Source organism: Bacillus sp. IT-79MI2 (assembly GCF_949768135.1).
GTDB lineage: Bacteria > Bacillota > Bacilli > Bacillales > Bacillaceae_G > Bacillus_A > Bacillus_A pseudomycoides.
In genome coordinates, this window is sequence record NZ_CATKPV010000059.1 from 1 (window position 1) to 57,671 (window position 57,671).

The 57,671-nt window shown below is 35.5% G+C and carries 48 protein-coding genes, 8 pseudogenes and 1 riboswitch (1 of these 57 running past the window's edge); of the genes and pseudogenes, 44 read left to right on the forward strand and 12 right to left on the reverse strand.

The features are described from left to right. Window positions 1–272: 272 nt before the first annotated feature. Window positions 273–482 (reverse strand): annotated as a pseudogene (locus ACM6HU_RS12710) (dioxygenase); the annotation flags it as partial. A gap of 232 nt (window positions 483–714) precedes the next feature. On the opposite strand from ACM6HU_RS12710, the gene ACM6HU_RS12715 reads away from it, so the two are divergent. From ACM6HU_RS12715 to ACM6HU_RS12740, 6 genes are all read left to right on the forward strand, one after another. After that, window positions 715–1,638 (forward strand): alpha/beta fold hydrolase, encoded by a 924-nt coding sequence (locus tag ACM6HU_RS12715; RefSeq protein WP_016114416.1) that lies wholly within the window; start codon window positions 715–717, stop codon window positions 1,636–1,638. A 57-nt stretch (window positions 1,639–1,695) separates the two neighbouring features. Next, window positions 1,696–2,301, forward strand: coding sequence for a pentapeptide repeat-containing protein (locus ACM6HU_RS12720; RefSeq protein WP_016114417.1), 606 nt, complete (start codon window positions 1,696–1,698; stop codon window positions 2,299–2,301). A 78-nt stretch (window positions 2,302–2,379) separates the two neighbouring features. Further along, a complete protein-coding gene (locus ACM6HU_RS12725; RefSeq protein ID WP_016114418.1) occupies window positions 2,380–2,826 on the forward strand; it encodes a GNAT family N-acetyltransferase in 447 nt (148 codons plus the stop codon). A 27-nt stretch (window positions 2,827–2,853) separates the two neighbouring features. Continuing rightward, complete coding sequence (locus ACM6HU_RS12730) at window positions 2,854–3,198, forward strand: hypothetical protein (protein ID WP_016114419.1); 345 nt, start codon at window positions 2,854–2,856, stop codon at window positions 3,196–3,198. Between the two features lie 92 nt (window positions 3,199–3,290). Beyond that, window positions 3,291–4,616, forward strand: coding sequence for a bifunctional S-methyl-5'-thioadenosine deaminase/S-adenosylhomocysteine deaminase (locus ACM6HU_RS12735; protein ID WP_170927960.1), 1,326 nt, complete (start codon window positions 3,291–3,293; stop codon window positions 4,614–4,616). A 182-nt stretch (window positions 4,617–4,798) separates the two neighbouring features. Beyond that, on the forward strand, window positions 4,799–6,427 hold the full coding sequence (locus ACM6HU_RS12740) for a peptide ABC transporter substrate-binding protein (protein WP_016114421.1): 1,629 nt from the start codon (window positions 4,799–4,801) through the stop codon (window positions 6,425–6,427). Window positions 6,428–6,592: 165 nt separating this feature from the next. Here the strand turns inward: ACM6HU_RS12740 and ACM6HU_RS12745 are convergent. Next, window positions 6,593–6,679: pseudogene (locus ACM6HU_RS12745) on the reverse strand (GNAT family N-acetyltransferase); the annotation flags it as partial. A 203-nt stretch (window positions 6,680–6,882) separates the two neighbouring features. Between ACM6HU_RS12745 and ACM6HU_RS12750 the strand changes: the two are divergent. Then, window positions 6,883–7,101 (forward strand): helix-turn-helix domain-containing protein, encoded by a 219-nt coding sequence (locus ACM6HU_RS12750; protein WP_077295453.1) that lies wholly within the window; start codon window positions 6,883–6,885, stop codon window positions 7,099–7,101. Here the strand turns inward: ACM6HU_RS12750 and ACM6HU_RS12755 are convergent. Then, a complete protein-coding gene (locus tag ACM6HU_RS12755) occupies window positions 7,087–7,542 on the reverse strand; it encodes a GNAT family N-acetyltransferase (RefSeq protein WP_016114423.1) in 456 nt (151 codons plus the stop codon). The genes ACM6HU_RS12750 and ACM6HU_RS12755 overlap by 15 nt on opposite strands. Window positions 7,543–7,854: 312 nt before the next feature. On the opposite strand from ACM6HU_RS12755, the gene ACM6HU_RS12760 reads away from it, so the two are divergent. From ACM6HU_RS12760 to ACM6HU_RS12770, 3 genes are all read left to right on the forward strand, one after another. Next, entirely contained in the window at window positions 7,855–8,553 is a 699-nt protein-coding gene (locus ACM6HU_RS12760; protein WP_016114424.1) for a response regulator transcription factor, read from the forward strand. After that, window positions 8,519–9,613 carry a sensor histidine kinase gene (locus ACM6HU_RS12765; RefSeq protein ID WP_033671115.1) on the forward strand — a complete coding sequence of 365 codons (1,095 nt, stop codon included), beginning with the start codon at window positions 8,519–8,521 and terminating at the stop codon, window positions 9,611–9,613. Before ACM6HU_RS12760 ends, ACM6HU_RS12765 begins: the two co-directional genes overlap by 35 nt. 83 nt (window positions 9,614–9,696) lie before the next feature. After that, the gene (locus ACM6HU_RS12770; protein WP_016114426.1) at window positions 9,697–10,596 is read left to right on the forward strand and encodes a M23 family metallopeptidase; all 900 of its coding nucleotides are present in this window, start codon (window positions 9,697–9,699) and stop codon (window positions 10,594–10,596) included. A 41-nt stretch (window positions 10,597–10,637) separates the two neighbouring features. On the opposite strand, the gene ACM6HU_RS12775 is transcribed toward ACM6HU_RS12770, so the two are convergent. Beyond that, window positions 10,638–11,933, reverse strand: coding sequence for an Nramp family divalent metal transporter (locus ACM6HU_RS12775; RefSeq protein WP_016114427.1), 1,296 nt, complete (start codon window positions 11,931–11,933; stop codon window positions 10,638–10,640). Between the two features lie 550 nt (window positions 11,934–12,483). Between ACM6HU_RS12775 and ACM6HU_RS12780 the strand changes: the two genes are divergently transcribed. Then, entirely contained in the window at window positions 12,484–13,458 is a 975-nt protein-coding gene (locus tag ACM6HU_RS12780; RefSeq protein WP_016114428.1) for a rhodanese-related sulfurtransferase, read from the forward strand. Window positions 13,459–13,604: 146 nt separating this feature from the next. On the opposite strand, the gene ACM6HU_RS12785 is transcribed toward ACM6HU_RS12780, so the two are convergent. Further along, window positions 13,605–14,150 (reverse strand): GNAT family N-acetyltransferase, encoded by a 546-nt coding sequence (locus ACM6HU_RS12785; RefSeq protein ID WP_414848220.1) that lies wholly within the window; start codon window positions 14,148–14,150, stop codon window positions 13,605–13,607. Window positions 14,151–14,322: 172 nt separating this feature from the next. On the opposite strand from ACM6HU_RS12785, the gene panE reads away from it, so the two are divergent. The 3 genes and pseudogenes from panE to ACM6HU_RS12800 all read left to right on the forward strand — a co-directional run. Next, window positions 14,323–15,237 (forward strand): 2-dehydropantoate 2-reductase, encoded by a 915-nt coding sequence (panE, locus tag ACM6HU_RS12790; protein WP_275857785.1) that lies wholly within the window; start codon window positions 14,323–14,325, stop codon window positions 15,235–15,237. A 150-nt stretch (window positions 15,238–15,387) separates the two neighbouring features. Beyond that, window positions 15,388–15,663, forward strand: coding sequence for a hypothetical protein (locus ACM6HU_RS12795; protein ID WP_016114431.1), 276 nt, complete (start codon window positions 15,388–15,390; stop codon window positions 15,661–15,663). A 64-nt stretch (window positions 15,664–15,727) separates the two neighbouring features. Continuing rightward, window positions 15,728–15,886 (forward strand): annotated as a pseudogene (locus ACM6HU_RS12800) (phospholipase); the annotation flags it as partial. 418 nt (window positions 15,887–16,304) lie between these two features. On the opposite strand, the gene ACM6HU_RS12805 reads toward ACM6HU_RS12800, so the two are convergent. Further along, on the reverse strand, window positions 16,305–18,737 hold the full coding sequence (locus ACM6HU_RS12805; protein WP_088094430.1) for a PAS domain S-box protein: 2,433 nt from the start codon (window positions 18,735–18,737) through the stop codon (window positions 16,305–16,307). 378 nt (window positions 18,738–19,115) lie between these two features. Next, window positions 19,116–19,264, forward strand: a riboswitch (cyclic di-AMP (ydaO/yuaA leader). 141 nt (window positions 19,265–19,405) lie between these two features. Between ACM6HU_RS12805 and ACM6HU_RS12810 the strand changes: the two genes are divergently transcribed. The 13 genes and pseudogenes from ACM6HU_RS12810 to ACM6HU_RS12870 all read left to right on the forward strand — a co-directional run bounded on the left by ACM6HU_RS12810 (window position 19,406) and on the right by ACM6HU_RS12870 (window position 35,214). Beyond that, the gene (locus ACM6HU_RS12810) at window positions 19,406–21,232 is read left to right on the forward strand and encodes an APC family permease (RefSeq protein WP_016114433.1); all 1,827 of its coding nucleotides are present in this window, start codon (window positions 19,406–19,408) and stop codon (window positions 21,230–21,232) included. 667 nt (window positions 21,233–21,899) lie between these two features. Beyond that, window positions 21,900–23,036, forward strand: a complete 1,137-nt coding sequence (locus tag ACM6HU_RS12815) for a histidine kinase (RefSeq protein ID WP_414848221.1) — start codon at window positions 21,900–21,902, stop codon at window positions 23,034–23,036. A gap of 233 nt (window positions 23,037–23,269) precedes the next feature. Continuing rightward, a pseudogene (locus ACM6HU_RS12820) lies at window positions 23,270–24,142 on the forward strand (HBL/NHE enterotoxin family protein); the annotation flags it as partial. 383 nt (window positions 24,143–24,525) lie between these two features. Further along, window positions 24,526–25,473 carry a sugar-binding transcriptional regulator gene (locus tag ACM6HU_RS12825; protein WP_016114436.1) on the forward strand — a complete coding sequence of 316 codons (948 nt, stop codon included), beginning with the start codon at window positions 24,526–24,528 and terminating at the stop codon, window positions 25,471–25,473. 468 nt (window positions 25,474–25,941) lie between these two features. Next, a complete protein-coding gene (gene deoC / locus ACM6HU_RS12830) occupies window positions 25,942–26,613 on the forward strand; it encodes a deoxyribose-phosphate aldolase (protein WP_016114437.1) in 672 nt (223 codons plus the stop codon). Between the two features lie 111 nt (window positions 26,614–26,724). Continuing rightward, entirely contained in the window at window positions 26,725–27,906 is a 1,182-nt protein-coding gene (locus tag ACM6HU_RS12835; RefSeq protein WP_016114438.1) for a NupC/NupG family nucleoside CNT transporter, read from the forward strand. Between the two features lie 48 nt (window positions 27,907–27,954). Then, entirely contained in the window at window positions 27,955–29,256 is a 1,302-nt protein-coding gene (locus ACM6HU_RS12840) for a pyrimidine-nucleoside phosphorylase (protein ID WP_016114439.1), read from the forward strand. 39 nt (window positions 29,257–29,295) lie between these two features. Beyond that, complete coding sequence (locus ACM6HU_RS12845; RefSeq protein WP_016114440.1) at window positions 29,296–29,691, forward strand: cytidine deaminase; 396 nt, start codon at window positions 29,296–29,298, stop codon at window positions 29,689–29,691. Window positions 29,692–30,015: 324 nt separating this feature from the next. After that, window positions 30,016–32,367, forward strand: coding sequence for a xanthine dehydrogenase family protein molybdopterin-binding subunit (locus tag ACM6HU_RS12850; protein ID WP_016114441.1), 2,352 nt, complete (start codon window positions 30,016–30,018; stop codon window positions 32,365–32,367). Next, window positions 32,354–33,193: an FAD binding domain-containing protein gene (locus ACM6HU_RS12855; RefSeq protein ID WP_016114442.1), complete on the forward strand. Its 840-nt coding sequence runs from the start codon at window positions 32,354–32,356 to the stop codon at window positions 33,191–33,193. Before ACM6HU_RS12850 ends, ACM6HU_RS12855 begins: the two co-directional genes overlap by 14 nt. Beyond that, entirely contained in the window at window positions 33,193–33,660 is a 468-nt protein-coding gene (locus ACM6HU_RS12860; protein ID WP_016114443.1) for a (2Fe-2S)-binding protein, read from the forward strand. The genes ACM6HU_RS12855 and ACM6HU_RS12860 overlap by 1 nt, the downstream gene beginning before the upstream one ends. Then, the gene (locus tag ACM6HU_RS12865) at window positions 33,660–34,610 is read left to right on the forward strand and encodes an XdhC family protein (protein WP_016114444.1); all 951 of its coding nucleotides are present in this window, start codon (window positions 33,660–33,662) and stop codon (window positions 34,608–34,610) included. Before ACM6HU_RS12860 ends, ACM6HU_RS12865 begins: the two co-directional genes overlap by 1 nt. A gap of 1 nt (window position 34,611) precedes the next feature. Beyond that, entirely contained in the window at window positions 34,612–35,214 is a 603-nt protein-coding gene (locus ACM6HU_RS12870; RefSeq protein WP_077295458.1) for a nucleotidyltransferase family protein, read from the forward strand. Between the two features lie 141 nt (window positions 35,215–35,355). On the opposite strand, the gene ACM6HU_RS12875 is transcribed toward ACM6HU_RS12870, so the two are convergent. Then, window positions 35,356–35,586 (reverse strand): DUF896 domain-containing protein, encoded by a 231-nt coding sequence (locus ACM6HU_RS12875; RefSeq protein ID WP_016114446.1) that lies wholly within the window; start codon window positions 35,584–35,586, stop codon window positions 35,356–35,358. Window positions 35,587–36,088: 502 nt separating this feature from the next. On the opposite strand from ACM6HU_RS12875, the gene ACM6HU_RS12880 reads away from it, so the two are divergent. Both ACM6HU_RS12880 and ACM6HU_RS12885 read left to right on the forward strand, forming a co-directional pair. Beyond that, complete coding sequence (locus tag ACM6HU_RS12880; protein ID WP_016114447.1) at window positions 36,089–36,985, forward strand: LysR family transcriptional regulator; 897 nt, start codon at window positions 36,089–36,091, stop codon at window positions 36,983–36,985. A gap of 59 nt (window positions 36,986–37,044) precedes the next feature. Next, on the forward strand, window positions 37,045–37,893 hold the full coding sequence (locus tag ACM6HU_RS12885) for a YitT family protein (protein WP_016114448.1): 849 nt from the start codon (window positions 37,045–37,047) through the stop codon (window positions 37,891–37,893). Window positions 37,894–38,067: 174 nt separating this feature from the next. Here the strand turns inward: ACM6HU_RS12885 and ACM6HU_RS12890 are convergent, their stop codons facing one another. Continuing rightward, window positions 38,068–39,300 (reverse strand): ATP-grasp domain-containing protein, encoded by a 1,233-nt coding sequence (locus tag ACM6HU_RS12890; RefSeq protein WP_016114449.1) that lies wholly within the window; start codon window positions 39,298–39,300, stop codon window positions 38,068–38,070. Between the two features lie 197 nt (window positions 39,301–39,497). Between ACM6HU_RS12890 and ACM6HU_RS12895 the strand changes: the two genes are divergently transcribed. Both ACM6HU_RS12895 and ACM6HU_RS12900 read left to right on the forward strand, forming a co-directional pair. Then, on the forward strand, window positions 39,498–40,538 hold the full coding sequence (locus ACM6HU_RS12895) for a YheC/YheD family protein (RefSeq protein WP_016132732.1): 1,041 nt from the start codon (window positions 39,498–39,500) through the stop codon (window positions 40,536–40,538). A 545-nt stretch (window positions 40,539–41,083) separates the two neighbouring features. Beyond that, on the forward strand, window positions 41,084–42,061 hold the full coding sequence (locus ACM6HU_RS12900) for an HD domain-containing protein (RefSeq protein ID WP_016114452.1): 978 nt from the start codon (window positions 41,084–41,086) through the stop codon (window positions 42,059–42,061). Window positions 42,062–42,160: 99 nt separating this feature from the next. Here the strand turns inward: ACM6HU_RS12900 and ACM6HU_RS12905 are convergent, their stop codons facing one another. Further along, on the reverse strand, window positions 42,161–42,568 hold the full coding sequence (locus tag ACM6HU_RS12905; protein ID WP_229161595.1) for a hypothetical protein: 408 nt from the start codon (window positions 42,566–42,568) through the stop codon (window positions 42,161–42,163). 175 nt (window positions 42,569–42,743) lie between these two features. On the opposite strand from ACM6HU_RS12905, the pseudogene ACM6HU_RS12910 reads away from it, so the two are divergent. Both ACM6HU_RS12910 and ACM6HU_RS12915 read left to right on the forward strand, forming a co-directional pair. Then, window positions 42,744–42,885 (forward strand): annotated as a pseudogene (locus tag ACM6HU_RS12910) (ABC transporter ATP-binding protein); the annotation flags it as partial. Further along, window positions 42,883–43,134 carry an IS66 family transposase gene (locus ACM6HU_RS12915; RefSeq protein WP_229161597.1) on the forward strand — a complete coding sequence of 84 codons (252 nt, stop codon included), beginning with the start codon at window positions 42,883–42,885 and terminating at the stop codon, window positions 43,132–43,134. The pseudogene ACM6HU_RS12910 and the gene ACM6HU_RS12915, both read left to right, overlap by 3 nt. A gap of 358 nt (window positions 43,135–43,492) precedes the next feature. Here the strand turns inward: ACM6HU_RS12915 and ACM6HU_RS12920 are convergent, their stop codons facing one another. Beyond that, the gene (locus ACM6HU_RS12920) at window positions 43,493–45,070 is read right to left on the reverse strand and encodes an FAD-dependent oxidoreductase (protein WP_016114454.1); all 1,578 of its coding nucleotides are present in this window, start codon (window positions 45,068–45,070) and stop codon (window positions 43,493–43,495) included. Window positions 45,071–45,916: 846 nt separating this feature from the next. Here ACM6HU_RS12920 and ACM6HU_RS12925 point away from each other — a divergent pair. The 10 genes and pseudogenes from ACM6HU_RS12925 to ACM6HU_RS12970 form a co-directional block, all read left to right on the forward strand. Then, window positions 45,917–47,680 carry an alpha-keto acid decarboxylase family protein gene (locus ACM6HU_RS12925; protein WP_016114455.1) on the forward strand — a complete coding sequence of 588 codons (1,764 nt, stop codon included), beginning with the start codon at window positions 45,917–45,919 and terminating at the stop codon, window positions 47,678–47,680. A gap of 680 nt (window positions 47,681–48,360) precedes the next feature. Then, the gene (locus ACM6HU_RS12930) at window positions 48,361–49,791 is read left to right on the forward strand and encodes a PQQ-dependent sugar dehydrogenase (protein ID WP_016114456.1); all 1,431 of its coding nucleotides are present in this window, start codon (window positions 48,361–48,363) and stop codon (window positions 49,789–49,791) included. A 291-nt stretch (window positions 49,792–50,082) separates the two neighbouring features. Beyond that, complete coding sequence (locus ACM6HU_RS12935; protein ID WP_033671122.1) at window positions 50,083–50,655, forward strand: hypothetical protein; 573 nt, start codon at window positions 50,083–50,085, stop codon at window positions 50,653–50,655. A 73-nt stretch (window positions 50,656–50,728) separates the two neighbouring features. Then, window positions 50,729–51,580, forward strand: coding sequence for a sugar phosphate isomerase/epimerase family protein (locus ACM6HU_RS12940; RefSeq protein WP_016114458.1), 852 nt, complete (start codon window positions 50,729–50,731; stop codon window positions 51,578–51,580). 12 nt (window positions 51,581–51,592) lie between these two features. Next, window positions 51,593–52,390 (forward strand): TatD family hydrolase, encoded by a 798-nt coding sequence (locus ACM6HU_RS12945; RefSeq protein WP_016114459.1) that lies wholly within the window; start codon window positions 51,593–51,595, stop codon window positions 52,388–52,390. 13 nt (window positions 52,391–52,403) lie between these two features. Continuing rightward, entirely contained in the window at window positions 52,404–53,234 is an 831-nt protein-coding gene (locus tag ACM6HU_RS12950) for a sugar phosphate isomerase/epimerase family protein (protein ID WP_414848222.1), read from the forward strand. Continuing rightward, window positions 53,231–54,109 carry a UbiA-like protein EboC gene (gene eboC / locus ACM6HU_RS12955; RefSeq protein WP_016114461.1) on the forward strand — a complete coding sequence of 293 codons (879 nt, stop codon included), beginning with the start codon at window positions 53,231–53,233 and terminating at the stop codon, window positions 54,107–54,109. The genes ACM6HU_RS12950 and eboC overlap by 4 nt, the downstream gene beginning before the upstream one ends. A gap of 8 nt (window positions 54,110–54,117) precedes the next feature. Next, complete coding sequence (locus tag ACM6HU_RS12960; RefSeq protein WP_414848223.1) at window positions 54,118–55,395, forward strand: alkaline phosphatase family protein; 1,278 nt, start codon at window positions 54,118–54,120, stop codon at window positions 55,393–55,395. 96 nt (window positions 55,396–55,491) lie between these two features. Continuing rightward, entirely contained in the window at window positions 55,492–56,676 is a 1,185-nt protein-coding gene (locus ACM6HU_RS12965; RefSeq protein ID WP_242227226.1) for an inositol-3-phosphate synthase, read from the forward strand. A 51-nt stretch (window positions 56,677–56,727) separates the two neighbouring features. Next, window positions 56,728–56,964 (forward strand): annotated as a pseudogene (locus ACM6HU_RS12970) (tyrosine-protein phosphatase); the annotation flags it as partial. Between the two features lie 223 nt (window positions 56,965–57,187). Here the strand turns inward: ACM6HU_RS12970 and ACM6HU_RS12975 are convergent. Continuing rightward, window positions 57,188–57,361: pseudogene (locus ACM6HU_RS12975) on the reverse strand (IS3 family transposase); the annotation flags it as partial. Next, window positions 57,344–57,547: pseudogene (locus ACM6HU_RS12980) on the reverse strand (transposase); the annotation flags it as partial. The pseudogenes ACM6HU_RS12980 and ACM6HU_RS12975, both read right to left, overlap by 18 nt. A 3-nt stretch (window positions 57,548–57,550) precedes the next feature. Here ACM6HU_RS12980 and ACM6HU_RS12985 point away from each other — a divergent pair. Beyond that, window positions 57,551–57,671: the start of a hypothetical protein gene (locus tag ACM6HU_RS12985; protein WP_016114466.1), read on the forward strand. Its footprint extends 251 nt past the window's final position; the window shows 121 of its 372 coding nt (coding positions 1–121); it begins with the start codon at window positions 57,551–57,553; the stop codon falls past the right edge of the window.

Genomic DNA, 57,671 nt, shown 5'->3' on the forward strand with positions numbered 1-57,671 from the left:
TGGTGCTACCCCGTATACAAATTTTATAAGAAAGTTCGATCAAAAGTTTTTATAAACCTTGCAACAACAATGTTTTCTTGAAAAATCTTCCTCTAAAACGGTTAAACTTTCTTCAAACCGGTACGACTTTATTTCAAATCAACATGTACACATTTTATCGTGAGCGTCCTATTTATGTACAGTGAACCTTTAATGCGTGATATGTTTGAAAATTAAAGGTTTGGATGATATTTGAAGAATATGTACATAAAAGTTTACGGAGATATATCCGTTTCGGGAGGGAATCCGCCGAAATCATAAATGGTTTCATATTCATTATCTGAAGATGAGATGGTTAATACTTCAGTTTCCCAGTGTGCTGTAAAAATAACAATTGCTTTTGGTTTATATGTTTCTCCAAGTGTTTTTAGAAAACGTGTATAATCTGTATCTTGAATAGCAAGCATTGGTGAGCCGTGTGCTAAAAATAATGATGGTATCATAATTGCTACCTCCTAAAAATATAATGATTACTTTACGTAAGTAACTATATAATTATATTTATTGTTCGTCAAGATAAAATAATTTGAGGATTCGTTTAGAAAATACAGTGTTTGTCATAACGAAAACAATTGCATATAATACATAGTAAGAAGAATGAATAGTGATTCATTTTTTTAGGATATAGATTGCTATTGTTCTGCAATAGATTATATAGATTTGGAGGCCGTCAAAATGAACATACAGGAAAGCTTTGTTACGGTATTGGATGGATCGGAAATTTATTTACGTAAGTGGCTGCCGGAAAGTGGACTTCGTGGAATTGTACAGATTGCACATGGTATGACGGAACATGCTGGTGTCTATACAGAATGCATTGATGCTTTGTTGAAAGCTGGTTATGGTGTGTATGCTCATGATCACCGGGGACATGGAAAAACAGCAAAACAAGAAGAGGATTACGGCCATTTTGAACCGAATATTGGCTGGGATCAAGCTGTTACTGACATAATCTTTGTATCGGAACTTATTCGTAATGAACATACTTGTCCACTTTTTTTATTAGGGCATAGTATGGGTTCTTTCTTATCTAGACGTGCTGTACAACTTCGTGGTGAACTATATGATGGATTCCTTATTTCTGGGACAGGTGGAAATCCTGGGTTTTTAGGTGTAGTAGGTCATAGAGTGGCAACAGTTGAAATGAAGCTTCGTGGTGCAAAAACAAAAAGCCCAATGTTGAACTTTTTATCATTTGGAAATTTTAATTCGAACTTTAAACCGAATCGTACAAAGTTTGATTGGCTTTCTTCAGATACAAATCAAGTTGATAGATACATAGAAGATCCATTATGTGGTTTTATTTGTTCAACAAGTTTTTATCGTGAATTATTTAACGGTGTGCTTGAAGTGAATAAACTAGAGGAATATAAAAAAACACCTAAAGACCTCCCGATACATATTTTTTCCGGAGATCGTGATCCAGTGGGAGATATGGGGAAAGGCGTAAAAGAAGTATACGATATGTATAAAAATTGCGGTGTGAAAGATGTAACACTTCGTCTATATGAAAATGGAAGGCACGAAATGTTCCATGAAGTAAATAGGGATGAAGTATTTCAAGATTTGATTTCTTGGTTAGATGAACATATTATATAAAAAGAAACCTCACTTTTGTTGTAGTGAGGTTTCTTTTTGGGAATTTGGAGGGAAAGTATGAGTGAATTTGTAAATAAAGAGTATATAGAAATAGATTTTCGCGATGTTGCTATAAAAGAAGAGGAATTAAAAAATTGTACATTTATAAAGTGTCGTTTTAGAGGTGTAGATGCATCAGAAATTGTAACGGAAAATTGTAATTTCATAGAATGTGACTTCACAGGTGCTCTTTTTAATGCTTCAATTCACCAGGGAAGTACGTTTGCAAATTGTAAATTTTCTGGAGCAAATTTATTTGTTTCTAAGTTTGAGGAATGTAAAATGACGGGTTCTGATTTTGAAGAGGCGAATTTAGATGGAATAACGATTGTATTTGGTGATTGGTCATATACAAATTTAAGATTTGCGAATTTAAGTAAACAAAAATTAAAGGGTATTCGCTTAGTTGAAGCGGATCTTTGTGAGTGTAATTTAGAAAAAGCTGATTTACGTGATGTTGATTTAACAGGTGCACAATTAGGAAAAGCCAAGCTTATAGGTGCAGATTTAAGAGGAGCTGTAGTGGATAGAATTGACTTTAGAGCATTTGATTTACAGAATGTAAGATTGGATATAACGCAGGCGGTTGCTGTGGCGAGGTGTTATGGAGCGAAGGTAGATTAAAATGATGAGAGAACTCTTACTATGATAAAGTATCAGTAAGGGTTCTTTTTGTAATTTAAAGGAAAGGGAGAGGGAGAAATGGTAGTGAGGAAAGCATTATTAAACGAGGCAAATGAACTAAGTCATATAGCACTAACATCAAAGGCAACTTGGGATTATAGCGAAGAATTTATACTAGCATGTAAGGAAGATTTAACGATTACGGAAGAGTATATTAAAAATCACTACGTATATATTTTAGAAAATGAAGGAGTGAAAATTGGTTTTTTTTCATTTCAACGAAAAGAAGAAGATGTTCTCGATTTTTTATATTTACATCCAAATTATAAGGGAAAGGGTTATGGTAACATTCTATGGCAAAGTGTCGTAGAAAAAGCAGTTGAATTAGAAATTAAGAGTTTTACAATTGATAGTGATCCAAATGCGAAAGGCTACTACATGAAAATGGGTGCAAAATTGATTGGAGAGACACCTTCAACAGTTTTTAAAGATCGTGTTCTGCCACTTTTGCAATATGATGTATAAAAATGAGTATACATAGGAGATGCTGAAATGGACGGTTTTGAAATCGCACAAATCTACAAGATTTTAATGAAATCTTGGTCACTTGAAACAAGTTCAAAGTGGACGATAGAAAATCCGGCAAAAGGGCAATGTGGTGTAACAGCACTTGTTATACATGATTTGTTTGGAGGGGAAATAAAAAAGACGCAAGTTGGCGAAGGTTGGCACTTTTACAATGTTATAAATGGAAAGCGATATGATTTTACAGCAACACAATTTTTTGAAGAGATAGCTTATATGGATATTCCTTCTAATAGAGAAGAAGCATTTGCAGACACAAATGATAGGCAATATTATACTTTAAAACAGAAAATGCATATCTTTATGCAATAGAATTTGTCTGAAGTGAAATATCTTTTGACTCTTAATGTTTAATAAGTTACTATAATGGTGGTAACTTATCAAAGGGAACGTACTTCATAGAGTTGAGAGGGGAAATACTTTTGAAAACAGCTTATGTAAGCGCTACGATTGTAACTTTAAATGAACAGAATGAAGTGTTACAAAACGGATATATTCTTGTAGAAGATGGTAAAATTATAGAAGTGAGAAATGGTGAATTCTCTAATGGAAATCAAGTAGATGAAGTAGTAAATCTTAAAGGGAAATGGGTATTTCCAGGTCTTGTGAATACACATACGCATGTTGTGATGAGTCTTTTACGCGGAATTGGCGATGATATGTTATTACAGCCTTGGCTTGAAACGAGAATTTGGCCACTTGAAAGTCAATTTACGCCAGAGCTTGCGGTTGCTAGTACAGAACTTGGTTTATTAGAAATGGTGAAGAGTGGGACGACAACATTTTCTGATATGTTTAATCCAATTGGTGTAGATCAGGACGCGATTATGGAAACGGTTCGTAATAGTGGAATGCGTGCGGCTGTTTCAAGAACTTTATTTAGCTTTGGAACGAAAGAGGATGAAAAGAAAGCAATTCAAGATGCTGAAAAATATGTAAAACGATATTACAGTGAAAACGGCATGTTAACAACGATGGTCGCTCCTCATAGTCCATATGCATGCTCTACTGAAATGTTAGAAGAGTGTGCGAGAATCGCGGTGGAAAACCATACGATGGTTCACATCCATCTTTCAGAAACAGAGCGTGAAGTACGCGATATTGAAGCGCAATATGGCAAACGTCCCGTAGAATATGCAGCAAGCTGTGGTGTATTTAAGAGACCGACAGTTATTGCACATGGCGTTATGTTAAATGAAGATGAGCGCGCATTCTTAGCGGAACATGACGTTCGTGTAGCACACAATCCAAATAGCAATTTAAAATTAGGGTCTGGTATAGCGAATGTTAAAGGAATGTTAGAAGCGGGAATCAAAGTTGGTATTGCAACAGATAGCGTTGCATCTAACAATAATTTAGATATGTTTGAGGAGCTTCGAGTTGCAACTTTATTGCAAAAGGGTATTCATAAAGATGCGACTGCATTACCAGTTGAAACAGCTCTTTCACTCGCAACAAAAGGAGCGGCAGAAGTCATTGGGATGAAACAAACAGGTTCCATTGAAGTAGGAAAGTGTGCTGACTTTATTACAATTGATCCATCCAATAAGCCGCATCTACAGCCAGCAGAAGAAGTGTTGTCACACCTTGTGTATGCAGCAAGTGGAAAAGATGTATCTGATGTTGTAATTAATGGGAAACATATTGTGTGGAATGGTGAATGTAAAACATTAGATGAAGAGCGAATTATTTTTGAGGCAAGTTGTTATAAACGAGGATTGAAGATGTAGTTGAAATAGAGGAATTGATAACGAACGCTCCCCTTTTTAATAAAATACAAGAGGGAAGCGTTTTTTCTGTGAATTTTATGTGAAACAATAAATATTCAATAGAATATCACGACTTTATACTGGTCCTTCTGTTATAATGTATAACGTTTTATAATATTATTTGAATTTAAGGAGAAAAATTCATGAAGCAGAAAAAGAGCCGCTTACTAGTAATTACACTTGTCACATCTTTGATTTTATCGGCTTGTAGTAGTACAGCGAATAAAGTTAATAAAGAGACTCAAAAACAAGTGTTAAATGTAACAGTATCAGAAGAAATTCCTTCTCTTGATACAGCGAAAGTGATGGATGGTACATCATCACATGTGATGCAAAATATATTTGAAGGGTTGTATGTGCTAGATAATCAAGACAAGCCCGTACCTGGTGTGGCGAAGTCATTTGAGAAAAGTGAGGATGGGAAAAGATATACATTCCATTTGCGTAAAGATGCAAAATGGTCAAATGGGGAATCGGTAACAGCACATGATTTTACTTTTTCGTGGAAACGGACATTGAGTCCTGGAACAGCATCTCAATATGCATACATGCTATTTTATATAAAAAACGCACAAGAAATTAATAAAGGTACATTGGCTACTGATCGACTAGGAGTAAAGGCATTAGATGATTATACGCTAGAAGTACAGTTAGAGCAGCCTGTCCCTTATTTATTGCAATTATTAGCGTTGCCTATTTATTTACCACAGCATGAATCATTTGTGAAAGAACAAGGAGATCGTTATGGATTAGAACCAGATAATCTTATATACAATGGAGCGTTTGTGTTAGAAAAATGGAAGCATGAACAAGAATTTCAATTAAAGAAAAATGATACATATTGGGATAAGGGGAAAGTGAAGCTAGATGAAATAAACTTTCATATTGTAAAAGATACAATGACAGCTGTAAATTTATATGAATCTGGTAGTCTTGATCGAGTTCCTATAAATTCTATGTTTGTAGATCGATATAAAGATAATAAAGAATTACATATGGCAAGCGAGTCCGCAATAGCGATGCTTCGTTTTAATGAAGCAAATTCTTTTCTGGCAAATAAAAAATTTCGTCAATCTATTTCTTTAGCACTGAATAAAGAAGGATTTGTAAGTCATTTTATGAATAATGGCGCAGTTCCTGCACAAGGTCTTATACCAATAGGATATACGAATGAAACAAATGGAAAAGATTTTCGAAAGGAAAATGGAAATATTGCTGGTTATGATTTGCAAAAAGCAAAAAAACTTTGGGAAGATGCGAAAAAAGAACTTGGTATAGAAAGTGTCACAGTAGAGTTCTTGACATTTGAACAAGATAATGCGAAACGTATAGCTGAATATATAAAAGGGGATTTAGAAAAGCATTTACAAGGTTTAACAGTGCAGATTAAACAGCAACCATTTAAGCAAAAATTACAGCTAGAACAAACAGGACAATATGATATATCTATGGTAGTATGGGGGCCAGATTATAAAGACCCGATAAGTTACTTAGAATTATTTACGACAGATAATCCGAATAATAAGATGGGGTACTCGAATTCTTATTATGATGACCTTATAAAGAAAGCAAAATATGATATTGTACTAGACCAACAGAAAAGATGGAAAGCCTTACAAGAGGCGGAGCAAATAGTATTGGAAGATGCTGCAATCGCCCCGCTTTATCATACTGGTTCGGCATATATACAGAAGGAATATGTAAAAGGCATTGAAAAGCATCAATTTGGTGGGGGATATACGTATAAACATGCGTTTATAAGCAAAAAATAATAATCTATAAAAAAAGAGCGAATTGCTTGATATGGAGGCATTAGCTCTTTTTTTATGGATTTTAGAATTATTTTAAAACAAATCTAGAAAAAGCTTTTCAAAGGAGAGTTTGCATTTAAGTTTGAAAATTATATTGTTAATGAAAGGAATTGTGTATGCCTTCTATTAAATAGATTTCAGTAAAGAATAAACATTTGTATCATGTGGAACATCATTTTGATACATATAATTTTTCAGAATTCCCTCTTTTTTAACAGTACTCCAACAGAAGTCCCCTTCCTCAAGCACGTGTAGGGCATAGCCCAGGTGATAGGGAGGAGATGAACGTTGGTCGTGCATAGCACGAAGTTTCTATTTCCTTTTTATGTAACTTTGTGTATACTAGGAGAAAAGGGAACGTATATTCTGTTTTGTGTTAGGAATCTGAAAAACTATATCGAAAAAAGGGGGAGGGGATGACAATGTTGCTAAGCCAAAAATACGAGATTTTCCCAACTAAAGAACAAAAAGAAACGTTAGATCGTTGGCTACAATATTGTCGTCAAATTTATAACTCTGCTCTTTTAGATAAACAAAGAAAATATAAGGAAAACAAACAATTGTATACACGTTCTGATATGCAAAAGCAACAAGTAATCGATAAGAGTGTTAAGGAGGGGTCATTCACATCCTAGTTTTGTTAACAAGTGATTTGATGATTCATTTTCAAGAAAAACAACTCCTCCGATACGTGTTAAATTAAGAGTATTAAAACCATATGATATAACTGTAGAAACTGCTTCAGTAGCATAGCCATTTCCCCATTGCTCAGGGAAAAGTGCATAACTTATTTCGGCTCTTCTATGTTCTGAAGACCAATCGTGAAAACCAATTGTTCCAATAATACTAGTACCTTTCTTACCTTTTAACTCAATTCCCCATTTAATACCACGTTTTTCATTATAACTTTCTGCAAAATTTCTAATGATTTGTTTTACCTGTTCTATATTTCTTAATGGGTTTTGACCATAGTAACGTAATACATCTGTATTAGAAAAACAATTTAATATACTTTGTGCATCGGATTCTGTAAGTTCTCTCAAAATTAGCCGTTCTGTTTCTAATATAGGGAACATTCTCTCACTCCTATAAAACTAGATATTCATTAGTTTGTATTGAAATTAGAAAATATCAAATTTTTAACAATGACTTAGAGTAATAATAAAATGCATCAAAATGTTTTTTAATCGATCTTTATATAAGTGGCTCTATTGTATGCTGACGTGCATTTTTATTTTGATTGTAAGTAAAACAAGATTAAAAGTGTGCTGAAAATAATTATAAGGATAATTTGGAAATCTAATTAAAAAGAAATGATGATTCTCTTTTATCACATGTTAATATAGGTGTGTGGAATATATTTCAAATAACATTGAAGAGGATGGACTATGAAACAACAATCTATATTAATCGTAGATGATGACGCAGATATTGTTCAATTCATTGAGGTGCAGTTGAAACAAGAAGGGTTTAAAGTCTTAAGAGCTTATAATGGAGAAGAGGCATTGTATATATTAGATACGAATGACATTCAGTTGGTCATTCTTGATATTATGATGCCCGGAATGGATGGAGTTGAAGTATGTAGAAAAACTAGGGAAAAGTATAACATCCCAGTTATTTTCCTAAGTGCAAAATCGTCGGATATAGACAAAGTCATTGGATTAAGTACAGGAGCAGATGATTACATTGTAAAACCATTTAGTATGATTGAGCTCGTGGCACGGGTGAAAGCACAATTAAGAAGGTATACATATTTCAACCAAATTCCAAGTCAACTACATGAACAGAAAATTCAAATTAGAGGATTAGAAATAGATCAACTATCTAGAAAGGTAACAATATATGGAAAGTTAATCAATCTTACAAAAACGGAATATGATATATTGCATCTGATGGCAAAACATCGAAATCGAGTATTCACATTAGAAGAAATATTTGAAAGTGTGTGGGGAGAAACTTCCTATGAAAGTAATAATACTGTCATGGTTCATATTGCAAGATTAAGAAATAAGATAGAAGAAAATCCAAAGGAATCAAAAATTATACAAAATGTTTGGGGAGTCGGATACAAAATTGAAGATTAAATTATTGCAAGGGATTAGGATGAAATTTTTTCTTGCTTTTATATGTAGCATTTTATTCGCTACCATATGCATTATACTATTTCAAAGTTTGGTTGGAAGTATATATGCAGATGTTGCTAGGTACGAAGAAAAATATTCCTTTATCTATTTTGTTATTTTTCTCATTTTAACCTCACTCTTTTTCTTATTATTGTCAAAGAGTACAGTAAAACGAATAGAACAAATCAATCATAGTGTGAAACAAATAAGCAAAGGCAATTTAGAAGTACATATACCTGTTTTGAAAAGTGATGAGATTGGAGAATTAGCAACGAATATTAATGGGATGGCTGAAAGTTTAAAGGAATCGATTGAGAAAGAAAAACGATCACAAGAAATGAAAAATGAAATGATTCATAATATCTCCCATGATTTACGAACACCTGTAACATCTTTAATAGGTTATGTTGATTTAGTAGAAAGTAAGCTTCATTCAAATGTAGAGGAATGCAATCAATATGTAGCAGTATTAAAGCGAAAAAGTGATGAGTTAAAGAATCAAATAGATGATTTACTAGAATATTGTCATATAAACTACAAGGAAATTCAGTTACATAAAGAGATAATAGGAGTTAAAGCATTAATAGAACAAATCATGATTGATTTTGTACCACAATTAGATGAGGCAAAGCTGCACTTTGAGATTGAGTGTAAACAAAATTTGCAAATTGAAGCGGATATACATGTAATAGTAAGGTTAATACAAAATGTGATCAGTAATAGTATTTCGTATGGGAAATCAGGAAAGAAAATTATCATTCAAATTCTACAGAAAAAACCGAATGTCGAAATAAAAATTAAAAACTATGGACAATGTATCTCAAAAGAAGATCTTCCATATATATTTGAAAAATTTTACCGTGGAGAAAAATCAAGGAATGCTCATACTGGTGGAAAAGGAATGGGGCTGGCTATTGCTAAAAGTATTGCTCAGCTTCATGAAGGGGATATAACGGTATGTAGTAGCAATGAAGAAACAACATTCACGATCCTCTTACCAGAATATAAAGAAGAATTGTAAGAAAGTCGTAAGTATTTCTTTCATAGGTCTTAAAATTTGTTTTGTATCATAACGAATGAAGATATAGAAACGGAGGATACAGCATGTGGAAGAAAATAATACTTACAATTTTATTTATCGTTTTGTTTATAAGTTGGGGATCAATTTATTTTGCTAGGGGTGTTGTATCAATCTTCGCTTGGTGGGGAGTACAAGTTTTTAGTGTTTTTTCTATCATTATCCTAACCATTTCAGTTATTTTAATTGCACGAAATTTATTTTCTAGAAATTGTTTAGATAAAACAATTATTTTTATTTTTGTTTTATCCATAGTTGGAGCTTGGCCAGCATGTTGGTTTGCCGGGATAGGGCAAATTGCTTATCCAGCAGATGTTCATTCGGCAACCCCGAAAGCAATGGTTCGTCTTCCGTTGAATCAAGCCGCGTTAGTCGGATGGGGAGGAGATCGAATCGAAACAAACTATCCTCACGTCATGGTACCCTTTGAACGCTGGGCATATGATCTTCTTGTTCCTCCGGCTGGGATAAAAAGCTCAAAGCTAGAAGACTACGGTATATATGGAGCAGAGGTAATCACTCCGGCTTCTGGAATGGTTGTATCCATCAATAATGATGAACCTGACTTGAAACCGGGAACTGATGACTTTGATTCTATGACTGGCAATCACATATACTTACGCTTAGATGAAACAGGAACATATCTTATTCTTGCGCATTTGAAGAAAGGATCGGTACGAGTGAAGGAGGGACAACATGTAACAAAAGGAGAAAGCCTTGCCCAAGTTGGAAATTCAGGAAGTTCCAGTGAGCCACATTTGCATATTCATCATCAGCGGCAAAATCCATCCAATACGAGCATGTTTCTTTCGGAAGGCTTGCCATTATATTTTCGGGATATTGATGGGCCAGCTATGCCAAAAGGTGGCGTTCGTATGGAGAATGGAAATGAGGTACCGGTAGGAGATGTTATTTCACCTTTCTAATAAAAATTCCCCTCTGCATTTCAAGCAGAGGGGAATTTTTATTAACCAGTAAATGTTTGATACAGTAAGAAAATGTTTAAAGCAATAATGAGCCCGGCAATTAACCAGGCAATTGCGTTTGTAATGCGATGATTCACTAGTACACCCATAATCTTTTTGCTACTTGTAAACATAATAAGAGGTACTAATGCAAATGCGATTCCAAATGATAGTATAACTTGACTCATAACAAGAGCGTAAGTTGGATTCACACCTAAAGCGATAATAACAAGGGGCGGGATCATTGTAATAAAGCGTCTTACATATAAAGGAATATGCATGCGGATAAATCCTTGCATAATAATATCACCAGACATTGTACCGACGGAAGAACTAGATAAACCAGCAGCCAACAATCCAATTCCGAAAAGGCTGGCTGATACAGGTCCAACTAAGTTGCTAAATTCATTAAAAGCAACGTCTAAATCTTCAACATGTAATCCGTTTTTGAAGAACAAGGCAGCTGCTACGATTAGCATACTTGCGTTAATTGCTCCAGCAATCACCATTGCAATAATGATATCAATGAATTCAAAGCGAAAAATCTTTTTGCGCTGTTCATCTGTTGTCCCAACTACGCGGCGCTGCGTTAAGGCAGAATGTAGATAAATTGCATGTGGCATTACTGTTGCACCTAAAATCCCAGCTGCAAGTAAAATACTATCTATACCCTGAAATTTAGGAATAAATAGTCCCGAAAGAAGGGGACTTAGCTCTGGTTTCGCATAAAACATTTGTACACCAAATGCAACAACAACAATAAAGACCATCCCTGTAATAACAGCTTCTAATGGGCGGAAGCCTCTGCGCTGAAATTCAAGAATAATGAATGATCCGATTGCTGTGATTAAAGCAGCAGGTAACATTGGAATGCCAAATAGCAAATATAATCCTAAAGCAGCACCGATAAACTCGGCTAAATCAGTAGCCATAATAACGAGTTCACCCTGTATCCATAAACCAATTGAAACGGGTTTTGGGAAATGTTCGCGAGCAACTTCTGGAAGGTTTTTACCAGTAGCAATCCCGAGTTTCGCTGATAGAGACTGAATTAAAACGGCCATTAAATTGGAAGCGAGAATTACCCAAAGTAGTAAATAACCATATTGTGATCCAGCTGCAATATTTGTAGCGAAGTTCCCTGGATCAATATAAGCAACAGATGCGATGAATGCAGGTCCTAGAAAAGGTAATAATTTTTTTAGTCCCTTTGTTTCACCACTTAAAGCTAGATGAGCAGATTGAACGGTTGTACTTTGAGAAGGGATATGTTCATCTTTTGTTATATTTTTATTCATAGTAGTTTTCCCCTTTAGTTTCTTAGCATGATGCAATTATTGTATTTATTCTTACTATCTATTTCAATACATTTAGATGTTTTAGTTGATTTTTTTATTTGAACACAAATGTTTCCTTAATGCAAATTATATGACAGTGTACAATAAAAGGTGTGCTAGAATTGAGGAATAGATAATTATTTAACAAAAATGAATAAAACATCGAATATGTAGTTGTAACTTTTTGGAGTTTAGGTGGATAAAGAGAGTTAATCTATAATATGGATTAGAAAAAGGCATGTTTTTCAATGATAAAATAGAGAACACAGCATATTAATTGCTGGAAACCAATTTGTATGTTATATAATATATTGGGATTACATCACAACTCTATTGGATTGTGATGTAATCTCGTTTTTCATTTGCGTTAACTTATAGGAAAACATTGCAAATAGGAGAAAGTTATTTGAACAATAGTTAACATATCTTTTCTTATTCTTATATGTTCCGATATGATCGTTAACTTATACATGATTTTAAAATATCGAATTAGATAGGTGGTAAAAATAAAATGTCAAATACAAAACCATACAGAGTGTTACTGTACTACATGTACACTACAATTGAGAATCCGGAAGAATTTGCTGCTCAGCATTTAGAATTTTGTAATTCACTTGAGTTAAAAGGAAGAATTCTTGTAGCAGGAGAAGGAATTAATGGAACTGCTTCAGGTACTATTGAACAAACAGAGAAATATATGGAAGCAATGAAGAACGACCCACGTTTTACTGGAATCGTGTTTAAAGTGGATGAAGCTGATGAACATGCGTTCAAAAAAATGCATGTGCGCCCTCGTTCAGAGCTTGTTACACTTCGTTTAGAAGATGATATCAATCCGAAAGAAACAACAGGTAAGTATTTAGAAGCAAAAGAGTTTTATGAAGCAATGAAGGAAGAAAATACAGTTATCATAGATGCAAGAAATGATTATGAATATGAGCTAGGGCATTTTAGAGGCGCGATTAAACCTGATATTAAATCATTCCGCGAATTACCAGATTGGATTGATGAAAATAAGGAAATGTTCGAAGGTAAAAAGATTTTAACATATTGTACAGGTGGTATTCGCTGTGAGAAGTTTTCAGGATGGTTAGTGCGTGAAGGATTTGAGGATGTAAGTCAGCTTCACGGCGGGATTGTAACGTACGGAAAAGACCCTGAAGTGCAAGGTGAACTATGGGATGGACAATGTTACGTATTCGATGAGCGTATTGGTGTACCAGTAAACCAAAAAGAACATGTTATTGTTGGTAAAGACCACTTTACCAAAGAACCATGTGAGCGATATGTAAATTGTGCAAATCCAGAATGTAACAAACAAATCTTATGCTCGGAAGAAAATGAAGAGAAATATTTACGTGCATGTTCACACGAATGCCGTGTACATCCGCGCAATCGTTATGTGGCAGAGCATGAATTAACAGAAGAGCAAGTGGCTACTGCATTAGAAAAAATTGAAGAAGAAAATAAAGTTAAACTAGGATAATATTTCATTTTAATAAAAAAGCGGATCTAATCGTAAAAGAGAGGATCCGTTTTTAAAATTTCTATTTAGATAATGAAAAAGACTACACATTGCTTGTTTGCAGCAGCTCGTATATATAGTTCTTGAATTTCTAAAAAGAAGAGAAGCTACTTACTTTTGTTATAATCAGATCTTGTTAAACCATAAACAACAGTATCTTCATAAACCCCCCAGTACAAACAACTTTGTTTAAATGTGCCTTCATATTTCAAGCCTAATTTTTGCATAACTTTAGAAGAAGCTGGGTTTTTAGTGAAAGCATCGGCGTAAATACGATTTAGCTGTAATTCTTCAAATGCATATGTAATGATGACCTGACCGGCTTCCGTGCAGTATTCTTTACCCCAATATGATTTACCCAGCCAGTATCCTAATTCTCCTTTATTGTGTTTTTTGTTAATAAAAAGGTAAATACAACCGATGAGCATATTTTGCTCATTAACCATTGCAAAGTGAAAACTGTCTCCCTTATCCATAGCTGTATGAGTAGAGGTAATCCACTCTTCTGCCCAGCCATCTGGATAAGGGTGAGGAATAATTGTAGTAGTTTTCGCAATCTCTTTATCGCCTGCTAATTCTTGAACTCTCGGAGCATCATCTAATTCAAATGGGCGTATTGTTAATCTTTTAGATAAGAACATTGGATATTGCATTTCTTCTCATCCTTTCTAACTATACAAGTCTTTACTAAGTTTATAATACATAATTTTTAAAATAAAACCTTATTAAAAAGTTGAATCTTCTGTTTAATTAACGAGTCAGATGTATAATATAGTTATGCTACAAGGAAGTGAAATTTTCATGTTTGGAAAAGGGGAGTTCTATATGCGTATTTTAGTACTAGGAGCTGGAGGAGTCGGAGGATATTTTGGAGGCCGTTTAGTAGAAAAAGGGGAAGACGTTACTTTTCTCGTTCGTAGTGGGCGAAAACAACAGCTTGAGAAAAATGGTCTTGTTATTCGTAGCATAAATGGAGATTTCTCCTTTATACCACAATTAATCACAAAAACTGAATCCGCAGATCCATTCGATTTAATTTTATTTTCAACAAAAACTTATCATTTAGAAGAAGCAATAAACGATTTGAAGCCATTTGTTGGTGAGAACACAATTATTATACCACTACTAAATGGTATAGCCCATCTATCTGCATTACAACGGGTATTTGGTGAGGATAAAGTTATTGGAGGTTTGTGTTTTATTGAAACAACATTAAACGGTGAGGGAGATGTTGTTCAAACTAGCTCTGCTGACCGACTTGTATTTGGGAAAATTAAACATCTACATACAGAGCGAATATATGGGATTGCCAATACATTAAAGGGTACAAAAGCAAGTTTTGTTTTGAGTAATCATATCGTGCAAGATATGTGGCATAAATATTTATTTATTACTGTTATGTCAGGTGTGACTACGCTAATGCGCGCACCAATAGGACCAATCCGTGAAAGTGATGGGGGACGGGACTTGATTCGGAATTTATTTGAAGAAGCAGCACAGATTATGAAAGCATCTGGAGCCCCAATTCAGGATAATATTGTTGACGAACATATGAAGACGATTGATAAGATTTCATATGATATGAAATCTTCTATGCAGCGGGATATGGAGAAAGATTCACCTATCGAGGGGGAGTACTTACAAGGATATTTGCTGAAATTAGCAAAACAATTTCATATAGATGCGCCATTGTTAAAAATTATTTATCAAAATTTAAAAGTTTATGAAGAGATGCTGTAAGCGAACATTCCAACAGTCTATAGAGAGATTCGTAGACCTGCTGGTGTGACGGGTTTTTGAGGAGACATTTCCAAGTGAGTTACTGTAAATGAGATATAATTGGCTTGTTGTCTCTTGAAACAAGCTACAGCATAAGGAGAGGTGATTGCATTGATTAAATTTGTCCAAGTTATGTTCGGTAAACCTTGCAAAAAAGGTGATACGTTCCAAATTAAATTTGCACGTTTTGTTTATTGGAGTGCAATTGTAGGCTACTTTTTTGCGGTGATTCTTTTTGGGATAGCTTCACTTTTTAATAAAATATTCATTCCATCCCTTGTAGGCTCTTTGTTGTTTCCGTTTATATTTAGATTGGTTTATTATGTGAATTTAAAAATGAACGGTCTCAAAAAAGAAGGTGGATATAAAAAAGTACAAATTAGGTAATTGTATATGAACATTCAATATTTTATCCCGCTATTCGCCGATAGTAAAACTCTCACCTTAAAGTTCAACGAAAGGTTGGTTCCTAAAAGCAGCTGTATCACAAAATTCTGCTGATAAATGGCGTGCTGAAGTAACACCGGTAACGGGAAAACGTTTAATGGAAGAACAGCGTATTACAGATGGATATATCCATTTATGGTTTGATACGTACGTGAATCAATAAGAAATAAACTTATACATGACACAAATTAATATGAAAAGAGAGGAGCTCTTACCAGAAAGGTCCTCTCTTTCTTTTTCTATTAAGTTCATTTGATCGATCTGTGTATTACAATCATGTTTGGTATACCAATTGTCTGTGCGACAAGGATGACCTTATTAAGATACGGCAACGATTCTAGGAATAATTCACCATATCTAAAAATTTTCCCATTTATGTTTCAAATTTGCTAGTATTTTTACACCATCACCAGCTTCTAATAGATATTGTTCTTTGCTTTCGAAAAACAAATTATTCATAATATTCAAAAGAGAAAAAGTTTCTTTTTCTAAACTATAGAAAAGAAACTTTTTCGCTTTTGAGATGTTTTTATTTTTCATTTCATGGTGAAAGGGTGTACCTAAAAAGATGAATAAGAGCTTTAATTTTTGAGAGTAGCTATGGGAAGATTTATATTAACTATTGTTCCTTTCCCAACTTCGCTGTCAATAAGTATCTTTCCTTGGTGCTTTTCAATCATTTTATAACAGATCATTAATCCTAAACCGATACCATCTTCTTTAATACTATAAAATGGCTCTCCTAGATAAGGTATACGATCTTTTTCAATTCCGCATCCGTAATCAGTAAATCGAATGTTTACCTGGTTTTTATCAGGTATATATTCGATTTGAATCAAGATTTCCCCTCCCATTGCTGTCGCTTCAATCGCATTTTTTAAGATATTTATAAAAACTTGCTTTAATTGATTTCCTTCACAAAGGATGAATGAAGTATCAGATGTAAACTCAGTTGTAATTTGTATGTTGTTCATCATTGCTTGAGGCTGAAGTATCATTACAACTTGTTCCATTAATACATTAAGATCATTTGTTTTAATTTCTAACGCCTGAGGCTTTGCTAGCGCCATAAATTCATTTGTAATACTGTCTATTCGCTCAATCTCTGATAACACGATATCTATATAATGCTCATTGTCCTTATTTTCTGTTGATTTTAGTAAATGCATGAATCCTTTCATTGCTGTTAAAGGATTGTTAATTTCATGGGCAATTGCAGTGGCTAATTGACCTACTACAGCAAGTTTTTCCGATTTTCTTAATAATTCTTCTGTTTTTAACCGTTCCGTGATATCTCGAGAGATACTTAAGAAAACGTTTTTGCCATTCAAGTTAAAAACACGGACACCAAACTCAGTTGTTATTGTTTTTCCTGTTGGAAAAACAAATTCATCTTGCAAAGTGAAAGAAGTTTGCCCTTCTCTAATTTTTTCTATTACTCTTTTGACCATTGGAGAATCTGGCGGAACGGTACTAGAAAATGGCATCGAGAGAAGCTCTTCTCTACTATATCCAAATCTTTTACACCCAACAGGATTTACCTCTATAAATCCTGTTGGAAGTTGATCCTCATTCAGCTCTACTACATATACTGCGTCAGTTGCTTGTTCGATTAGTGCACGGTATTTCATTTCACTGTCTTTTAATTGTTGATGTAATCGATGGAGTTCTCTTTCTGCTTGTTTCCTTTCAGAAATGTCTCTACAAATTCCTGATAAAGCAATTACATTGCCCCTTAAATCTAGAATGGGTGAAACCGTCAAGCTTACATCAATGAGAGTTTTGTCCTTGCGTTGTCGCACTGTTTCTAACTTAGTAATAAGAGGATCTTTTGCGGTAATGTTTTTAATATTTTCTAGAGTTTGATCCATTAAAAAATCTGGTACGCAAGGTAATTTTTCCCCCAAGATTTCTTTTTCTGACCATCCAAATATCTTTTCATAAGCTTTATTGGCTTGTATCATGTGTCCGTCTAAATCAAATATAGTGATAGCATCTACGTTATGATTTATAAATGATTCCAGCCGTTCTTTCGTCACCTTTAGTTCATCTTCCGCATTTTTTCTTTTCGTTATATCAACAGTAGAACCAACTACCTCAATAACTGTTCCTTCTCGTTTAACAGGCCTAAGAGAGAAAAGGATAATAGTCTCATCATTTGGCCATGGCAGTTCGAAATTGACTTCTTCACCATCCCATGCCTGTTGATAATATTTTAATAGTCGAGGAAGTAAATGAAATGGAACAATGGAAGAATCTATGGTCAGTAAACTTTTTCCTACCACTTGTTTGGAGTGAAACCCATGGTGATAAAATAACTGCCCATCACATAAAGTGTGGATAAAATCCCCATTTTCTTTTTTAAATTTAAAAATACCTCCTTGCAATTCATGTACGGTATCCCTTAATTCTTGCTTGGATTCTAGTAATGTTTCATTCGCTTTAGTTAAATTTTGTGTTAAATAATATAATTTTTGATAGGACTCCATAAGAAAAATACTGATCAATAGTCCAGAAGATATAAATAATGTACCTTGAATGTCAAAAAGTATAAGAGGTATAGAAGGAAAAAAGAACCCGAATACCAAATGGATCATAGCTATATAAACAGCTAGATAGAGAAAGACTCTCTTAAAGGGATGAAGCTTCTTGAGATATGTTTCAAAAATAGTATATATAGTAGCTATTCCTAAAGACACAATCAAAGATGGTCCCCAATTACCACCAAGATAGAAAATGCGCATAATTATAATAAATGTTATTGTAATCCAACCAGCCGTACGACCAAAATAAATGTACGAAATTATAAGAGGAGCCATTCGGAGATCATAAAACAATCCCATGTGCTTAAAATTAAAGACCATCAAAATAGCAGCTATGATACCGGCAACTACTCCTCCATATAGCTGGTTTAATTTAGAATTAATATTCAAAATCAACACTCGAATAAATATAGCTGAGCTAACTAGGAAAGCAAAAATGGATAGATTAATGAAGAATCCCTTGAAAATCATGTAATATTCCTCCTCCTATTGAATATATTCGACAAAAAGTAAGGAAATCCTACAAATAAAACGGGTTTTAGATTTAATATTTCGAACAATAGGAGTATTAATAGGGGAACTGATAGAAGTAATCGATGGGTCTAGATATATGTATACTGTAATTGAAAAAAGGTGAAGTCTATTCATTAATAGATAGCGTATATATAAATAATTTGATTGTGGTGTAAAAACTTCAAAAGCTAATTTTATATGATGCATTATATTCATTTACGAAGTAATATCCTATATAATCATCACAATTTTTCTATTTCTAAAAATTTAAGCTATTGTTTAAAAATTTTTGTTTACTTTTTCTAAATAAGGGAGTATGATAATCGACAGTTTCGAATTTCTAAATCGCTGAAACCTGATGGTACGGGGGAACCGTTTTTGTGGATTGATATATAATTCAAGGGGTGAATCCTTGCAAAAGAGGTAGGGCTACTCACAGGCCCGAATCCGACAGCTAACCTCGTAAGCGTTATATGAGAAGGAAGGTGGAGCTTGTGCGACAAAAAAATTAATGTCTACAAGTCTATTTGTTATGGCTTGTAGACATTTTTTGTTTTCTGAAAAATAGTATATTAATTTGACTAAAAGAGAAATGTACGTACAAAGTTATTGGAGAGTGGACAGCAGTGGTTTCAACTATAAAGAGGTTTTTAATTGGAAGACCATTAAAATCAACCGAATTAGGAGAGCAAAAGCTTAATAAAACGAAAGCGTTAGCGATTCTATCTTCTGACGCATTATCATCGGTTGCCTATGGTCCGGAGCAAATATTAATTGCTCTATCTACAGTGGGGGCGTTAGCATTTTGGTATTCTATTCCAATCGCAATAGGAGTCTTAGTTTTGCTAACAGCTCTAATTTTGTCTTATAGACAAATTATTTTTGCGTATCCTCATGGGGGAGGAGCGTATGTAGTATCAAAAGAAAATTTAGGTGTGAATCCAGGGTTAATAGCTGGAGGTTCCTTATTAGTAGACTACATTTTAACGGTGGCAGTAAGTGTATCTGCAGGTACAGATGCACTTACATCTGCTTTTCCTAGTCTACATGCTCATAATGTGGTTATTGCTATTATCTTTGTCTTATTTATTACAATTTTGAACTTAAGAGGAGTAACGGAATCAGCTTCTGTTTTAGCTTATCCCGTTTATTTATTTGTTTTAGCGTTATTTATATTAATCGGTGTAGGTATATACAACATTGTAACAGGTGAAGTCTCACCTAATTTGCATACACCAATTGGTACACCAGTAGCAGGGGTTAGTTTGTTTTTACTCTTAAGAGCATTTGCATCAGGTAGTTCTGCTTTGACAGGTGTTGAAGCCATTTCCAATGCGATTCCAAACTTTAAAGATCCGGCTCCTAAAAATGCTGCTAAAACGTTACTTGCGATGGGCTCCTTACTTGCAGTGTTATTTTCAGGAATCGTATATTTAGCTTACTATTATGGTGTTACTCCAAGTGAAGAGGTAACAGTTGTTTCACAAATTGCCGAAGAAACATTTGGACGGAACTTCATGTATTTCTTTATTCAAGGAACAACAGCGTTGATATTAATACTTGCTGCTAATACTGGTTATTCTGCTTTTCCTTTACTAGCAGTTAATCTTGCAAAAGATAAGTTTATACCTAGAATGTTTACAGTTAGAGGAGACCGATTAGGGTATTCAAATGGAATTATCATACTTGGAATTGCTTCAATTCTTTTAATTATTGCTTTCCAAGGGCAAACGGAACATCTCATTCCACTTTATGCAGTAGGCGTGTTTATTCCATTTACGTTGTCCCAGTCTGGAATGGTGGTAAAATGGATTCGTGAAAAGCCTAAAGGGTGGATTTTAAAATTAACGATTAATTTAACGGGTGCTATTATTAGTTTTATAGTTATGAGTATGTTCTTTTTAACTAAGTTTGCACAAGTTTGGACAGTGTTAATTTTCTTACCTGTCATTATCATTGTTTTTCATCGAATTAGAAAGCATTATGAAGCAGTAGGTGATCAATTAAGTCTTAGAACTTGTGAACCAATTGTGCCGATTCAAGGGAATGTAATCATTGTTCCTGTTGCTGGCATGACTCATGTAGTAGAGAACTCATTAAATTATGCTAAATCCCTTTCACCAGATCAGGTCATAGCTGTTTATGTTTCTTTTGAAAGAGAAGATGAGAAGAAGTTTGAAGAAAAATGGAAGAAATGGCAGCCTGGAGTTAGGCTGGTGACACTACATTCTCATTACAGAAGTATTATTCAGCCGCTAACTAAATTTATTGATACAGTTCAATATAAAGCTAACGAATCAAATTATCGGGTTACTGTAGTAATACCGCAATTTATTCCTAAGAAAGGTTGGCACAATATTCTTCATAATCAATCGAGCTTACTGATTCGCGCATTCTTGCTGTATAAGAGAAATGTAGTTATTACGACGGTACCTTATCATTTGAAAAAATAAAGATTATAGAACAAACAATTTCTAAGGTAGCTTTACTTATGTAGAGCTACCTTTTTATATTAATAGATTGTATACCTAATCTTTGTTTTAAATTTGGTATTTCGAAGCTGTTTACGATCCCAAAATTTATTTTTCCTAACGTTGTTAAAATTCCTCCCGTTTATTTTCACCAATTCTTTGAACGACCTCGGTTTTTTAAATGATTATCCATATTTTATGAATGTCTTTAATTAATACAATAAAGATATATAGTTTTTGATTTTTCCTTTAAGAATATTATTCCAAAAATGAATTTTCCACATCTACATTCTCCATTAAGTAAAAGGGTATAGTTTATATATGTTTCTCCATCCCAATCTACATTTTTAAGAAGTAATGATAAGAAGGGAAAGGATTTGGTTTATAGAAGTGTAAGGAGAGGCTATATTCGTGCACAAATAATTTTAAAAGTATGCCAGGAAATCTTTGATTTATCAAGAAAAATGTAATTTAAAATCAATTATATAAAGCAGAATCTTGGGGGGGGAGGGATATGAAATTATAATGTATATCATATAGTAGGGAGTAGGTTTTAATAAAAGTTAAACAATACGATAGTCACTATATTTTCAATTAGGAAGAAAAGAACATGAAATTTCTGCCTCGTTTTGTCCGATATTTCCACCGTTTGCAGTGGAAACTGACTTTATTTTACGTGTTAACAACCATTGGTGTTCTATTAACCCTTGAAGTGGTAGGCTTTCTTATTTCACTTAGTCTAGTGAAATATAATGCTGACCAAATGTTTGAACAACAGATAAGCATACAGGCCCAAAATATATCTTCTAACTTTAATGGACCATTGATTAATCAAAATCAACTGAAGAAGGCTTTAGAGGATTGGCCCATAGAAGTAGGGACCGAATTCGATGGATTTTCTGTGGTGACTGATCCAAACGGGAGATTACTCGCAAGTGCTGGAGAGAATGTGCCCCAGTTTATTGATTTTAAAGCAGAATTCCCTGCGAAAGTTTATCAAAATATATATACAGCTCTGTCACTGAAACCATCCGAAGCACGTAAATTAAAAACATATAGCTATCATAAAGGTGGGGTTTTATATATTGTTGCTCCGTTATCTAATGAGAAAGATGTTCTTGGGGTATTAGTAGTCAAAGCAGAAAACATACATTTTTCTTTGGTCGATTTTTGGAGGGCTACTTTTCAGTTTTTTGGATTTAGTATTTTAGCTTTCTTTATTGGTGCAGCAATTGTTGGTATTACCTTTGGAATTATCACCTCTCGAAGTCTCGTTCGTCGTATTCAAAAGATATTAAACTCTACAGATCAATGGAGTCAAGGAGATTTCACAACATTTATACATGATCCTTCAAAGGATGAATTGGGGCAGTTGGCACGTAAGTTGAATCAAATGGCGAAACAATTACATACCTTACTTAGAGTGCGGCAAGATTTAGCGACACTTGAGGAACGCAATCGATTAGCTCGTGAGCTACATGATAGTATTAAGCAGCAACTGTTTGCTACATCTATCTGGTTAAATACTAGCAAATCTTTTATCGGAAAAGATGATGATACCGCTAAAGGCCATTTGTTAAAGGCAGAAAACTTGTTACATCAAACGCAGAGGGAGCTAAGTGTATTGATTCGGGAATTACGTCCTGTCCCATTGGAGGGGAAGAATTTGGCACATGCATTAAAAGATTATGTGGGGATGTGGCAAGAACAAACGGGTATTATAGTTAATTTGGAGACAAGTGGACAGCAACATGTGCATCTGTTCTTATCACTCTTGCGGGATTAAAAATAAGTCCGATTATCATTTTGAAAATATTGGACGGTTCAATCAATACTGGAAATTGGGGAGAATTAGGACCTTCACTATTTTGGCTTCCATGGGGAGTAGCATTAGGGCTAGCAACCATTGCTTATTATCAAAGAAGGCGGGGACAGTGTAAATATTGTAGAAGATTTTAGTATTATAACTTTCTAATAGAAGGAGTTGTTCTTTCATGTTGTTAAATACTGAGAAAAAAAGCGAAAACAATTCGGAATCAACAAGAAACAGATTTGAGTAAGATAAGTTCAATAAATGGTGATTTAAAAGAAAATATGCTTAAGCATCAAAAAGAGGCAAAAACGAATGCAACATATTGGTTAGATGAAATGAAACCTCAAATTATGAAAACAGATCAAAATATAGTGGAATTTAATGGGACGGTTCAATCTTATTACAGCAGTCTAATAGCAGCTGTTGACCAGAAAAACAGAGAGAAATTGAAATCCGATTTAGAAAAATTATACAATATCATTTTGACTAATCAGAGTGAAGTGGATAAGCTATTAGAAAATCTAAAAACGTTTCGAAATAGAATGGCGGAAGATACAAAAAGCTTTAAAGGTGATGCAAATCAATTAACAGCAATTTTAGCAAGTACGAATGCTGGAATTCCACTTTTGCAGCAGCAAATCAATACTTATAATGATTCAATTAAAAAAAGTAATGATATGGTGATTGCTGGGTCAGTGCTTTGCGCGGCGTTAATTACGTGTCTTGCAGGTGGACCAATGATTGCTGTTGCCAAGAAAGATATTGCAAATGCAGAGAGAGAAATCGAAAATTTAAAGGCGAGAATTTCTGGGGCGCAGGCAGAGGTAGCTATTTTGACTGATGTGAAAAATAAAACAATAAACATGACGGAAACAATTGATGCAGCCATTACTTCTCTTCAAAATATTTCGAATCAGTGGTATACAATTGGTGCTAAGTATAATAACTTGTTACAAAATGTAAAAAGTATCAGTCCTGAGGAGTTTACCTTTATTAAAGAAGATCTGAATACAGCTAGAGATAGCTGGCAGGATGTCGAGAATTATACAGAAAAATTACATGAGGATGCAGTGAAATAAAGTAAGACTCTAATCAGTGGGGTGGCCTCCACTGATTTTTTGTTTTGGTTGAAGTTTGAAACGAGGATAAATAGAGGTTTAAGGAACCTCATATGCTTTAATTCAAGGGACGGAAAAAAGAAATTTATTAATAGAGATTTTTTCCAAAATAAATAAAGTGAAGGATTTTACGGGCAGTAAGACTCCCATCTAACTTCATTACTTTTGCCGAATTTTAAGGTGGGAGTCTTACTGCGCACAAATAGCGGGATAAATTTGAATGCAGTTACTCTGAAAATGTTGGCTATCAATTTAGATGGTCGAATTTTCTGGAATAAAGCGGTATAATGCTTGTAAGTATGATGTATTTGAGTATAGAAAATGTAAGGAAGGATATATTTAGTATGGATAAAGAAAAACAACAACTAAGCGTTGAAGTTGCAAGATTATACTACCAATCTGATTATAGCCAACAAGAAATTGCTAATAAATTGAATATCTCCAGACCAACCATTTCAAGACTGTTAAAATATGCGAAAGAAAAAGGGTTTGTTCAAATTCATATAGCGGATCCATTTGCTGATTTAGATAATGTAGGTAACCTACTTAAAGAAAAATATAATTTATTAGAAGCGCACGTCGTATTTTCCCCTGTACCAGAGTACACGGCGATTACGGAGTATATTAGTAAGTATGCTGCTGAATATATGGAGAAGACTGTTACAAATGGTGATATCGTTGGTGTGAGCTGGGGAACCACTATGTATGAAATCGCGAGAAAAATTGTGCCTCAACATGTAAAAGGGGTAGAGGTTGTTCAATTAAAAGGGGGTATTAGTCACTCAAGTGTTAATACGTATGCGAATGAAACAATTGCTTTATTTGCAGATGCCTTTCAAACGACACCTCGAAATTTGCCACTCCCAGTTATATTTGATAATGCAGTGACAAAGGAATTAGTAGAACAGGATAGACATATTCATCACATTATTGAAATGGGAAAACAAGCGAACATTGCAATTTTTACTGTGGGAACTGTACGAGATGAAGCGTTATTATTCCGATTAGGTTATTTGGATAAGAACGAAATGGACATATTGAAAAATCAAGCTGTTGGTGACATTTGTTCACGCTTCTTTGATGGAGACGGTAATATTTGTAGTGAGGAAATTAATAAGCGTACAATTGGAATTGATTTAGAAGAATTAAGGTTAAAGAAACGTTCTGTTCTGGTTGCTGGAGGTTCTCGAAAAGTGAAGGCAATTGATGGTGCGTTAAGCGGTGGGTATGCAAATGTGTTGATTATAGATCAGCATACCGCGAAAGAACTTTTAAATTATAAAAAAGGTTAAAAAAGAAGGTTTCTCAAAAGTATAAATTTGAGAAACCTTCTTTTCGTATGTGGCTGTGCAACATGTGCGTTTTTCAATGAAAATTTCATGATGAAATAATGGTTTGGATAAGAAATTTGTGAAATAGATTTTTTTATCCCGCATTAACGGGCAGTAAAACTCCCACCTTAAAATTGGGCAAAAGCAAAGAAGTTAGGTGGGAGATAAGCTGCCCGTAAAAGCCCGATTGGTGAGGGCTAATAATCAGTGGGATGAAGAAAACCCCCACTAATTAAAGTTTCACTTTATGAATGAATAAATTTTGTGTTTTATGAGGGAGCTGTTAATATGGCAGCTCCCTTTTTGTGTAAATTTTAAAGACTTATTTCAATATCTCAAAAAATGTTGAACAAAATTTCAAAAGTGTGTTTACATTTGTTCAAAGTGGAGTTAGAATGAAGTTGTTAAAAGATATGAGGAGTGAAGAAAATGAACATTGCAAAATTAATTGATCATACAGTTTTAAAACCGAATACAACAAAAGAAGATGTTATGAAAGTTTTAGAAGAAGCAAAGAAATATAATTTCGCTTCTGTTTGTATTAATCCTACATGGGTAAAATTAGCCGCTGAAGAATTAGCAGGCCATGATGTGGATGTTTGTACAGTTATTGGATTCCCTTTAGGTGCAAATACAACTGAAACAAAAGTATTTGAAACGAAAGATGTAATTGCAAAAGGTGCAACTGAAGTAGACATGGTAATCAATGTTGGTGCTTTAAAAGATGGCGATAATGAATTTGTTGAAAACGATATTCGTGAAGTTGTAGAAGCTGCAAAAGGAAAAGCACTTGTAAAAGTTATTATTGAAACTTGCTTATTAACAGATGAAGAAAAAGTTCGTGCTTGTGAATTATCTGTAAAAGCTGGAGCTGATTTTGTAAAAACTTCAACTGGATTCTCAACTGGTGGAGCAACTGCTGAAGATATCGCATTAATGCGTAAAACAGTTGGAGAAAACGTTGGTGTGAAAGCATCTGGTGGTGTTCGTACACGTGAAGATGCAGAAAAAATGATTGAAGCTGGAGCTTCTAGAATCGGTGCAAGTGCAAGTGTTGCAATCGCATTAGATGACAAAAATGGTGTTTCAGATAATTACTAATCAATAAAAGCTAGAAGCAATAGGTACACGGGTGTTAAAAAGGCATGGTGTATCTATTGCTTTAATAATTGAAAAATATGTAAGCGGATACGGAAAAGGAAGGGAAGTTTTATGAAATACTTAGTAGGTATCATAGGTCTCGTAATTATTTTAGGTATCGCATGGCTTGCTAGTAATAATAGAAGAAAAGTGAAATATCGTCCTATTATAACGATGATTGTACTTCAGTTTATTTTAGGTTTCTTACTATTAAATACAAGCATCGGGAATGTACTAATTGCTGGAATTGCAGATGGTTTTGGACAATTGTTAAAGTATGCTGGCGATGGTGTTAATTTCGTATTTGGTGGTTTGGTAAACCAAAAAGAATTTTCATTCTTTTTAGGGGTATTAATGCCAATTGTTTTTATATCAGCTTTAATTGGTATCCTGCAACATATTAAGGTATTGCCATTTATTGTGAAATACATTGGTTTAGCTTTAAGTAAAATAAATGGGATGGGGAAACTTGAATCGTATAACGCTGTGGCTTCAGCGATTTTAGGACAATCAGAGGTGTTTATTTCTGTTAAGAAGCAGCTAGGTCTACTATCAGAAAGAAGATTATACACATTATGTGCGTCTGCAATGTCTACGGTTTCTATGTCTATAGTTGGATCATATATGGTGTTATTAAAACCGCAATACGTTGTAACCGCTTTAGTGCTTAACTTGTTTGGTGGTTTTATTATCGCTTCGATTATTAATCCTTATGAGGTTACTGAAGAAGAAGATATGTTAGAAGTACAAGAGGAAGAGAAAAAGAGCTTTTTTGAAGTGTTAGGGGAATATATAATAGATGGTTTTAAAGTTGCTATTACAGTAGCGGCTATGTTAATTGGGTTTGTTGCATTAATTGCTTTCATTAATGCAATTTTTAAAGGAGTAATTGGTATCTCATTCCAAGAAATCCTTGGCTATGTATTTGCGCCATTTGCTTTTATTATAGGTGTCCCTTGGCATGAAGCTGTTAACGCAGGTAACATCATGGCAACGAAACTTGTATCAAATGAATTTGTAGCTATGACAAATTTAGCACAAGGGAATTTTAATTTTTCAGGCAGAACAACAGCAATCATATCAGTGTTCCTTGTTTCATTCGCAAACTTCTCTTCAATCGGAATTATCGCCGGTGCTGTTAAAAGTTTGAATGAAAAACAAGGGAATGTAGTAGCAAGATTTGGTTTGAAATTACTCTTTGGTGCAACTTTAGTAAGCTTTTTATCAGCAACAATAGTTGGTTTAATATATTAAGAATTTAAGAGCTAGACGAATAAAAAATAAAAAGGATTGGTGATTCAGATGAGAATGGTAGATATTATTGCGAAAAAACGTGATGGTAAAGAATTAACAACAGAGGAGATTCAATTCTTTATCAAAGGGTATACAGATGGATCAATACCTGATTACCAAGTAAGTGCACTGGCAATGGCTATCTTTTTCAAAGACATGTCTGACCGTGAACGTGCCGATTTAACGATGGCTATGGTGCATTCTGGAGAAACAATTGATTTATCTGAGATTGAAGGAGTTAAAGTAGATAAACATTCAACTGGCGGTGTTGGTGATACAACAACATTAGTGTTAGGACCATTAGTAGCTGCTTTAGATGTACCAGTTGCAAAAATGTCTGGTCGTGGTTTAGGTCATACAGGTGGTACGATCGATAAATTAGAAGCGGTAGAAGGCTTCCATGTTGAAATTACGAAAGAGCAGTTCATTGAATTAGTGAATCGTGATAAGGTTGCGGTTATTGGACAAACAGGAAATTTAACACCTGCTGATAAAAAAATATATGCACTACGTGATGTTACGGGAACAGTAAATTCAATTCCGTTAATCGCAAGTTCGATTATGAGTAAAAAAATTGCAGCTGGTGCTGATGCAATTGTTCTTGATGTTAAGACAGGTGCTGGTGCATTCATGAAAACAGAAGAGGATGCGAAAGAATTAGCACACGCAATGGTACGAATCGGAAATAATGTTGGACGTCAAACGATGGCTGTTATTTCAGACATGTCACAACCTCTTGGTTTTGCAATTGGTAATGCTCTTGAAGTACAAGAAGCGATTGATACATTAAAAGGGGAAGGTCCAGAAGATTTAACGGAATTAGTACTTGTATTAGGTAGTCAAATGGTTGTACTTGGGAAAAAAGCGAATACGTTAGAAGAAGCACGTGAAATGCTAAAAGAAGTTATGAAAAATGGAAAAGCAATTGAGAAGTTTAAGGAGTTCTTGAGTAATCAAGGTGGAGATAGCTCAATTGTAGATCATCCAGAAAAGTTACCACAAGCTAAATATGTAATTGATGTACCTGCTAAAACTTCAGGTGTAGTCTCTAACATTGTGGCAGATGAAATAGGTATTGCTGCCATGCTTCTAGGGGCAGGTCGTGCAACAAAAGAAGATGAAATTGATTTAGCAGTTGGTTTAATGCTACGTAAAAAAGTTGGTGAAGCTGTAAAAGAAGGGGAACCACTTGTTACGATTTACGCGAATCGTGAAAACGTGGAAGATGTAAAAGCTAAAATTTATGAAAACATTTCTGTATCAGAAAAAGCTGAAACTCCTAACTTAATTCATACAATTATAACTGATTAATGATTCGTAGAATGGAATTTACTTTGAGGAGGAAATAATATGGATAAAAAAAGATATATTGAAGAAGCGACAAAAATGTTAGAAAAAGCTTATATTCCGTATTCTAAATTCCCAGTTGGCGCAGCGCTAGTTACGAAAGAAGGTAAAATCTATACAGGTTGTAATATAGAGAATGCTTCTTACGGTTTATGTAATTGTGCTGAGAGAACAGCTATATTTAAAGCAGTATCAGAAGGGGAACGTGATTTTAGTTATTTAGTAATTACAGGTAAAACAGATGGGCCTATTTCACCATGCGGAGCTTGTAGACAAGTCATTGCTGAGTTTTGTAAGCCTAAAATGCCAGTTTTATTAACAAATCAAAAAGGCGATGAAAAAGAAGTAACGGTTGAACAATTGTTGCCAGGTGCTTTTTCGATAGAGGATTTAATCTAATTTCAAATGAATATACGAAAGAAGCTGTCCTAAAAATATGTTGGGAGAGCTTCTTTTTTTGTGAAGAATATATTTTTATTAACCATTGGAATTCTGTTCATGAAAGACATTTTTCTATTTGAATGAGAATTTGCTGGGGTGATCGAACGTTTTGCAGGATTACTCTTTCTGTCTGCTTCTTATCTAGTTCAACCTCGTAAACTGTCCACAAGGTTAGGGGAAGTTCGCCTTAATGTATTGTACATCTATAAAGAGTTTCGTACTAAACGAGGGGGGCCACGAATAGGTTGGTAGAAGAGTAGAAGGAAGGGAGGGAGGTCTAAAATGAAACCGTATCACATCATTGGAAAAAGTATTAAACGAAAAGAAGGTGCGGACAAAGTAACGGGAAGAGCAAAATATGTAGATGACGAGATTGAGATAGGTACTTTATACGCAAAACTCTTAACGAGTGTGTATGCGCATGCTGTTATTGAAAGTATTGATATAAGGAGAGCTGAGGAAATCCCTGGTGTTCATGCTGTGATAACAGGAGCAGATTATCCTATTCTTGTCGGTTCTAGTATTGTAGATCGTCCCCCGTTAGCCTATGAAAAAGTTCGGTATTTTGGTGAGCCTATTGCACTTATCGTAGCGGATAGCGAAGCGATTGCTAAACATGCATCAGCGCAAATACGTGTTACATATAAGAAACTCCCTGTGGTTCATGCCCCGCTACAAGCCTATTTAGAAAGAGATATACTCGTACATGAAAACGTAGAGCAATATGAATTAGAAGAAGAAGTATACCCAGAAGCACATACAAACATTGCAAATAGAACAAAAATTCGTAAGGGAGATATTCGAGAAAGGTTTGCAAATAGTGAAGTTGTTGTAGAGGAAACGTTTTCTTTTCGGCAATCTGATCATACTGCAATAGAGACGCGATGTGCGAAAGCAGAAATTAAGCCAAATGGAGAGGTTATTATTCATTCTACTTCGCAAGCCCCTTTTGAAATTAAAAGATTGCTTAGTAAGGCGTTTCAAATTGCTGAAGAAAAAATAATTGTACATGTGCCTTTAGTTGGAGGGGCGTATGGTGGAAAAACAACGGTACAACTTGAGTATTTAGTATATCTTGCTTCTAAAGCAGTGGGGGGGAGGCGTGTTACCCTTCGGAATAGTAGAGAAGAAGATTTTGTAACATCGCCTGTTCATATTGGTTTACAAGCAAAAGTAAAGCTTGGATGTACAAAGAATGGGAAATTGCAAGCTGCCGAGATTTTATATTTATTTGATGGCGGTGCATATGCTGATCGGGCAGTGACCATGAGTAAAGCGGCCGGATTAGACTGTACAGGTCCATACTCAATTCAGCATGTATCGTGTGATTCGCTTTGTATGTACACGAATCATCCATATGCGACATCGTTTCGTGGATTTAGTCATGCCGAGTATACATTTGTAATTGAAAGAATGATAGATATATTGGCAAATAAAGTAAATATATGTCCGCTTGAGTTTCGTATGAAAAATAGAATTGAGCGAGGAGATACAACACCAACACAAGTATTAGTCACAAAAAGTAATACTGGGGATATTCGGGCGTGTTTACAAAAGTTAAAATCGCTTATTAGTTGGGAAGAAGGGAATCGTATTGTTTTACCAAATGGGAGGATACGGGCAAAAGGAATTAGTTGCTTTTGGAAAAATTCGACTACACCAAATAATGCTGGAGCGGGTGCGACTATAACCTTTAATGGTGATGGGAGTGTAAATGTCAATTGTGGTGCAGTGGAAATTGGACAAGGAACGAAAACAACTTTAACACAAATGGTTGCAGAAAAAATGAATATGAATGTTAAAGATGTATCTATTATGATGGAAGTCAATACACAAATAGCGCCAAAACATTGGAAAACAGCTGCCAGTCGGACGACACACCTTGTTGGAAATGCAGTTGTAAAAGCGACGGAAGATGTAATGAAGCAGTTACTAGATACGACGGCTAATGTACTTGGAATATCAGCAGGTGAATTAACAATTGCAAACAAGACTGTATATGTAAAAACAAATCCAGATATTTACGTACCATTTTCAAAAATTGTTTTTGGATATGTTGATTCGAGTGGGAATGTAGCAGGGGCGCAAATAATCGGAAGAGGTACATATATCTTTGAAGGAATAACAAAGATTGACTATGAAACAGGAAAAGGACAACAAGGACCAGAGTGGGGAGTGGGAGCACAGGCAATAGAGGTTGAACTTGATCCACAATTATATACGTATAAATTAATTAAAGCAGTAACGGTTGTAGATGCAGGAAGGATTTTAAATAGAAAGGGAGCAGAAACACAAATTATAGGGGCTATGAGTATGGGATTAAGTTTTGCGACGAGAGAAACATTTCACTATGACTTGTATGGGAGAGTTCTTAATAATCAGTTTCGTTCTTATAAAGTGATGCATTATGGGCAACATCCAAAATATATCGCTGAATTTGTGGAAGTACCGCATGATCAAGCTGCATTTGGATCAAGAGGGCTTGGTGAGCATGGAATTATCGGTATGCCCGCTGCTTTAGCGAATGCGTTATCTATTGCAGCTAGTATTTCACTTCGTCAATTACCTATTAATCCTGAATTGATTTGGAAAGTAAAACAAGCGGAGGAGAATGGTGTATATGATACCATTTGACTTTGAATATTATCGTCCGAATTGTATCGAAGAAGCAATCCGATTATTTCATCAGCTGGATAAAGAGGGGAAAAGGCCCATTTATTATGGGGGAGGCACTGAAATTATTACAATGGGGCGTCTGCAGCAAATGATTACGAATGCGGTCATTGATTTGAAAGATATTCCCGAATGTAACATTTGTGAATGGAATGACCAAAAGCTTATTCTTGGAGCTACATTAACATTAACAAAAGTTCAAGAGGAAAAAGTATTCCCTCTTCTTGGAGAAACTGCCGGAAGAGCTGCAGATCACACAGCAAGAAATAAAATTACGCTTGGTGGTAATATTGCAGGGAAAATTATTTATAGAGAAGCAGTGCTCCCTTTTTTACTAGCTGATAGCACATTTGTTATTGCAGGAAAAGAAGGTATAAAGTATATCAAGTCACAGCAAGCGTTTATTGAGAAGTTACAATTGCAAAAAGGTGAGTTTCTTATACAAATTATCACCAATCAAAAATATATAGAATCTCCTTATTACAGTGTAAAAAAAAGGCAATTAGAGAAAATCGATTACCCACTTGTAACGGTTGCTGCACTCAAAAGTGATGATACCATTCGAATCGCATTTAGTGGATTGTGCGCATTTCCATTTCGGTCGCTCGCGGTAGAATCGGTGTTAAACGATGGAAGTATACCAGTCAAGAAGAGAATTGAGCACGCCCTTTTTCATATTCCTGCACTTATATTGGATGATATACGAGGTTCGCGTGAGTATCGTAAGTTTGTTTTGAAACATGTGCTTTATGATGTATTAATAAAGTTTGAAGAGGTGAGGGGATAATGGGAAAGGGGCAATTAAGTCTTCATGTGAACGGCGAGGACAGAGAGGTCGTTGTTAGAATGGGGGATACGCTATTATATACATTACGACATCGACTTGGTCTAACAGGAGCCAAGCCAGGATGTGAAAATGGTGATTGCGGTGCTTGTACCGTTCTTGTTGAAGGGATACCTATTAAGTCTTGTATTATATTAGCAGTAGAAGCAATTGGTAAGCAGATTATAACAGTGGAAGGTTTACAAGAAACTCCTATTCAGAAAGCTTTTGAAGACAAATGGGCTTTTCAGTGTGGGTATTGTACGCCTGGGTTTATTATAAATTGTCATGCGCTTGTTACACAAAAAATGGATGTGGATGATTTAGTTATTGAAGAATGGTTAAGTTCTAATATTTGTCGGTGCACAAGTTATCAAGAGATTGAAGAAGCTGTGAAATCTATCTTGCAAAAGCAACGGGAGAATCAATAATGACTTCTGTTCATACTGTACTAGAAGCACTACTATCGTGTGAACAACGGTGTGCCTTAGCAACTATTATCCATGTGGAAGGTTCTGCATATTGTAAAGAAGGAACTATCATGCTTTTTTGTGAAGATGGAACAAAAGTCGGAATGTTAAGTGCAGGTTGTTTAGAAGAAGAGGTTTCTATTTATGCAGCCGAAGTAATGGAGAATCAAACATGGTCTATTCATCAATTTAATACGAGGGCAGAAGATGATTTATCTTGGGGAATGGGATGTAATGGTATCATTCATATATTAGTCGAGTATATAGATGAGGAGTACAAAGTTTTTTTGCAAACACTATATGAATATCTTAAGAAGGGTATTTCAGTTCGGATGATAAAAAATATTTCTTTAATACAAACATTATTTATTAGTGAGAATGGTGATACGTTTGGGAATGAAGAGGATTTGTTTCCAACTCTTTCCTTACATGGTTTACACGGTAAATGGTTTTATCAACACTTTACACCAAGGCCAAGACTTTTTATTTTTGGAGCGGGAGAGGATGCAACACCGCTTGTTCGGTTTGCAAAAGAAGTAAACTTTTTTGTAACAGTTTGTGATTGGCGTGAATCGTTATGTAATTCTTCACATTTTCCGAGTGCAGATGTTTGTATGAATGGTTTTCCAAAAGAGATTGTACCACAACTTCTATTAAGAGAAGAAGATTTTGTTGTGATTATGACTCATCACTTTCAACGCGATCAGCAGTTGGTTGAACTTTTATTGGAACAATGTGTTCGCTATATCGGTATTTTAGGTCCACGTCACCGCACTGCTCGTCTGTTAGAAGGAAAGGCGATACCTAAAAATGTTCATTCTCCGGTAGGGCTTGCAATTGGGGGAAAAGGGCCAACTGAAATAGCGATTAGTATAATAGCTGAAATCATCCAAGAATTAAGGGGGAAGTAAAATAAAGATTGCAGGGATATATTTAGCTGCTGGAAACAGTCGGAGGATGGGACCCGGAATACACAAGCTGCACCTTCCATTACAAGGGGAGCCACTTGGGAATTTAGCGTTACAAGCAGCAATTTCTTCAAGGCTCTCACATATTATTGTTGTTACGAATGAGCCTGCTTGGATGTTAAAAAGAATGCACCGTGAAAATGTGCACATTCTTTCTTGTCCAAATGCTTGTAGAGGACAGTCGTACTCTCTTCAATGCGGCATTGAGAAGGCGAAACGAATGAATGTAGATGGAGTGATGGTCCTTCTGGCTGATCAACCATTTGTGACAGCTGAATTTATTAATAAGATAATAGGTTGCTATGAGCAAAATAAAAACATTCATTTTGTAGCAGCGAGTTATAGGGGAATAAGGCAACCTCCTGTTTTATTTACAAAGAAAGTATTTCCACTTTTTCAAGCATTGAAAAGGGATGAAGGAGCACGCGCGATTTTTATGAAGCCTACGATAAATGGAATTTCATTGTTGTCTCAAAATGACAAAATATTTTTCGATATCGATACATGGGAAAAGTATCAACAGGTGAAACAAGAATATGCGGATTGATATGATATTTAAATTACAATGTAGTAGGTATAGAACAATGTCTATACTATAAAAAGAGCCAGAATTTCTCGATTTAGAAATTGGGCTCTTTTTATGTTGATACTATTTTGTGAAATTGGTCGTTTGAATCGATTTTGGATCTCATTTTTTAAGGTTCATACGACTTTGTGCATGCTGTAAAGCAAGTGGAGTAACATTTTCTTCATTAGGATCTATAATTGTTGTATTTAATAAAATGGAATCTAAACTCCCGCGAAATTCTTTCATATAGCTTTGTCTTAACATTTGTTGCTCCTGTTTTTCAGTTTCTTTTAGTCCGGAAGTTTTTTCTTTTTTCGCTAATTCATTAATACGAAATAATATATTTTTCATTTTGCTCACTCCTTTTAATAACTATAAATTAGCGACTTACTAATTTATAGTTATTTTAATGTTTCTTTTTGATTATGTCAATAGTTGTAAATGAAAAAGCCATCCTTTTCGCCAAGAAGGGTGGTTAACTATAGTACATTAGATTCATCCATCATTTTTATAAATGATTTCTATTAAAATAATTCATTTTATTTATTTGGGTTCTAAATATATAATAGCGATTAGGTGAGTGCAAAGGAACGGCTACTTAATGAGTAGTTAGGATAGAGAATAAATGATTTTTTAGAGAATCACTTAATTTGAAAATATGTGAGATTGTTCCTAAAACCATCTAATTTCATGAGAATGATTATTTTTGATATCTCGTTAAACAATGGGCTGCATTTTCGCGTAAGAAGAAAACTATGTAACTTACATATTCATTTTCTCATTATTATGGAGATAGGGTTATAATAAGAAAAACATCAAGAAATTATATGATCGTGCAACAGGAGGAGTAAGTATGGAGCTGCGCCATTTGAAAACTTTTATTATTGTAGCGGAAAGCGGTGGCTTTACACGGGCTGGAGAACAACTTGGGTATACGCAATCGACAATTACTAATCATATTCGATCATTAGAAGAAGAGATTGGAAATCGATTATTTGATCGTCTTGGAAAAAAGGTAATTTTAACTGATGTAGGGGAGCATATGCTTTCTTATGCGCATAAAATATTGGAATTATCAAATGAAGCATTGGAATCATCTCAAATGAACGGGAAATTTTCAGGGACAATACGCATTGGAGCGAATGAGTCTTTAATGATTTATCGATTACCTGCTGTTTTATATGAATTTAAAAGGAAGTATCCGCAAGTACATATCATTTTACAACCATCAGAGAGTCAAGAATTACACAATGAGCTAAAATCAGGAAAATTTGATTTTGCTTTATTTACACATCCGGAACAACTGGGTACAGACATTGTTACTCATTCTCTTGTTCAAGAGAAGATTGTGCTTATTGCTCCGCCCAAACATCCACTAACAAAAAAGGTGAGCGTTAGTCCTGCTGATTTAGAAGGAGAAATGTTGTTGCTTACAGAGCCAGGGAGTTACCGAGATTTGTTAGAAAGACGGATTAAAGAAGATGGTATTAATTGTTCTCATATTCATTTTTGGAGTATTGAAGCGATTAAGCAAACCGTTATGTGTGGGCTAGGGATATCTTATTTACCGTTTATAACGGTAAAGGAAGAAATCGAGCAAGGCAAGCTAAGCGTACTACCATGGACGTATAGCGAAGATTTCGTTACAACTGAATTGGCATATCATAAGAGTAAATGGTTAACTCCTACAATGAAGAAATTAATTGAAATGATAGAGAGACATGGAGAAAAATGGAAAGGATTTACTTGATTCTCTGATCTGAAAGTAGGCTGGAAAAATATACATTGGGGTAGATAGGGGGAGAAGTAATGAATGAAAGAGTAATGAATGAGAGAGTAAAAGAAGTAGCACTTGTCGTAATTGGATCATTATTGTTTGCCATTGGAATTAACTTTTTTGCTATTCCAAATCGACTATCTGAAGGTGGCGTTATTGGACTTACAGTTATTACATATTATTTGTTTGAATGGTCACCAGGTACTGTGAACCTTTTAATAAATGCAGTATTACTTGCAATTGGGTATAAGTTTTTTGATAAAAAGACAATGGTGTATACAATACTTGGTATTGTCTCTTCATCTTTCTTTTTATATATCACAGAAGATATTGCGACTCCAGTAAATCATGATACATTATTAGCAGCTCTTTTTGCTGGTGTTTTCGTTGGCGTTGGTTTAGGGTTTATGTTCCGTGCAGGTGGTACATCAGGTGGATCTGCAATCATAGCTCAATTAGCAAATCAATATTTGGGCTGGAGCGTTGGAAAAGGTGTATTGATTATTGATATCGTCGTTATTGCAGGTTCAGTATTTATTATTGGGCAAGAAAAGGCTATGTATACGCTTGTAGCAGTCTTTATAGGGGCGAAGGTTATTGATTTTATTGTAGAAGGATTGAATACAAAGACCGCTGTAACAATTATTTCAAACTATCCAGACATGATTAGAGAGTCTATTATGAAGAATATGATACGTGGTGTAACAGTACTAGAGGGGAAAGGTGGTTACACAGGAAATAACAAAGAAGTATTATATGTTGTCATCAATAAACAAGAGCTCATTCAATTAAAGAAAGTCGTGAGCCAAAAAGATGAAAATGCATTCGTTGTCATTCACGATGTACGTGATGTATTAGGTGGCGGCTTTAAAGCGAGTTAAAAAAGTTGGTCTTCAAATTTTGAGGACCAGCTTTTTTGTTTAAGTAAGTAAAAAATAATCATTAGTTTATAGTTTTAAGAAACAACGTCATAACAAATACGATAAAAAAAGCGAAACACTTTAATATATAAGGGTTTCGCTTGTATTTTGAGTATCGTTTGAATGCAGCATAATCTATGCTGTTGTATTCATTGGTTCAATGTCAAAAGAAATTTCTTTAGCTGCTTCTAAAGCTATTCTTTTAGCTTCTTGTTTAGAAAATGATGCTGCTAAAATGTAGCCGCATCGATCTCCCATTGATTTAGGTGGTTTTAGGATAGTTCCCTTTTTAGGTTTTATATATATTTCTTCCACACCTGGATATTTAGAACTGCGTTTTTTTCCTGTAACTCGAATTAATCTCCCTCTAGAATCGACTGTTAAGTAGTGCGTATACACATATTTATAATGTTTTTTATTCAGCGAAGGTTTATTTCCTAACATTAACTGAATCGTTTCCTGTACTAAGTTGATTCCATGTCCAACTTCAATCATACGATTCATAGCTCCGCCTGATATTCTCGGATTTATCTCAATTAACTTCCAAATACCATGTACTCTACGGAGCTCTAGGTGACAAGCACCATTTTTCATATCAAAAGCTTGTATAATAGAATGAGTAGCGTTGAGAAGACTATAATATAGTCTCGGGTCTAAGCGTCCTAACAAAGAATAACCAGTGACGATAAAACGTTCACCAAATGTAATTTCTTGTTCAATTACTGCAATAATATGAAGCTTTTTATTGTGAACTAAAACTTCAACTAAGTACTGCGGTCCATCTACATATTCCTCAAGTAGAATTTCTTCATTAGGCCGTTTGTTTAAAAGGGTTTGCATAGATGAAATTAACTGATTTCTATCCTTTGCTAATAATACATCTTTTGACCCTGCTGATTCAGGAGATTTAACGACAAGAGGAAAAGTCATCTTTTTAGTTTTAAGAAAAGATGATAAGGATTCTGTTGGTTTGTAAATTAAATAATTGAGCGAGATCGGTAAATTCTGAAGCACTTTACGGGTCAATATTTTATTTTCCATATGATAAATTGATTCAGTAGATACCATACTTTTACAGAACTTCTCGGACAAACATGCAGCGACATAAACAAAAGAATCCATAAAACTAAAAATTCCTTTTATATTTTTTCCTGTTTTTTCTAGATTTTGGATTATTGTACTTAAATTATCATAATCGTTTATATCAGTAAAAATCATCTGATGTACATCTGGAAATTCACTTCGTTCTTCAAGAAATCTTTTTTTTTCTGTTAACAAAATCGTAAAGAAATTAAGTTTCTCTGCTACTTTAATTGCTTCCCTACTCGATCCAGATTTATTTGTTTCAATAAAAACAATAGTATTCATAATCTTACCCCACCCTATCTTTAATCGCTTTTATAAAAATAAGCTCTGTTATCTATATAAATAGAATATAAAAATGGGACAAAGATTGTTCTTGATTTTTTGAAAATTGGTTAAATACGGAAAAATATGAATATATATAAGTTGAATTTGATCTGTATGTTGAAAAAGAACTTTAGAAAGAGGGGGAGGGAACCAATATGACTATAATTGGTATGCTTCATCATCGAGAAGATCCAAGAAACGTAAGGAAAGCATATGCTTGTGCCGCTGTAGCAAAAGCTGAAGGTGTCAACTTCTTTTACTTTACCCCAGGGAAAGTAAATATAGAAAATCAAACGATTTTAGGGAAAATCTATGAAAACGGCGAGTGGATTGAAAAAGAATTTCCTTTTCCCGATGTCATTTATAATGCAAGCGCTCCTGTTAGTGATAAAACTGAGAAAATCTTTGATTATCTATACGATAGGATTCCGTTCACAAGTCATTCGATTGGAGATAAATTAAGTGTATATAACAGAATTAAAAAAGCAAAAGAGTTTGAACAATATCTTATTCCTTTTTATAAATTAACTGATGCTAGGAAGTTTTTTGACGTGATTAAGCGCTATAAAAAAGTTATTATCAAACCAATGTCTGGACATCAAGGCGGAGGCATCGTTTTTATTGAAAAACAAGGGCAAGAGCATTACAAAATGAATGAGGCAGGGCAAGTCTCATCCATTAATGAAAAACAATTAATAGACTTTATATCTCATAAAATACAAAAACAAGCTTACCTAGTTCAACAATTTATTTCATGTCAAATGAAATCTGGTCATGTTTATGATTTCCGGCTGCATGTCCAAAGAAACGGAGAAGGAAAATGGGTCATTACTTCAATTTTTCCAAGGATAGGTCCATTGGGAAGCATTGTATCAAATATGGGTAGTGGTGGTTATAGCACGTATCTAGAAATTTTTTTGAAAACAGAGTTTGATGACAACTGGTACAATATTCAAAGGTATTTGGAGCGGTTTGCGGTAAGCTTTGTTAACCATTTTGATTCTTTATATGACAGTGTATCATTTGATGAATTAGGAATTGATGTTGGAATTGATGCGGACCAAAAATTGTGGCTGTTTGAAGTGAATTGGAGACCAGGTGCACCTAGTATATTTAATCTCGAATTAGATGTAGTTAGAAACACGATTCACTATGCTAGATATTTGGCCAATAAATACAAACAAAATAGAGGATAAAAACAAGGGAAACGATAGGGTGATGCTTTTTAAAAAATCAATATTAGTGAAGAGATGATTGAGAATGTACTACATGGCAATCTATACAATGGGATTGCAACATATCCCAATCGTTTATTTGCTACTGGCTTTTTTGATAATATGATATTGAACAATTTTGGAGTCCCTATTCAAGACAATGATCAACGATATACACTATTTATTCGTCAGGATATTCAGCATCAATTTGGAGAATTGTGTATTTTCTATGCTGTCTTATTAGGATTAATTATAGTATTTGTATGTCTGAGTGGAAATGGCGAGAAAAAGAATTTGCAGTCGAAATGAATATACGGGTATACGCACTAACAATTGCTTCATTTGTTGCAGGTTTGGCAGAATTAATAATCGGTGGAGTTAGTTATTTAGTTAACAAGAAATAGAATATCAGAAGAGATGTATAGTAATTGGAAGGCTCAATTAAAGTGATAATGCTTCTCTTGATAGAAGGGGAATTTATCTATATACTAGAGCCGAGTTTTATTTGAATTAAGGGGGCTTGTTGAGTGATTATATCGGATATAATATATGGAGAATTTGAAGTTGATAAAGTATTAGAAGAATTAATTTTAAGTAAGCCTGTTCAGAGATTAAAAGGTGTTCACCAAGCTGGAGCGAGTTACTTGATTAATGAGAAATGGAATGTAACTCGCTTTGATCATTCAGTTGGTGTAATGCTTTTAATAAAAAAACTCGGTGGTTCAATAGAAGAACAAATTGCAGGTTTGTTACATGATATATCGCATACTGCATTTTCTCATGTAATTGATTTTGTCTTTGATAATAAGGATGAGGATTATCATGAAAAAATATACAGTACTGTAATCGAAAACTCAGAAATTCCAGGGATTCTTGAGAAATATGATTACAATTATGAAGAAATTTTATTTGATGATTCAAAGTGGACATTGCTTGAGCAGTCAGCACCTGACCTATCTGCTGATAGAGTAGATTATACATTACGAGATATGTATGAATATGGATATATTTCTTTAAAAGAGGTTCAAGATTTCTTAAGTGATTTAATAGTTGTTGAGGGGAAAATGATTCTTCAAAACATTGAAATAGCTGAATGGTTTGTTAAAACTTATTATCAAGAAGTTATAGATTTTTTCATGAATCCTTTAAATATTTATGGAAATGATATTTTAGCTAGGGCTCTAAAGTTATCTTTAGATAAAAAAATTATTCATCCTGATGATTTTCTTGCCGAAGATCATGAAGTGATTTATAAAATGAAATTATCTAAAGATAAAGAAGTACATGCTTTATTAAGGCAACTTCATCCAAATGTAGAAGTAAAAGAGGATAGAAATGATTACGATTTATATCGTAAAAAGAAAGTTCGTCTTATTGACCCTTCACTTTTTATTAGAAAAGGCTTAGTTAAAGCGTCTATTTTATCAGAAGAAGTAAGAAATATGAGTAATATAGCTTATGAAAAATCTATAAGAGGAATGTATGTAAAGGTAATTTCTAATTAATTTATCCCGCATTAACGGACAGTAACACTCCCACCTCAAAATTCAGCGAAAGCAAAGAAGTTAGGTGGGAGATGAACTGTCCGTAAAGGCCCGATTCGTTCAACTAATAATCAGTGGGGGATGAAGAAAACCCCCACTGATTAAAGTTTCACTTTCTAAGGCTTCCTTTTCAATTCTGTCATATAAGTGTACGCTTGATTGATAATCTTTACTTAGGATTGATACAGCTTCAGATTTAGTCAAGGCAAGATGTTCATAAAACATTTTTCTAAACTCTTCTTTAGGTATATAAGGGTTTATACTATTTAAGAATTCAACAATTTCATCCGCATTCGTATACCATTTTTTCTCTGCAGTTGATGCAGCATTTTGATTGCCCGCTTTAGCCGCTTTAACAAGATCTGCAGCGATTACTAAGTGATCTTTTATTAAATTACCATATTTTGTTACTGCATTTTGACCGTAGAAAGGTTTGAGTGAATTTCCCATATCCGGAGCGTTTGGAATTTTCTTACGCGAGTTAAGATAGAGAAATTAAAACTGTTATATGCTTTTTTATATCTTCTTATTATTTTTAAATATATCTATTCTTCCATTTCTTAATTAAGAAAGAGTTAAGTCTCTTTTAAAAGATTTTCCCCATAGTAATAGTATAAGAACACAAGAAAGTTGGTATTTTCACATGAGTACAATAATAAAAACTATTAATTTAACGAAGGTATATGGTAATCAGAAATCAGCTGATAATCTTAATAATAAATGTATAGCGGAGACAGATTTATGGATTCATTGGTCAGAATGGTGCGGGTAAAACAACTACTATCGTTCATGATTGTTGGAAACCATATTTCACCTATACAAAATGTGAACATGTCCTATGTAATGTTCATTTTCTTCGTGAACTAAAAGGTGTGTTGGAACAAACCAACCAAAAATGGGCACAAAAAATGATCGATTTCTTGTTGGGGTACCGCCACATCACAATCAAGCTAAGAAAAGCAAATACCCCCAAAACGAGAAAATTGGCATCTCCAGGTGAAAATGTACAATTTTTTGTTTTGGGGGCGTTATAAAATTCTTAAGTTGATGGGCATGTACACAGACCCCTAATGAGGGATTAATAAAATTATTATATATGCATTTATAAATACGTATAGATCAAGTTGTAGCGAGACTTAAAAAGGACTGGGATGCTGAGATCCTTGCTTTTGACAAAGGTGAGGATCATATTATTAAGTTGGCTGATACATTAACAGAAGGAATCATTAAGCAATTTCCGCAGAAGTTCTAAATAAGAATCAACGCATATATTTTGTCTAAGTACAGTAACTGGGAAGTTTAATGTTGTATTCGTTAATAGTTAAGGAAATTAAAAAAGAAAGCAAAAACAGCTAAACATTGTTTTGGCTGTTTTTGCTTACATAATTTCAGTTAATAACCAGAGTCTTCTGAGGTAAGATTATCTATCATTTTATAATCGTACTTTTGTAATGGTTTTTCAGCAGGCCCCTCAAGTACTTCTCCTGTATACGAGAATCGAGAACCGTGGCACGGGCAATCCCAAGAACGTTCACCATTGTTCCATTCAACTTCGCATCCGATGTGAGTACAAGTTGTATCTACAATATGAAGCTTACCTTCTCCATCTCTATAAGCTCCTTTTCTATGCCCATCGATGTCAATAACAGCCCCTTCATCGTTGGATAGATCATTGATACATTTCTGAGGAATCTCTAATTTCCCTTTAATTAAGTGACCGACAACATTGGTATTTTCAACTAAGAAGTTCTTCAGACTTGGATTCATATGGAAGCGGGAAGGGGTATACAATTCCCGGTACTTGTTCTTTTCTCCAAATATAATATCTCGGAATAAAAGCGCAGCTGCAGTTCCGTTTGTCATACCCCATTTTCTGTATCCGGTAGCAATTAATACATTCTTTTGACCAGAGGTGATTTCACCGATGTAAGGAATCTTGTCTAGTGTAATTAAATCTTGAGCTGACCACCGGTATGCAATATTTTCGAGTCCGAAAACTTGTTGTCCGAATACTTCCAAGGCCTCGTAATGTTTTAATGTCTCTCCTCCTTGTCCTGTTTTATGACTTTCTCCAGAGATAAGGATCATTTCTTCCCCATTAATTGTTGCACAACGGAGAGATCGTTTCGGTTCATCTACACTAATATACATGCCACCTGGATAGTCTTTCTTTGGTTTAGCAGCAATAATATAGGAACGGTCTGCATGCATTCTTGTAGAGTAAAGTCCTGCACCTTCATAAAAAGGGAAATGAGAACAGGACAGAACGTAATTTCCTGTAACCCGAGCTCCTCCACGAGTAAGAACCACAGGCTGTCCGCCAGTCTCAATATTTATCGCTGTCGTATTTTCAAAGATGTATCCGCCTTTTTCTGTAATTATTTGTGTAAGATGAGCTAAATATTTGAGTGGATGGAATTGTGCCTGATTTTTCATAACAAGCGCATTATGTATTTCTAAATCGAAAGGAAGTTTGTTTACAAGTTTGCCTTCAATACGAAGTTCTTCATAGGCCTCTGCTTCTATTTCTAGTTTGAGTGCATATTCCTCTGTTGTGGCATACACATAGGCATCTTGATGAGTGAAATCACAATCAATATGATGTTTGTTAATCGTTTCTTGAATAAATTTTAAAGCATCGATGTTCGCCTCGTAATACAATCTTGCCATGGTTTTCCCGGTATATCGGATCAGTTCATCATAAATTAAATCGTGCTGGGCAGTGATTTTAGCTGAGGTATGTCCTGTTGTCCCGTTCAGTAATTTGTCTGCTTCTATAATAGCGACCTTCAGACCTTCATTCACCAAAAGATAGGCAGAAGTAATGCCTGTAATTCCGCCCCCTACAATAATGACATCGACTTGCATGTCCTTCTCCAGGCAGGGGTATTCTGGTAAATGAATAGTGTTTGTCCAATAAGATTCGGCGTTAAGGGGTAATTTTCCATTGTAATTATCGTTGTTGGTCACTATAAATCCTCCATCCAATGTTTTATAGGTTTATTATTTCCGTTTATTGTAAGTGTAAACTTTGAGTTTTGAAAACAGCAAATTATGATACCGTTTACAATAACAATATAAAAGTAACTACTCAGGTATATCTTTACAGATTTTATAGTTTAGTTTGGGGATTTATCGGTCACTTCGTCGATTTTATCAGTAGGTTTGCAGAATTTATCGGTCTGGGCTACTTGTGATTGATTCTTTATCGGCCTTTTGAGTGATTTATCAATTTAGATGTGCTTTTATCGTAACTAAACAGAAAATTAATTTGGTTTTTAGTGGATGTCTCTAGTTATCTTTCATTTTTAGGGGGCGGCTGAGTAGTTACAAATTATAAACACTCCTTAAAAATGGAAATGATACAATTTTAGGATTTTTAAGATGCGAAGAAGATTGACACTTATTAAGCTAACGGAGGCTTTAGTTTAAGAAAGATTACAAGTCCACATTAATTCATTAAAAGCTAAATGAAAATATAAAAAGTAGTACGTGCGCAAGCTGCAACAATGCATTTTTAAAATTTTAAAGTAAATAATTCGGAGTGTGTTTTTTCCCTGTGATGGACATTGTTTTTTGTTATAAGAAATACATCTCTAATTTGAACGTTTTTACATCGGTTACTTTTTCATAACACATTTGTGCTAGTGTTAAACACTTCCTTAAAACTACGTCCAATGCCTTACTATAGTAGCATTTTTTTAACGCCTTACTTTAGCTCAGTACAACGGATAACCTGTTTAATTAAAGGGAATTATCAAAAAGGGTACTATAAAACAGAACAAGCCCAAGAAATGGATAAGGAGTGAGCAAACGATGGACAACATGATAAATACGGACAGCTTTGGTTTGCAAGGCGGAACTGCTCAAAAAACGGTTGGCCAGTATTTGTTCGATTGCCTGAAACTGGAGGGCATTACCGAAATTTTCGGCGTCGCAGGGGACTATAATTTTACACTTCTTGATACTTTGGAGTGTTATAACGGCATCCGTTTTATAGAAGGGCGGAACGAACTAAACTCGGGCTATGCCGCAGATGGCTATGCAAGAATCAAAGGAATGTCCGCTCTTATTACGACCTTCGGGGTCGGGGAGCTCAGCGCCTGCAATGCGATAGCGGGAGCCAACAGCGAGCATGTGCCAATAATTCACATTGTGGGTGCGCCTCCTGAGAAGGATCAAAAAGAGCACAAGCTGATGCACCACACCCTAATGGATGGGAATTTTGATGTCTTTCGCAAGGTGTATGAGCAGATTACGGCTTATACCGCGGTGCTTACGCCGGAAAACGCCAAGATTGAAATTCAGGCTGCGATTCGCATTGCTAAGGAAAAGAAAAAGCCGGTATACCTGGTTGTGGCCGATGATTTAGTGACCAAGCCGATTAAGGTCCGGGAAGAGCCGGTACCGCCATATCCAACGTCCAACCTAAAAACCCTTCAGGCTGCGGTGAATCATGTCCATCGGCTGCTGGAGCGTGCCCACCGACCGGTTATCCTTGTGGATGTGAAAACCATGCGTTTCGGCCTTCAGACAGCAGCTCGGCAGCTGGCCGACGCCATGAACGTGCCTGTTGTAACGATGATGTTCGGGAAGGGGGCATTCGACGAAACCCATCCAAATTATATCGGAATGTACCTAGGCTCTTTCGGAGGTTCTGAAGTCCAAAGTACGGTGGAAAATGCAGATTGTATCATTGCGATCGGTATGGTATGGGCGGACACCAACACCGCGAATTTTACCGCAAAGCTGAACCCGATGGTAACTGTCAATATTCAACCAGACATGGTTAAAACCGCTGAGGCAGAATATCCGAATGTTCTTGCAGCCGACATGCTACTTGCCGTGCAGAAGGTGGGTTACATGGGCCAAGGTTTGGCAGAAAAATTGTCATTCCCTTACGATCAATTCACAACTAATGCTGACGGGCCTTTAATGGCGGCCGGCTATTATCCACGTTTTCAGCGCATGCTGAAAGAGGGCGATGTTGTGATCGCAGAGACCGGGACGTTCTATAATGGAATGGCGGAGGTGAGACTGCCGGGCAATGTAACATATATTGGGCAAGGAGGATGGCAGTCCATCGGTTACGCAACCCCCTCGGCGTTCGGTGCTATTATGGCTGCGCCGGAACGCCGAGTGTTGCTGTTTACAGGCGACGGCGCCCTGCAGCTAACAGCCCAGGAAATCAGTTCCATGCTCTATTACGGCTGCAAGCCTATAATCTTCGTCTTGAACAACGATGGTTATACGATTGAAAAATATTTGAATGTCAAAACAGAGGGTCAAAAGTATAACCAAATTCCTCAATGGTCTTACACCAGGCTGGCCGAAGCTTTTGGAGGCAACGCGTTTACCGTTACGGTCCGAACCTATGGAGAGCTTGATCAAGCTATAATCCAAGCTGAAACGGAAAGTACCGAAAGACTCTGTATCATTGAAATGATTGCAGGGAATCCAATGGACGCACCTAAATATATGCGACGGATGCGCAGTTATATGGAGAAGCAGGAAATGCAGCGCAGCCAGAAAAAGTCTCGAATAACAAGAATGTTCCTAAAAGATGAATCTAATCTTTAAAAGGGACCCTTAAAAAATAGTTATGTAGAAACTTAGCATTTTTAAGTCATCTCCTTCTATTAGCTCCCTAAAATTTGCTAAGCAATCCGTTCTTGTACTCTCAGATAGACAAAAAAACATCAAAATGATGTTTTTTAACTTAAGGGTCACTAAACATCTCCATTAAGTTAAAAAATTGGTTTTACCCTAAAGCGAAAAAAGTGAGCTTAATTTTTATAAATAAATGTAGAAAAAATTTCGTTTTAGTGCATTTTAAAATCTTAAGTTGATGGATGTGGGGGCCGTCAGGAAAATGCGGATTTACAACGGTAAGCTTATTTTCAAGACGATTCCCCCACTTTTAACAAGTGTAGCTTTGGAATAAAGTTTGATTAAATATACTTAATAAACCTTGATAAAAGAGCACATAGAAAAAGCGTGTTTTGAAAAAACTTGATCAAAATACGCTTTTTTTATATTCAATTGAGTCATTCTTTTATAAAAAATTTTGATGATTTTTGTGATTCTTTCTCAATTAAAGCACCCGATTATGGAAGATCTTATTCAAGATAAACCCCGTTACCTTAAATGATTAATTCACAATATTATTAAGTAAATTCCCTGGCCCTAATTTGATACTAATAGAACCGTTCTAATCATATTCTTATAATAGAAAACAATAAAAAGGGGTGGGAAGTTAGTTGATAAAAGTAAAGGTGAGTTTACGACCCATTGTAAGTAAGATAAATTTACCCACTGTTTTGAAAACAACTATACTTCCGGGTGACTCAATTGAAAGATTATTTATTGCAACCCAGGTAGGAGAAATCTTTTACATAGGAAACGGAGTTATAAGGACTTTTTTAGATATTCGCCCGCGAATCATAAAATTAGGTAATTCTGAACAAGGTGTTTCTGGTATTGGATATGATGAACGGGGATTGCTAGGGCTAGCGTTTCATCCGGAATTTTATGATAACGGTTTGTTTTATCTTCATTATTCAGTAGCTGGAACACAAGGTCCAGGGGCTTTTCCTGAATCTTTTAAGCCTAACCCGTGTGATCCCAGAACTTTAAACCTAAGATGGATAAATAGAGAAACTCAATATGATCATATTGATACAGTTGAAGAATGGATTTTACAATCGAATGCTCAACCTCAAAAAAGACGGACATTACTTAACATAAGAAGACCATTTTTTAATCATAATGGTGTCAATAGCTTAAACTTTTCACCTGAAACCGGAAAACTTGTTTTAACAACTGGAGATGGTGGATCAGGCTATGATCCATTTAATTTAAGTCAGGATGATATGGAGATAGCTGGTAAAATAATTGAAATTGATGTAGTTAAGAATACATTTATCAATAATCCACCCGTAGTCACGCGTTTTAATGAACTTCCCTTACCTATTCAGGAAACGCTTACGGTAATTGCCAAAGGGGTTCGCAATATAACAGGCATTTCATTTCAAAGGTTTTATAATCAGTATATCAAATATGTGGGAAATGTCGGACAGGATTTGGTAGAGTCGATTTTTTCATTCGTTCATTATAAACCAATACCGGTTACTCAGCTTATTCAAGCTTCTTTAATGAGATCTAAACCTGACCAAGAAGGGTTTATTAACTTTGGTTGGCGAGGGTGGGAAGGTGATTTTCCTACTTCGTTTATAAGGGGCTGTTCTGCAAATCCGACTTTGGATGAGAAAACAATTGCTTATTACAATGAAACAGTAAAAACTTCAGTGAGGCGTCTTCAGCCTTTAACTAGTTATTTTCATAAAGATCCCCGATCCGATAAGTTTGGAGGAACTGCACTTACAGGAGTCCAGCCATATATGGGGAATGGAATCCCAAATTTAACGGGAAGCGTTGTGTTTACCGATCTTGCCCAGAATGAAGAATCTCGACCTCCGGTTAGAGGAGTTTTAGCTTATACCAAGGCAAGTACGGATTGTAAACTAAATGATTTTAGTGTTATTGAAACCGATTATAATTTTGGATCTCAATCAGCTTATTATGTTAATTTGGGAACGAATCTGGATCAAACCAGATTATATTTAGGGGTTTATGGCTCTATGAAAGTGACTGATTTTAACCAAGGTACTATTTTTGAAATTGTTCCATGATTTATAACTATAAAATTCGACGGCTGGAGTATTTTTCATATATTTACTACATTTATGACGATAAAGACAAAGAAGGAAAAAATTTAAAATAAGGCTAATTGTAGCTTTAAAATTCTTTTATCGTATCTGTACGATACATCGTAATCCCCCTAGAAAAAGCTTCTATTTTTAAATATTCATGGAGAAACAGTCCTCATTCCAATTGATTACTAACAGGTAATACCGCATAAAACACAAGGGAATGAATAGTATAGAAAGTGATGAATTGGATATTTTTAGGAGGTGGTTTTAATCAGTCGGTTTGTTCGTTATTGGTATCAATCGATGATAGAGACAGATACAAACTATGTTCATGTAAGAAAAATGAATATTGCAACCAAGTTAGTTATTACAGCCTTACTTAGTACATTTGCCACTATGTTTCAATCAGCGGGGGGCTTTATGCCTGGTATAGGCTATCTGATTAGTTTTCTAGCGACATTACCAATTTTTTTAGCTACTTGCTTTTCTATCCGCCAAGGAATCCTCTCTTATACCCTTACGATTTTCCTATTATTTATTATTCAGCCGAGTGAACTAATTATCTTTCCCTTTACAACAGGTTTATTAGGTATAGCGATAGGTGTGGCCTTTTTACAATTGAAGAGGAGAATTGTGGTTGTTTCCTTTTCATCAATATGTCTACTTACGGGTATTATGGTGATTCTGTATGTATTCCGTTTTCCAGTGCTAGGTCCTACTGTTGATACAACTATGGATTCAAAGGTTATTGCAATAATATGTATATTGAGTTTTCTTTACTGCTGGATCTTCGCGGAACTTTGTAGAATACTCATGAATAGATTGTGTCAGGCATTGCCTTAACAGTTGAGTAAAATCTTTTTAAACGAATAAGCGTTGTAATGCCACATATATTTCAAAAGAAGGAGGAGACAAGATGAAGCTGGCGTTTAGTACAAATGCATTTACAAGATACACATTGCCCGAATCTATTTCAGAGATTGGACGTTTGGGGTATAAGGGCGTGGAAATTTTAGCGGATGTTCCCCATGCTTTTCCACCTTTACATACTGCCCCTTGGGTTAATGATGTGCAAAAAAGAATAGAACAATATGATCTCGAGGTATCAAACATAAACGGAAATACGGCAGCTGGATTTTTTTTGCATTCTACTGGAGAACCTACATTTGAGCCGTCCTTATGTAACGCGAGAGGAGAGGTGAGAAATCAGAGAATTGGATATACGAAGCAGTTAATAGATTTAGCTGCAATGGTAAATGCAAAAAACATCAGTATTACAAGTGGTAGGTGTCTTTCTGAAAACCCACCAGATCAGGCCATTAATCATCTGATAAACTCATTAATGGAAATTATGGACTATGCCGAACGACGCGAAATCAACGTAGGGATTGAATACGAACCTGGTCTTCTAATAGAAAACGGCAAAGAATTGAGTGAACTGATTCAAATAGTAGGGTCAAATAGGCTAGGAGCAAACCTCGATCTCGGGCATGCAGACGTAATAGGAGAAGATATTCCTGCTCTATTATCAAATTTAAAGTCACGAATATGGAATATCCATTTAGAAGATATCGCAGATCACAAGCACTATCATCTTATACCTGGTAAGGGAAACATTGACTTTAATCAATTGTTTAATCATGTAAAACAAATCGAATATACAGGATTCATTACAGTAGAATTATATACCTACAGCGACAATCCGGTTATGGCAGCAAAGGAATCTATCGAATTCCTTACACCATACTTTAAGAATAGCCATTTATGAGGGGGGAAACCTATGAAATATTTTGATCCGCATATCCATTGTTACTCCCGCACAACAGATGATTATGAAAATATGAGTCTGGCTGGCGTACGCGCTGTTGTGGAACCAGCGTTTTGGCTTGGAAGCGAACGCCGATATCCTGAGACCTATTTTGATTACTTCCAACATTTGCTTACCTTTGAGCCGCAGCGTGCTAAGCAATATGGAATCGATCATTATTGTTGTCTAGCTATGAATCCAAAAGAAGCAAACAACCTTGATATTGCCTATCAAGTCATCGATGGACTGTCCGAGTACTTGCAACATGAGCGGTGTCTCGCGATTGGGGAGATTGGTTTTGATAGAATTACTGTAGAGGAAGAAGCCGTGATGCGCAGGCAACTGAAATTGGCTAAGAATCTCCATATGTTGGTTATGGTACATACCCCCCACCAAAATAAGCGGGAGGGAACAAGAAGAACGATAGAAATCCTAAAGGAAGAAGGACTTGAACCTGACAGGGTATTAATAGATCATAATAATTCAGATACTATTGATCTTTCCGTCGAGTATGGTGGTTGGAGCGGGATGACAATTTATCCGACGAAAGTTTCAACTGGCGAGGCAATTGAAATCGTCGAACATTACAGCACAAATAAGATCATGATCAATACGGCAGCGGACTGGGGCCCGTCTAATCCTCTTAATGTAGTGAAAACTGCGTTTGAGATGAGAAAGAAAGGGCATGCGGAAAATATCATCCAAGAGCTGGTCTGGAATAATCCGGTCCGTTTTTATGAGCAGTCTGGAAAATTGAAACTAGATTCATAAGGGGGGGAAGACCATGAAACTCGCATATAGCAGTAATGGATTTAAAAGATTTGACCTGTTAAAAACAATCGACTTATTAGCTGAAATCGGATATGAAGGAATAGAAATCTTACTAGACATCCCTCATGCTTTTCCACCCGAAGTGACCAATGAGAAGGTAGACATGATTAAAGACAGGTTGAAGCAACGAAACATGATTATATCAAATTTGAATGCGTTCATGTTGTATGGAATAAAAGATAATTGGCACCCGTCTTTTGTTGAGGCGGATGAAGTAGAACGAAGGCAGCGTATAGAACATACGCATAACTGCATTGACTTGGCTCGAAAACTCGGTGCAAAGACATTGTCTACCGAACCAGGGGGACCACTCATCAATGTAGGAAGGGAATGGGCAAATAAAGTTTTTATTTCGGCAATGGAGGAATTAGCTGACCATGCTGAAAAATCTGGTGTGACAATTCTTGTTGAACCGGAGCCGGACTTGCTGATTGAAACATCTGATCAATTTATTGAATTCAAGAAAGCTGTTCCCTCCGAGGCAATTGAATTAAATTTTGACATTGGACATTTCTTTTGTGTTGGAGAGGATCCGGCTACATTAGTTCATAAGTTGTTGCCCTATACAAAGCATTATCATCTGGAGGATATTGCCGAGGACCGTGTTCACGAACATCTCATTCCAGGGCATGGTGCTATTCCTATTCTTGAAGTTTTACAATCTATAAAGAAAACGGGCTATGATGGTTTTGTTACCATTGAATTATACCCCTATGAAAGTCACGCGATACAGGCTGCCACGGAATCTTATGACTATGTGCAAAGCATCCTTAACAGCCTATGAGAAAGATTCGCACTTATTTTGAGCTCATACGATTTCCGAATACCTTTACAGCTATGGCAGATATATTGGCAGGTACTTGGATTACAGGGGTAGTTTTAGATCAGAGCTACTTCATTCAGATTATCCTTCTCATATTTGCAAGTGCATGTATATATGCGGCAGGAATTATTTTAAATGACTTTTTTGATTTTGAAATAGATAAGAAAGAGCGGCCTGAAAGACCCTTAGCGTCTGGCCGCATCTCACTTCGTTCAGCGCTGCGTTTTAGTCTTGTACTCCTTATGGCTGGCGTTGCATCTGTATGCTTTGTGTCCAAAATAAGTTTTTTGATTGCATGCATTCTCATGGTTTTGGTATTCGTTTATAATCGCTATTCAAAGCATCATGACGTATTTGGACCGTTGACAATGGGAATTTGTAGAGGAGTCAATTTGTTATTAGGATTAAGTGTGGCACCAGATAAGTTAGCGCAATTTTGGTGGATAGCGGGATTAGGATTTATATATATTTTCACTGTTACTGTGATGTCCAAGGGTGAGGTTGGAAACGGCAGCCATCCGAATCGAGTAAGAATTATGGCAGGGGCGGTTTTAACGTGTGCTATTGTTATTCTATTCTTGCAATTCGATGGTACAAGGGGAGCAACAGTTATTGCTGTAATCTTTTTTTTGTTATGGACTTTTTCAGGGATTGTACCGGCACTAGCAAAGCCGACATCACCTAACATTAGAAAGGCTGTCGGAACATGTATACTAGGTCTTCCGTTATTGGATGGGGCGATTGCTGCTCCATTTGGAGGATGGCCAGCATTTCTTTCTGTATCCTCTTTCCTAATTCTGAGTTATATCATGTCTCGTATCTTTCCGGTCACATAGATGAAAGGATGGTATCTTTGGAGAACAAAAACGTGGTTGTATTAGATATTATCAGTTTGACAGCGGAACATCTGAATGACGTCGAATTAACTCCGAATATTCAGGAATTATTAGAGGATGGTCAACACGCAAGAATTAAACCAGTATTTCCCGCTGTAACCGGTTCAATACAAGCTACTTATATCACTGGAACTCCACCAGCTGAACATGGCATTATTTGTAACGGCCTCCCAAACTTGGATACTAAAGAAATTACAATGTGGAATCAGACGATGGTTCCAATTCAAGGCGAAAAAATCTGGGAGAAGTTGAAGAAAGAAGACCCGACAGCTGAAACAGCAGTGCTATTTTGGCAGTTCAGCAAGCTGAGCACAGCAGACTATGTAGTTACACCTGCCCCTATCCATCTCGATAAAAAAATGATCTTGTGGTGTGATTCGAAGCCGAGGGACTTATACGGAAAATTGAGGGAGAAATATGGGGAATTTGACCTAAAAAGTTTCTGGGGCCCACTCTCCTCTGTCAAGTCCAGTGAATGGATCTTACATGCAGCAATAGATGTATTAGAAGACTACAAACCAAGATTATCGCTTGTATATTTACCCAATATAGATTATAACGCGCAAAGGTTTGGACCGAATAGTGAAGCAGCAAGAAAAGCGATTAAAGAAATTGATGATTTGATTGGAAACTTTATTGGGCAACTGGAAGAGCGCGGATTGAGGGATCACACACGTCTTGTTATCTTATCAGAATATAACTTCAAGTCAGTTAACCGACCTATCCTTATCAATCAAACGTTGAACAAAGAGGGATATGTGGCAATCAAGCATGTTGAAAATATGGATTTTCTCGATTTAGAGATGTCGAGGGCCTTTGCTTTGGCAGACCATCAATTGGCACATGTGTATATTCAAGACCCACATGATATAGAGGCAGTTAAGGAAATTCTCGAAAAAATCCCAGGTATAGCCGAGGTATGGGGAGAGGAGGAAAAGCGAGCTCATAAGATTGATCATGAGCTTTCAGGTCAGTTAGTTGTAATTGCAGAACCCGACAGCTGGTTTGTGTACTACTGGTGGTTGAATAGCGAACAGGCACCAGAATTTGCATACACTGTGGATATTCATAGGAAGCCCGGTTATGATCCAGTTGAGCTGTTTGTAAATCCAAAAACATTCCAAATCCCACTAGAGCCGGATCGAATCAAAGGATCTCACGGTTTGCCGCCAAAGGATCTCACGGTTTGCCGCCAAAGGACGAAGGGGATTATGTATCACTTGTAGTAACAGGGAAAGATTTTGAACTTCCAGAAACATTAGAAGCGACCGAAGTCCATGACTTATTGTTACAACTTTCAAGAAAAAAGAAGAGGTGAAAAAGTGACATATCAAACGGGTGTGTTATTCGTGGGGATACTGGGTGCGGTTGCAACAACAACGATTTCCGGACTTTTTGCAGTCAATCAAAATCTTGCTCCGTTAAGGGGAGTTATTTCTTCAGAGAGGGAATTTGAGACGCTGCAGCTAACTCCGCTTGATCAGATTGCTTTTGGTGGATGGGATATACAAAAAGATTCATTGATAGAAGCAGTAAAAAGACATGGTATCATTCAAGAGCCTATTTTGCAGAAGATTGAAATAAATCTCAATGATGTTCCTGTTTGGCAAGCGCCACTGGCTAATGTGAATGATTTTGTCAAAGGAGTATATAGATTGAAAGGAGAGCCTGAGACTTTAGAGAGTGCAGTGGATAAGATCCAAGAAGACATCGAGGCATTTAGGAAAAAATATGATCTTGAGAGAATTGTTGTGATAAACACCGCTTCAACAGAAGAAAAAACAAAAACTCATTCATTATATCAATCATTAGAAGCATTTGAGACCGGATTAAGGGGAAATTCACCGGATATTCGACCAGGTATGCTTTATGCTTATGCGGCAATGAAGGCAAAATGTGCTTATGTGAACTTTACGCCGAGTGTGACGGCTGAGATACCGGTGCTGCAGAAGCTTGCAGAAACTCTGGGTGTTCCGATAGCAGGGAAAGATGGAAGGACAGGACAGACTTTATATAAACATGTTTTAGGGAAAATGTTCAAACAGCGAGGGTTGAATATTGTCGGATGGTACAGCACGAATATCCTAGGGAATCAAGATGGTGAAATTTTGGATCATCCAAGGCATTCTTCAACAAAGATTGATTCAAAGTCCATTGGATTAGAACGTATATTAGGCTACAGTCATTTTGATCATAAAGTTAGAATTGATTATTTTCCTATCCGAGGAGATAGAAAAGAAGCATGGGATACGGTTGACTTTGAAGGGTGGTTAGGAGAGAGGATGACAATGAAAATCAATTGGCTAGGAATTGATTCTATTTTAGCTGCTCCCCTTATAATTGACCTTTCCCGGTTTATGGATCATGCACTTCAGAAGGGGAAGACAGGAATAATGGAACACTTATCACTCTTCTTTAAATCCCCAATTGGAACAGATGAATATGCCCTTGATCAGCAATACCAAACGTTATTGGAGTATGTGAAACGTTTTGAATACAATGCTTAATCTCCTTGGTGGCCTTGACTATGTTGGAAGTCAAAGCAAATGAGCTGTTTCCAATCAGTAAGAAGTGCAATTGGAGCAGTCAAAGAGGCTGTAGAACAAGGGAAAATAGTATACTTCCATTGTTCAGGTGGACGTAATCGTACAGGTACAGTTGCAACTGGTTTATCATTGGCGCTCGGGCATGCTTCTAATGTAGATGAAGCGGAACAACAAGCAAAAACGATCCGTCCTGTCACTAGTATTAAGCCAAAATTAAAACAAGTGCTAACCAATCTGTACCAGAACTAACAAAAAGCATGAATAATGAGTATCTGTATCAACAAAAAGGGCAAATCTCCTAAAGATTTGCTCTTTTTATTGATAATTTACATATTCTTCAACTTCTTTAATTAATTGAGTTGGTCTAACTTTTAGAGTTCTAGCTAAGGAAAATAGCGTATTTATTGTCGGTCTGCTTTGTCCTCTCTCTAAATGGATTTGAGTCAATATTTTGGACACAAAAAAGTTAAATCTAAGCTACATTTTTAGCTAGATCTTCTATTGCTTGGGGAGTTTTATAACCAATGCTACTATGGATTCGCTTGCGGTTATAAAATCCCTCAATATATTGAAATAGTGCTAGATTTGCTTGTTCAAATGTGACATATTGTGTACCATACACTTCTTCTTTCTTTAAAATCTCATTCTCCTCTTTCAGACGAAGCATTTCTTTTTGCATTCGTTTCAGGTCTTCTGGAGTCATTTCTTCCTCATCAATCGTTGTGATAGGAGAATATTTTTTAATTCATTTATAAATTGTTACTTCTGATACACCATACTCGCTGCTTAACTCTTTAACAGATCGGTGTGAATGATATAATTCAACAGCCATCTAGTGGATAGGTTGGTAGAGAAAATAGGGGTTTTACAAAGTAATTTAGCAGATATTTCAAGGCAATTGGATCAGAAAAATGATATAATAAAAAACTTGGAGAATGAAAATGAAAAATTAAACA

What these genes read in the sequence shown, in the direction of transcription:
- ACM6HU_RS12715 (WP_016114416.1), top strand. Translation starts at nt 715, where the DNA reads ATGAACATACAGGAAAGCTTTGTTACGGTATTGGATGGATCGGAAATT.
- ACM6HU_RS12720 (WP_016114417.1), top strand. Translation starts at nt 1,696, where the DNA reads ATGAGTGAATTTGTAAATAAAGAGTATATAGAAATAGATTTTCGCGAT.
- ACM6HU_RS12725 (WP_016114418.1), top strand. Translation starts at nt 2,380, where the DNA reads ATGGTAGTGAGGAAAGCATTATTAAACGAGGCAAATGAACTAAGTCAT.
- ACM6HU_RS12730 (WP_016114419.1), top strand. Translation starts at nt 2,854, where the DNA reads ATGGACGGTTTTGAAATCGCACAAATCTACAAGATTTTAATGAAATCT.
- ACM6HU_RS12740 (WP_016114421.1), top strand. Translation starts at nt 4,799, where the DNA reads ATGAAGCAGAAAAAGAGCCGCTTACTAGTAATTACACTTGTCACATCT.
- ACM6HU_RS12750 (WP_077295453.1), top strand. Translation starts at nt 6,883, where the DNA reads ATGACAATGTTGCTAAGCCAAAAATACGAGATTTTCCCAACTAAAGAA.
- ACM6HU_RS12755 (WP_016114423.1), bottom strand. Translation starts at nt 7,542, where the DNA reads ATGTTCCCTATATTAGAAACAGAACGGCTAATTTTGAGAGAACTTACA.
- ACM6HU_RS12760 (WP_016114424.1), top strand. Translation starts at nt 7,855, where the DNA reads ATGAAACAACAATCTATATTAATCGTAGATGATGACGCAGATATTGTT.
- ACM6HU_RS12765 (WP_033671115.1), top strand. Translation starts at nt 8,519, where the DNA reads ATGTTTGGGGAGTCGGATACAAAATTGAAGATTAAATTATTGCAAGGG.
- ACM6HU_RS12770 (WP_016114426.1), top strand. Translation starts at nt 9,697, where the DNA reads ATGTGGAAGAAAATAATACTTACAATTTTATTTATCGTTTTGTTTATA.
- ACM6HU_RS12775 (WP_016114427.1), bottom strand. Translation starts at nt 11,933, where the DNA reads ATGAATAAAAATATAACAAAAGATGAACATATCCCTTCTCAAAGTACA.
- ACM6HU_RS12780 (WP_016114428.1), top strand. Translation starts at nt 12,484, where the DNA reads ATGTCAAATACAAAACCATACAGAGTGTTACTGTACTACATGTACACT.
- ACM6HU_RS12785 (WP_414848220.1), bottom strand. Translation starts at nt 14,150, where the DNA reads ATGCAATATCCAATGTTCTTATCTAAAAGATTAACAATACGCCCATTT.
- panE (WP_275857785.1), top strand. Translation starts at nt 14,323, where the DNA reads ATGCGTATTTTAGTACTAGGAGCTGGAGGAGTCGGAGGATATTTTGGA.
- ACM6HU_RS12805 (WP_088094430.1), bottom strand. Translation starts at nt 18,737, where the DNA reads ATGATTTTCAAGGGATTCTTCATTAATCTATCCATTTTTGCTTTCCTA.
- ACM6HU_RS12825 (WP_016114436.1), top strand. Translation starts at nt 24,526, where the DNA reads ATGGATAAAGAAAAACAACAACTAAGCGTTGAAGTTGCAAGATTATAC.
- deoC (WP_016114437.1), top strand. Translation starts at nt 25,942, where the DNA reads ATGAACATTGCAAAATTAATTGATCATACAGTTTTAAAACCGAATACA.
- ACM6HU_RS12835 (WP_016114438.1), top strand. Translation starts at nt 26,725, where the DNA reads ATGAAATACTTAGTAGGTATCATAGGTCTCGTAATTATTTTAGGTATC.
- ACM6HU_RS12840 (WP_016114439.1), top strand. Translation starts at nt 27,955, where the DNA reads ATGAGAATGGTAGATATTATTGCGAAAAAACGTGATGGTAAAGAATTA.
- ACM6HU_RS12845 (WP_016114440.1), top strand. Translation starts at nt 29,296, where the DNA reads ATGGATAAAAAAAGATATATTGAAGAAGCGACAAAAATGTTAGAAAAA.
- ACM6HU_RS12850 (WP_016114441.1), top strand. Translation starts at nt 30,016, where the DNA reads ATGAAACCGTATCACATCATTGGAAAAAGTATTAAACGAAAAGAAGGT.
- ACM6HU_RS12855 (WP_016114442.1), top strand. Translation starts at nt 32,354, where the DNA reads ATGATACCATTTGACTTTGAATATTATCGTCCGAATTGTATCGAAGAA.
- ACM6HU_RS12860 (WP_016114443.1), top strand. Translation starts at nt 33,193, where the DNA reads ATGGGAAAGGGGCAATTAAGTCTTCATGTGAACGGCGAGGACAGAGAG.
- ACM6HU_RS12865 (WP_016114444.1), top strand. Translation starts at nt 33,660, where the DNA reads ATGACTTCTGTTCATACTGTACTAGAAGCACTACTATCGTGTGAACAA.
- ACM6HU_RS12875 (WP_016114446.1), bottom strand. Translation starts at nt 35,586, where the DNA reads ATGAAAAATATATTATTTCGTATTAATGAATTAGCGAAAAAAGAAAAA.
- ACM6HU_RS12880 (WP_016114447.1), top strand. Translation starts at nt 36,089, where the DNA reads ATGGAGCTGCGCCATTTGAAAACTTTTATTATTGTAGCGGAAAGCGGT.
- ACM6HU_RS12885 (WP_016114448.1), top strand. Translation starts at nt 37,045, where the DNA reads ATGAATGAAAGAGTAATGAATGAGAGAGTAAAAGAAGTAGCACTTGTC.
- ACM6HU_RS12890 (WP_016114449.1), bottom strand. Translation starts at nt 39,300, where the DNA reads ATGAATACTATTGTTTTTATTGAAACAAATAAATCTGGATCGAGTAGG.
- ACM6HU_RS12895 (WP_016132732.1), top strand. Translation starts at nt 39,498, where the DNA reads ATGACTATAATTGGTATGCTTCATCATCGAGAAGATCCAAGAAACGTA.
- ACM6HU_RS12925 (WP_016114455.1), top strand. Translation starts at nt 45,917, where the DNA reads ATGGACAACATGATAAATACGGACAGCTTTGGTTTGCAAGGCGGAACT.
- ACM6HU_RS12940 (WP_016114458.1), top strand. Translation starts at nt 50,729, where the DNA reads ATGAAGCTGGCGTTTAGTACAAATGCATTTACAAGATACACATTGCCC.
- ACM6HU_RS12945 (WP_016114459.1), top strand. Translation starts at nt 51,593, where the DNA reads ATGAAATATTTTGATCCGCATATCCATTGTTACTCCCGCACAACAGAT.
- ACM6HU_RS12950 (WP_414848222.1), top strand. Translation starts at nt 52,404, where the DNA reads ATGAAACTCGCATATAGCAGTAATGGATTTAAAAGATTTGACCTGTTA.
- eboC (WP_016114461.1), top strand. Translation starts at nt 53,231, where the DNA reads ATGAGAAAGATTCGCACTTATTTTGAGCTCATACGATTTCCGAATACC.
- ACM6HU_RS12960 (WP_414848223.1), top strand. Translation starts at nt 54,118, where the DNA reads ATGGTATCTTTGGAGAACAAAAACGTGGTTGTATTAGATATTATCAGT.